Source organism: Pseudomonas fluorescens group sp., from assembly GCF_020093335.1.
GTDB lineage: Bacteria > Pseudomonadota > Gammaproteobacteria > Pseudomonadales > Pseudomonadaceae > Aquipseudomonas > Aquipseudomonas petroselini.
Genome location: NZ_JAIOKW010000004.1, coordinates 57,491 through 113,925, shown reverse-complemented (window position 1 = coordinate 113,925; position 56,435 = coordinate 57,491). Strand labels below are relative to the sequence as shown.

Genomic DNA, 56,435 nt, shown 5'->3' with positions numbered 1-56,435 from the left:
AGTTCAGGTGTCTTGGGCGTCGCTTTGTTCCCGCGCCAGGCGCCGTTCCTGGGCCTGTTTCTGCAAGATGTAGCGCGCCAGCAGTTGGCGCTGGGCGTCGGTCATGGCTTCGAATTCCGTGCCGACGTCAAAGCCTGTGCCTTTGGGATCGCAATGGGTGACCCGCGCGCGCAGCAGCAGGCCGAGTGCCTGGGGCATCAGCACCAGCTTGACCGCCAGGTGGGCGCCGGCCGGCAGGGGCGTGGGGTGTTGGAAGTCGATGCCACCTTCGGAAATGATCACCGGCTGCGGAGCGCCGACCTCATCCAGCAAGCCGCGCGCCATGATCTGGCTGAGCAGGTCGACACGTTTGTTCTGCACACGCAGGAAGGCCGCGAGGGTGCGATCCTTCTCGCTGAGCTGGCGTAGCAGGTGCTGGGCCTCGAATTCACTCAGGTGCAGCTCGCTGAGCAGATTGAAGAGTGGCGAATCATCCAGCAACACTTCCTTGCTCGCTGCTTCGGGGGCAGACAGGCTTTTGATTTGGAGTGCGATCATGTCGTCGATACGGTAGTATTCGCGGCGCTCTTCTTCATCTAATGTCGACATGGCGAACCCCAGGTAACGGTAATGGTCTGAGTGTAAAGCTGCTTACCAGACCCCGCCACCGGGACGTCTTCTTTTCCTCCGAACAAGCCCCGACATGTTCAGACCTCTCTTCGTATTTATCGGCACGCGTTATACCCGTGCAAAGCGCCGCAATCATTTTGTGTCGTTCATTTCCCTCACCTCGATGATCGGGCTCGCCTTGGGCGTGGTCGTGATGATCGTGGTGCTGTCGGTGATGAACGGCTTCGATCATGAGATGCGCACCCGCGTGCTGGGCATGGTGCCCCACGCGACTATCGAGGGCGATGCGCCCATCAGCGACTGGCAAAGCCTGGCGGCCAAGGTCAAGCAGAACCCCAAGGTGCTGGCGGTTGCGCCCTTCACCCAGATGCAGGGGTTGCTGACCAACGACGGCAAGGTGCAGAAGATCCTGCTTAATGCCATCGATCCGGCCCAGGAACGCAACGTCTCGATCATCGACAAGTTCATGTTGCAGGGCAAGCTCGACGACCTGGCGCCCGGCAGCTTCGGCATCGTGATCGGCGACAAGGCGGCGGCCAAGCTCGGCGTGGGCCTCGGCGACAAGCTGACCTTCGTCGCGCCGGAAGTCACCGTGACCCCGGCCGGCATGTTCCCGCGCATGAAGCGCTTTACCGTGGTCGGCACCTTCCACGTTGGCGCCGGCGAGATCGACGGCTACCTCGGTCTGACCAACCTCACTGACCTGGCGCGCCTGCATCGCTGGCAGCCGGACCAAGTGCAGGGCCTGCGCCTGAAGTTCAACGACCTGTTCGACGCACCGCGCGGCGCCTGGGAAATCGCCCAGCACTTGGGTGAAAACCAGTACTACGCCCGCGACTGGACCCGTACCCACGGCAACCTGTACCAGGCCATCCGCATGGAAAAAGCCATGATCGGCCTGCTGTTGCTGCTGATCGTCGCCGTGGCGGCCTTCAACATCATCTCCACGCTGGTGATGGTGGTGAACGACAAGAAGGGCGATATCGCCATCCTGCGTACCCTCGGCGCCACGCCGGGGCAGATCATGGCGATCTTCATGGTGCAGGGCACCGTGATCGGTGTGGTCGGCACCTTGATCGGTACGGCCGTCGGCATTCTGGCTGCGTTGAACGTGAGTGCCGCCATCGCCGGCCTCGAAACCCTGATCGGCCACAAGTTTCTCAACGCCGACGTTTACTTCATCGACTACTTGCCGTCCCAGGTTCAGGCCCAGGACGTATTGATGGTGGGCGGCGCTGCGTTGGTCCTGAGTTTCCTTGCCACCCTGTATCCAGCCTGGCGCGCGGCACGTACCCAGCCAGCACAGGCCTTACGTTATGAGTGAATCGGGCATGAGTGAAAAAGCAATCCTGAGCTGCCGCAACCTGGGCAAATCCTACGAGGAAGGCCCGGAATCGGTGGTGGTGTTGTCCAACCTGCAACTTGAGCTGCACCCTGGCGAACGCGTGGCGATCGTCGGCAGTTCCGGTTCCGGCAAAAGTACCTTGCTGAACCTGCTGGGCGGCCTTGATACGCCGTCCCAGGGCAGCGTGTGGCTGGCCGGTGAAGAGCTGTCGGCCCTCGGTGAGAAGGCTCGTGGGCAACTGCGCAACCGTTCGTTGGGCTTTGTGTACCAGTTCCACCATTTGCTGCCGGAATTCACCGCCCTGGAAAACGTGTGCATGCCGCTGTTGATCGGCAAGACCGCGATCCCGCAAGCCCGCCAGCGTGCCCAGGCCCTGCTGGAGCGTGTCGGCCTCGGCCATCGCCTGGAGCACAAGCCGGCGGAGCTGTCCGGCGGCGAGCGTCAGCGTGTGGCGATTGCCCGTGCCCTGGTCAACAACCCAGGCCTGGTGATGCTCGATGAGCCCACCGGCAACCTCGACTCCCACACCGCCCAGGGCATCAAGGACTTGATGCTGGAACTGAGCACCCAGATGCGCACCGCGTTCCTGGTGGTGACCCATGACATGAGCATGGCCCGGCAGATGGACCGCGTGTTGCACCTGCAGGAAGGTCATCTGGTCGCCATCTGACCCGTTTCAAGCCCGGCGCCTTAAGCGCTGGGCTTTTTCATTTTTTCAACGGTGCCCGCGAATGTTCAGACCGTTATCGATTTTCATCGGCACGCGCTATACCCGCGCCAAGCGCCGCAACCGTTTTGTCTCGTTTATCTCGATGACCTCGATGATCGGCCTCGCCCTGGGCGTGCTGGCGATGATCGTGGTGCTGTCGGTGATGAACGGCTTCCAGCGCGAAATGAGCTCGCGCATCCTTGGCATGGTGCCCCACGCGACCATCGTCGGCGTGAACCCGATCAACGATTGGCAGCCCGTGGCCGCCGCCGCGATGAAGAACCCGGAAGTGACCGCGGCAGTGCCCTTCACGCAGATGGACGGCATGTTCTCCTACAAGGGCGCCATGCAGCCGATCGAGATCAGCGGCATCGACCCGGCACAGGAAGGCAAGGTGTCGATCGTGGCCCAGCATATCGTGCGCGGCAAACTGGATGACCTGAAGCCTGGCGAGTTCGGCGTGGTGGTCGGCGAAATCACCGCCCGGCGCTTCCGCCTCAACGTGGGCGACAAGTTGACCCTGATCGTGCCGGAAATCAGCACCGCACCGGGGGGCATCACCCCGCGGATGCAGCGCTTGAACGTGGTGGGGATCTTCAAGGTCGGCGCCGAACTGGACGGCTCCATGGCCATGATCCACATGGCCGACGCCGCAGAGATCCAGCATTGGCAGCCGAACCAGGTGCAAAGCGTGCGCCTGGCGGTGAAAGACCTGTATGCGGCGCCCAAGGTCTCGGCGGACATCGCCGCCAGCCTGGGCGCCGGCTACAAGCCGGATGACTGGACCCACACCCAGGGCAGCCTGTTCAGCGCAATGAAAATGGAAAAGACCATGATCGGCTTGCTGTTGCTGATGATCGTCGCCGTGGCTGCGTTCAACATCATTGCTACGCTGATTATGGTGGTAAACGACAAGGGCGCGGACATCGCGATCCTGCGTACCATCGGCGCGACGCCGCGGCAGATCATGGCGATCTTCATGGTGCAGGGCACCGTGATCGGTGTTGTCGGCACCTTGATCGGCGGCATCCTGGGTGTGATTGCGGCGCTGAATGTGAGTGAGCTGGTGGGCTGGCTGGAACGGGTTACCGGGCAGCATATCTTCAGTTCGGATGTGTATTTTGTCAGCAATCTGCCTTCGGAGCTGCAAGGCGGGGATGTGCTGCTGATCTGCACGGCCGGGTTTGTGTTGAGCTTTTTGGCGACGATTTATCCGGCGTATCGGGCGGCGAAGATTGAGCCGGCGCATGCCTTGAGATATTCGTAAGATTCAAGACCGCTATCGGGGGCAAGCCCCCTCCCACATTGTGAAGCGTGAATATATTCAAACTGTGGGAGGGGGCTTGCCCCCGATAGGGCCGGTACCGCTTGCATCAATCTCCGGCGGGCAACTCGATCACAAACCGCGTCCACCCCGCCCCAGACTCACAATAAATCCTCCCTCCATGCGCCCGCACAATCGACTGGGTAATCGCCAACCCCAGCCCCGCATGCTCGCTGCTGCCTTCATGCCGCGCCGGGTCCGCCCGGTAGAACCGATCAAACAACCTCGGTAACAACTGTGCTGGAATGCCTGCCCCGGTGTTTTCAACCGTGAGCGTCACGCCGTCCACCATGCGCACCCGCACTTCGCCGCCCGCTGGAGTAAACCGCAGGGCATTATCGAGCAGGTTCGACAGCGCCCGGCGCAACATGCCGCGATCACCCATCGTGTGGGCTGTGCCTTCGCGCACCAGGCTGACGTGGGCGTCTTCGGCCAGCAACGCGAAAAACTCCAGCAACGCCTCCACTTCATCTGCCAACGCCAGAGGCTCGCGCTTAGGCACCAGCAATCCATGATCTGCCTTGGCCAGGTACAACATGTCATTGACCAGCTGCGCCATCCATTGCAGCTCTTCCAGGTTGCTGTGCAACGCCTCGCGGTAATCCTCCAGCGGCCGTGGCTGAGTGAGGATGACCTGGGTCTGGGTCAGCAGGTTCGACAACGGCGTGCGCAGTTCGTGGGCGATGTCGGCGGAGAACGCCGAGAGACGCTGGAACGCATCGTCCAGGCGGCTGAGCATGGCGTTGAAGGTTTGAGCCAGTTCGGCCAGTTCCACCGGCATGTGCTGCTGGGGCAGGCGCTGGGTCAGGGAGTGGGCAGACACACTCGCGGCCACTTCCCCCATGCGTCGTAACGGTCGCAGGCCACTGCGGGCGGCCCATGCACCGAGCAGGGCGGTCGCCAGGGCTGACAGGCCGACGGTGAGCCAGATCAGATGCTGCATGCGTTGCAGGAAATGCTGGTGGTGAGTGATATCGAGCACCAGCGTCAACTGTGGCGAGTCGGGTTGGTTTGCCCGCAACGGTGTGTTGTAGACGCGGTAGTCGGTGCCGGCGTTTTGCAGGCTGTGCAGGCCGGGGCCGGTGGGCAGATTGACGCCGGGTGCACCGTCAAACCAGCGCTGGCCTTGGGCGGTGATACGCAACGCCAGCTCGGGTTGGCGATTGAGCTCGGCGCGCAGTTGGGCTTCACGTTGCGCGAACAATTCTGGCGAGTCGACACCCTGCAACGTGCTGCGCAGTGCCACCAACTGGCTGTCGAGCTGTTGCTGGTCCAGCTCAATGAAGTGCGCCTCGCTGGCGCGGTTGAACAGCACGCCCGCGATCAGCGACACCACCGCCGTGCAGGCCGCGAACAGCAGCGCCAGGCGACTGGCCAGGGACAGGCGCTTGATCAATTGACGCGCTCCTCCAGCACATAACCCATGCCGCGCACGGTGTGGATCAATTTATTCGGGAAGTTATCGTCGACTTTCAGGCGCAGGCGGCGGATTGCCACTTCGATAATGTTGGTGTCGCTGTCGAAGTTCATGTCCCACACCTGGGAGGCGATCAGCGATTTGGGCAGCACTTCGCCCTGGCGGCGCAGCAGCAGTTCGAGCAGGGAAAACTCCTTGGCCGTCAGGTCGATGCGCTGGCCGTCCCGCTCGACGCGACGGCGGATCAGGTCCAGGCGCAAATCGGCCAGTTGCAAGGCGGTTTCCTGCGGCGTGCTGCTGCCACGGCGCAACAGGCTGCGCACGCGCGCCAGCAGTTCGGAGAAGGCGAAGGGTTTGACCAAGTAATCGTCGGCACCCAGTTCCAGGCCGTGCACGCGGTCTTCCACGGCGTCGCGGGCGGTCAGGAACAGTACCGGGATGTCCAGGCCTGCCGTGCGCACGGCCTGGAGGATCTGCCAGCCATCACGGCCCGGCAGCATCACATCGAGGATCAACAGGTCGTAGGCGCCGGTCAGTGCCAGGTGCTGACCGCTGGTACCGTCGGCCACCAGTTCGGTGGTAAACCCCGCCTCCGTCAGGCCCTGGCGCAGGTACTGGCCGGTTTTGGGTTGGTCTTCGACGATCAGCAGTTTCATGGGCGGCTCTTGGCAACGGGTGACGACGGCTTTATACCCTGGGTGCCAGGGCAGGGGGGTAACCTGACAAAGTTGTAATCTAGCAGTCAGTTGGCTGGCAGCGGCGCACGCTTAGAGTGTGCCCCAGATGAGTCAGATATTTTGGAGAAGAATGATGGCATTGCGTAAACCCCTGTTGTTGGCGACGTGCCTGCTGGCGTTGAGTGTTGAGGCGATGGCTGATGCCGCCCACACCTATGCGTTCGGCGAGGCTGCACCCGCGAGCAAGGCCACGCGTACCGTGGAAGTGACGCTGCAGGACATTTCCTTTTCGCCCAAGTCCATTGACGTAAAAGCCGGTGAGACGGTGCGCTTTGTACTGGTCAACAAGGGCCAGTTGCTGCACGAATTCAACCTGGGCGATGCGGCAATGCATGCCGAGCATCAGAAGGAAATGTTGCAGATGCAGGCCAGTGGCATGCTCACTTCCACGGGCATGGGCAAGATGGATCATAGCGCCATGGGCCATGGTGATATGAAACACGACGATCCCAATAGCGTATTGGTCGAGCCCGGCAAAACCGCCGAGCTGACCTGGACCTTCACCAAGGCCACGGGCCTGGAGTTTGCCTGCAACCTGCCGGGGCATTACCAGGCGGGCATGGTCGGCACGCTCAACGTCGATTGATCCGCTGGCGCTTAGGCGCGGGGGTAAAGGCTGGTAGACTGGCGCGGTTTATTTAGCCAGGTTTCCGCCATGCATCCCGCAGCCGAACATTCGCCGCTGGGCAAGTCCAGTGAATACATCTCCACCTACACACCTTCGTTGTTGTTCCCGATCCCGCGTGCGGCCAAATGGGCCGAACTGGGCCTGAGCGCCGAGACCCTGCCTTACAAGGGCGTGGATTTCTGGAACTGCTTCGAACTGTCCTGGCTGCTGCCGTCGGGCAAGCCGGTGGTGGCCATCGGTGAATTCAGCATCCCGGCCGACTCGCCGAACATCATCGAGTCCAAGTCGTTCAAGCTGTACCTCAATTCGCTCAACCAGACCGCGTTTGCCGATACGGCAAGCCTGGAAGCCACCCTGCGCACCGACCTCAGCGCCGCTGCCGGCAAGCCTGTGACCGTGCGTATTCGCACCTTGGCTGAAAGTGAAGCTGAAGGCGTAATGGCGTTGCCCGGCGTGTGCATCGATGATTTGGATATCAGTGTCAGCAACTACGAGCACCCACGTCCGGAACTGCTGCGTTGCGATGACGCGCGCGTTGTCGAGGAGAGCGTGCACAGCCACCTGCTCAAATCCAACTGCCCGGTGACCAGCCAGCCTGACTGGGGCAGCGTCGTGGTGGAATACCGTGGTCACGCGCTGGATCACGCCAGCCTGCTGGAATACATCGTGAGCTTTCGCCAGCACTCGGACTTCCATGAACAGTGCGTGGAGCGCATCTTCCTGGACTTGCAGCGCTTGCTGAAGCCGGAGAAGTTGACGGTGTATGCGCGGTATGTGCGGCGGGGTGGGCTGGATATCAACCCGTATCGCAGTACTGAGGATGTCGCGTTCCAGAACGTGCGCCTGGCTCGCCAGTAAACAACTGTGGGAGTGGGCTTGCCCCCTCCCACATTGGGATCTGCGCTGGGCTGGCGCGCAGATTAAATTCCCATGCTGCCCAGCGTGTTCATGATATTGCGCAATGTCCCGGAAATCACCGGGTGCTCGGCGTCGAACTCTATGGCTGCTTGATTCACATCATCGGAAATACTGGGTGTCTGAGTCGCCGGTTCAAGTTCAAGTTGTAACTCAAACTTGGCAATCAAAGCCTCCAGTGCTTCACGCTTCTCTTCCGACAGCGGCGGATCCTGTTCCAATTGCCCGCGCAGGATCTCGACCTGTTCTTCCAGTTTTTTGCGATCAGGCATGACATGTTTCCTTTTATCGATAGTCACTGGCATAGACCGCGGCACGCCGAGAAAGGTCTACGGGCTGACCTGTAGATTAATCCACTGGCGTCGACTGTGCATGATCCGTGTCAGGGCTTCTCGCCTTTGTGCTGGCGCAGCCTGATGTCGGCCAGGCAGGTTCCGAGTTCGCCCAGGTGATCGATCACCGAGTGCACGCCCAGCCCGTACAGCGCGAGGGTGGCCTTGCCGCGCTTGAGCTCGCGTTCCGGTTCGCTCAATGCCAGCCATTGCTCGGGCGCCATCCCGCACAATGAGCCGCAGGAGGCCAGGCCGATGGTCCACAGCCCGGCATTGAGCCCGGATTGCAGCAGGCGCGGTTCGCCGCTGACCAACACGCAGCCTTCCAGGCGCTCGATATTCAGCTCCATCAAGGCTTGCCAGCAGGCATGGGGCGCGGGCCAGCGAATGGCGGAGGGCGATGCCGCCTTGACCCAGTCGGGCAGCGTGGCGGCCAGGGGCGTGGTGACGGCGGGGGGGAGTTCATCCAGCCAGGCGCAGGGAACACCCTGTTCCTTGAGGCTGCGCAGGATTTTCAGCGCACCCGGTGTGGCTTGGGAGTCGGGGGAGGGTGAGTCGGTGCGCGCCCGGGAACCGAAATCCACCAGGCAGCCACTCAGGCCAAACAGAACGGCAGTCAAGGCGGGGGCGCTGGCGATGGCAATTTCGGGTTGAGGCATGTCGACATCCCTGAAATAGCGCTAACGCTATCGAGGCAGGATGACAAGTCGATGACAGGATTGTTAATTGTAGGAATTTTGTCCATTTAATGTCAGGCGCTTCCTTGTTGCTGCCTAAATGGCGACTTCCGTCATATACTGACGGCCTTATTCAGGGCATAGCGCCCATGACAGACCATTCAAGGAGCAAAAGCTATGCGCTGGAGCCACTATTTCGCTCAGCTGTCGGTGTGTGCCACTGTACTGCTGGCGCCGTTTGCCGCACACGCAGCGTCGGAAGACGATCCGTGGGAAAGCATCAACCGCCCGATCTTCACCTTCAACGACACCGTTGATACCTACGCCCTGAAGCCGTTGGCCCAAGGCTATGAGTGGATTACCCCGCAGTTTGTCGAAGACGGTATCCACAACTTCTTCCGCAACATCGGCGATGTGGGCAACCTGGCCAACAACGTGCTGCAACTCAAACCGCATAACGCCGGTGTCGACACCGCCCGTTTGCTGGTCAACACCACGTTCGGCGTGCTGGGCTTTATCGATGTCGGCACCAAAATGGGGCTGCAACGCAGCGATGAAGACTTCGGCCAGACCCTCGGTTATTGGGGCGTGGGCAGTGGTCCTTACGTGATGATCCCGCTGCTGGGCCCAAGCACACTGCGTGATGCGCCGTCCAAGTACGTGGACAGCTACACCCAACCGTACCGCTATATGAACGATATCGGCTGGCGCAACAGCACCATGGGCCTGAACATTGTCGACACCCGTGCCAGCCTGCTCGACAGTGAGAAGCTGATCACCGGCGATAAGTACACCTTTATCCGCAACGCCTACCTGCAGAACCGCGAGTTCAAGGTCAAGGATGGCAAGGTGGTTGACGATTTTTAAGCTGTGATGTTTTGAAATGAAAAAAAGGCGACCCTGGGGGTAATGCCAGTCAGTTAAGGGCAAACACTGTACCTGTGGCGAGGGAGCTTGCTCCCGCTGGACTGCGCAGCAGTCCCATTTTTGGGGCCGCTTCGCGGCCCAACGGGAGCAAGCTCCCTCGCCACAGGGTATTTTTTACCCTTTCTAAGTGTTAACCGACTGGCATTAACCCTGGGGGTCGCCTTTTTTGTGCGCGGGTTTCAGCGCATTTTCAAGATCTTAAGCCCCAGCTGTTGCTCTTCGCCTGCCGTCTTGGTCCATACCACTTCGGTATCCGCCTCCAGGCCGGCAAGGGCGGCATGCTCCGAATCGATGCGTACGGTCAATTCATCTCCCACGTTGAACTGGCGGGGTGCCTGCACCTGCATCCCGGAGCTGGAAAGGTCCACGCATACCCCGGCAATCTCCTGGCCGGCATGGATCAAAGCCACATCGGCATCCACACGCATGCGGATGAAATCGCGTTTTTCGGCATAGTCGCGCTCGTGTTCGCTCATAGGTTCCATCCTTACTTTGTGTTGTGGTCGTGCCTGTTCTTATAACTCCCGGTGATTTGCGATGTAAAGACGCCCGGCGACCATCGGCATGAGCTTGAAACCCCTCACGGATGGGAGTACCGTCTGCGCCTTAGAAGGGCACCTCTGCTTTACCTTTGTGCATGGGCGAAATCCCAATGCTTTGTAGGACAGAGAGGCTAGAAAGCGAATCCAGTACGTGAGTCCGGCCATTGCCGAGCCGCCTACGCCAACCTAATTCTGGCGCCGTTTGCCCACATGCAAAAAACCAGTGCCACGCTGCTGATAATCGATGACGACGAAGTAGTGCGCGCGAGCCTCGCGGCCTATTTGGAAGACAGTGGCTTCAGCGTCCTGCAGGCCAGTAATGGCCAACAGGGTCTCCAGGTATTCGAGCGCGACCAGCCCGACCTCGTGATCTGCGACCTGCGCATGCCCCAGATGGGCGGCCTCGAGCTGATTCGCCAGGTGACCGAGCGCGCGCCGCAGACCCCGGTGATTGTCGTGTCCGGCGCGGGCGTGATGAACGATGCCGTCGAGGCCCTGCGCCTGGGCGCTGCCGATTACCTGATTAAGCCCCTGGAAGACCTGGCGGTGCTGGAGCACTCGGTGCGCCGCGCCCTGGACCGTGCCCGCCTGCTGGTGGAGAACCAGCGCTATCGCGAGAAGCTCGAAACCGCCAACCGCGAACTCGAAGCCAGCCTCAACCTGCTCCAGGAAGACCAGAACGCCGGTCGCCAGGTGCAAATGAACATGCTGCCGGTCAGCCCCTGGACCATCGACGAATTTCAGTTTGCGCACCAGATCATCCCGTCGCTGTACCTCTCGGGTGATTTTGTCGACTACTTCCGCGTTGACGAACGGCGTGTCGCGTTCTACCTGGCCGATGTATCCGGCCATGGTGCTTCCTCTGCTTTTGTCACCGTGTTGTTGAAGTTCATGACCACACGGTTGCTGTTCGAATCCAAACGCAATGGCACCTTGCCGGAGTTCACCCCCTCCCAGGTGCTGGGCCACATCAACCGGGGCTTGATCAGCTGCAAGCTGGGCAAGCACGTGACGATGGTCGGCGGCGTGATTGATGAAGAAACCGGTCTTTTGACCTACAGCATCGGCGGTCACCTGCCGATGCCGGTTTTGTACACTCCTGACAGTGTGCGTTACCTGGAAGGGCGTGGTTTGCCGGTGGGCTTGTTCAATGAAGCCACCTATGAAGACCACATTCTGGAGTTACCGCCGACATTCAGCCTTACGCTGATGTCCGACGGTATCCTGGACCTTCTTCCAGAGCCTACACTCAAAGAGAAAGAAGCCGCCTTGCCCCAAAAGGTCAAGTCGGCGGGCGGCAGCCTGGATGGCCTGCGGCAGGTTTTTGGATTGGCCACGCTAGGGGAGATGCCGGATGATATCGCCCTATTGGTGTTGAGCAGGAATCTTTGATGAGTACCGGAAGAATCCAATTCGCCGAGCAAGACGGGACCTTTGTCCTGAAATTTGTCGGTGAAGTGCGCCTGACCTTGTGTTCGGCGCTGGATGCGACGATTGAGCGGATCTTCACAGCGCTGAACTTCTCGGCGATCGTGATCGATCTGACCGAAACCCGCAGCATCGATAGCACCACCCTGGGTCTCTTGGCCAAGTTGTCCATTCTGTCTCGGCAGAAGGTTGGCCTGTTGCCGACGGTCGTCACCACCCACGAAGACATCACCCGTCTGCTGCAGTCCATGGGCTTCGACCAGGTGTTCAACATCGTTGACCGCCCGATCCCCTGCCCGGAATGCCTGACCGACCTGCCGTCCCAGGACCAGTCCGAGGAAGTGGTGCGGGTCAAGGTGCTGGAAGCGCACAAGATCCTGATGGGCTTGAACGAGTCCAACCGTGAAGCCTTCCACGACCTCGTCAACGCGCTGGAACGCCACTGATCCAAGTCCTGGAATACGGTCAACTGTGGGAGGGGGCTTGCCCCCGATAGCGGAGTGACAGTCAGTAAATTCATAACTGACCCACCGCCATCGGGAGCAAGCCCCCTCCCACCTTAGAACGCTGCTTGGCTTGAGACCGGCAAAAGGCAAAAAAAGGGCGGTACCCGCGAAGGTACCGCCCTTTTTGCCGCCTGCGCTTTTTACAGCTTGGCCGACAACAGCGCTTCCAGCTTCTCCTGGTCCCGAGCAAACTGACGAATCCCCTCCGCCAGCTTCTCAGTCGCCATCGCATCCTCGTTGGACTCCCAACGGAACTGCGCTTCAGTCAGGTGCACCCGCGCTTCACCGGCATGGCCTGGCGACAACTTACGCTCCAGCTTGCCTTCATCCGCCGCCAGCTTCTCCAGCAGATCCGGGCTGATGGTCAGGCGATCACAGCCAGCCAACTCTTCGATCTGGCTGAGGTTGCGGAAGCTCGCACCCATCACCACGGTCTTGTAGCCGTTGGCCTTGTAGTAGTTGTAGATGCGCGTCACCGACTGCACACCCGGGTCTTCAGCACCGGTGTAGTCGTTGCCGTTGGCCTTTTTGTACCAATCGTAGATACGGCCCACGAACGGTGAGATCAGGAACACGCCAGCCTCAGCACAGGCTACCGCCTGGGCGAAGGAGAACAGCAGCGTCAGGTTGGTCTGGATACCTTCTTTTTCCAGCTGCTCGGCGGCGCGGATGCCTTCCCAGGTGGAGGCGATCTTGATCAGCACACGGTCGCGGCCAACGCCGGCTTTGTCGTACAGGTCGATCAGACGGTGCGCACGCTTGAGTACGGCGTCAGTGTCGAACGACAGGCGGGCATCCACCTCGGTGGAAATACGGCCCGGCACCACTTTGAGAATCTCTTGACCCACCGCCACCGCAAAACGGTCGCTGGCCAGGCCTACATCACCATTGCAGTCCTGTACGCACTCATCGAGCAGCTTGGCATAGCCTGGGATCGACGCAGCCTTGAGCAGCAGGGAAGGGTTGGTGGTGGCGTCTTGCGGCTTGAGCTTGGCGAGGGTAGAAAAATCGCCGGTATCGGCTACGACGGTGGTGAATTGCTTGAGTTGTTCCAGCTTGGAAGTCATGGGCGTGCTCTGTCCTGTGGGTCTGATGACATTACCCGAGCGCCGACAGGCGCTCAAGGGCGCAAATGCGTTCGATCGTTTGCGAGGGCAACAACCTGAAAACAGCCGTTTGAATGACCGGCCGTGCTGCAAGATAGGAGGGCAAAACGGTCGGCAGGTTCAACCCAATTACCGCATGACCACCACAACCCAAATGTGGGAGGGGGCTTGCCCCGATAGCGGCAGGCCAGTCACCCCGGACCTGCACGGACACTCAGCGCCCTTCCAGCAAAGCCCCGGCCTGATCCAGCAACGCCAACGGATCACTCGCCTTATGAATATCCACCGACAACAACTGCCTGAACTTGCGCGCCCCTGGAAAACCAGTGCCCAACCCCAGAATATGCCGAGTGATATGGTGCATCGAGCCACCGCTCGCCAAATGCTCAGCAATATAAGGCCGCAACTGCACCAGCGCCTCAGCCCGGCTGATCACCGGCGCCTCACTGCCAAACAACTGCTGATCCACCTCCGCCAACACATACGGATTGTGATAAGCCTCGCGCCCCAGCATCACCCCATCAAACGTCTGCAGATGCTCATGGCACTGCTCCAGCGTCTTGATGCCGCCGTTGAGCACAATCTCCAACTCGGGAAAGTCCTGCTTCAACTGCGCCGCCACGTCGTAGCGCAAAGGAGGAATGTCACGGTTCTCCTTCGGTGACAGCCCTTCCAGGATCGCAATCCGCGCATGCACGGTAAAACTGGTGCAGCCAGCGTCCTTCACCGTCCCGACGAAATCACACAACTGGGCATAACTGTCCCGCCCGTTGATCCCGATACGGTGCTTCACCGTCACCGGAATCGACACCGCATCACGCATCGCCTTCACACACTCCGCCACCAACGCCGGATGCGCCATCAAGATCGCGCCGATCATATTGTTCTGCACCCGATCACTGGGGCAGCCGACGTTCAGGTTTACTTCGTCGTAGCCTGCGGCTTCGGCCATACGTGCGCAGGCCGCCAGGTCGGCGGGCACGCTACCGCCCAATTGCAGTGCAAGCGGGTGCTCGGCTTCGTTGTGGCGCAGGAAACGGTCGTGATCGCCGTGGAGGATCGCGCCCGTGGTGACCATCTCGGTGTAGAGCAGCGCGTGCTTGGAGAGCAGGCGCAGGAAGAACCGGCAGTGGCGGTCGGTCCAGTCCATCATAGGTGCAACGCTAAAGCGCCGAGACAGTGCGGGGCTTGATTCTGCTGGGCTAAAGCTCTGTTTATCTAGCATTTTACTCAACGTGTTCTTGGCGAGTTTTAGGGCGTTTTCAGGCGTTTTTAGAAGCTAGGTGGTACGATGTACCACCTTAAAACTGACGCGTACCACTTTCGAAATGGCGACTATCAGGGCAAGAAAACTGGCGGATGGGACTGTGAGCTACACGGCTCAAATCCGCATCAAACGCGACGGAGTGCAAGTCTACCAAGAGAGCCAGACCTTCGCCCGGAAACAGGCCGCTCAGGCGTGGACGCGCAAGCGCGAATCTGAGTTGGACCAGCCTGGTGCGATCGAGCGGGCCAGCCGGAAGGGCGTCACAGTCAAAGACATGATCGACCAGTACCTGTTGGAAGTGGGAAAGGCCCGACCGCTGGGCAAAACCAAGAAGGCCACACTTGAAGCCATCGGCAAGATGGACATCGGCCAACTGAACGATACCGACGTCACCACTCAATGCCTGGTCGACTTCGCGCTCTTTCGGATGAGCAGCGAAGGTGGCGGGGTCCAGCCACAGACCGCCGGCAACGACCTGGCGCACCTCGGCGCCGTCCTGGCCATCGCCAAAGACGCCTGGGGCTACCAGGTCGATCCGCTCGCCATGGGCGGTGCGCGCCGGGTGCTGCGCAAGTTGGGCTACAACCTTAAAAGCCGCGAGCGCGACCGCCGGCCGACGTTGGACGAGCTGGACAAGGTTCTCACGCACTATCAGGCCATGCAGGCGCGGCGCCCAACCGTCATCAATATGCTCAAGGTCGTGGGCTTTGCCCTGTTCTCTACGCGAAGGCTGGATGAAATAACCCGTATCCGCTGGGCCGACGTCGACGAGCCTGGTCAGCGAATGCTGGTGCGCGACATGAAGAACCCCGGCCAGAAGATCGGCAACGACGTGTGGTGCTACCTGCCGGACGAGGCGTGGCAGATCCTCCACACCATGCCGAAGGCCGGCGAAGACATCTTCCCCTACAGCCCTGAATCCATCTCCACGTCCTGGGCCAAAGCCTGCAAGTTTCTGGAAATTGCTGACCTGCACTTCCACGACCTTCGCCATGAAGGCGTCAGCCGCCTGTTTGAAATGGATTGGGATATCCCGCGTGTGGCAAGTGTGTCCGGCCACCGGGATTGGAATTCGATGCGGCGCTACACCCACCTGCGTGGCAAGGGTGATCGCTATGTGGGCTGGGAATGGCACGAAAAGATACTGAGGGCGCCCGTCCAACTGGGCGCCGCATCAGAGAAGTGGCTCAAAAGGCGCGTTTTATCCCGTTGAGCTGGTTATGTTCCTTAACTGCCGCTGCGTGCTGCAGATCCAGGTATGCGGCCAGGTCGTTTATCCGCCGCTGTCAGTGAGGCTGTGTTGCACATTCCTGCCAGTACAGCGACAGATTGTCGAGGCGGGTAACCAGCAGGCCGTTGGCCGGGAAGTGCGGCACGCGCACGGCTGGCAGGTTGCCGATACGCTTCTGGCTGGTGACGATATCGGCCGCAAGCATCTCGGTCGGCGCCTGGGTTCTATTGATGATCGGGAAGTACTTGTCAGCAAGCAGCTGGCGACCGCAGATCACCACCAGGTCGGTGTCTTCTTGGTACCAAGGTTCGATGAACTCGTTGACCATGCTGATGACCAGGGCGTCGATGTTTTCGAAGTCCTTACCGGCGCCGATCTGGATCTTCCCGCTGCCGTCGACTACTTCATGCAACACGCGAGCAGCATTTTCCAAGCGCATTTTCTGCAACCACCCGACGTTCACGTCCTGCAGCAGTGGGTTGGTTGCTGAGTTGGAGGTTGCTGCCCGACTGGTGCCGTTCCAGCCGATCATGATGCGGTTGAGCGCCTGTGCCTTGATGATCGCGTCGCGAATTCGCGCCTGGAAGTCCTTGAACTTGGCCCACTGGTCCAGCTTCTGGTAGCGGATGCCGGTGTCGAAGTTGGTTTGGGTGCAGGTGTACCCACGGTTATCCAGTCCGCTTGGGTCGCGGGGCTCTCGATCTTTGAGCGTGGTGTCGGTGGTGCTGGCAATAGTGCCGTCGATACCGATGCCGATTTTTTCGCCCGACTGCTCCGAAACGCCGAACACGTTGATGGCGCTGAGAAATGCGCTGGATTCCTGAATCCGGGTTTCCAGTGTTTGGGCGACGCTTGGGGCGGCGGTGAATTTGGTGGTGACGTCGCTCACGCCGTGCAGTTGCGCGAGTTGTTGCAGGTAGGCGTTGTACAGGACGCGGGTATCGTTACGCATGGTGTTCTCCGATGTTCCTTGGCTGGGTGTTGTCCGTGGTGTGGATCAGCAGTCGGTGACGAGTGCGCCGTCACCGCCCGTAGCCGGCGGGCGAACGGAGTACTGCGGTTGTTTTCCGGTGGTGTCCGGGGTTTTTTCGAGTTTGCCCACCAGCGCCGTAAAGTCGGTGGAGAGCTTGTCGTGGGCCGCCTGGAGCTTTTCGCGGGCAGACTTTTCCGCCGCAAACGCTTCGCCCTGGTGGGCTACGTGCTCGGCCATGGCTTCAACCGCCTCGCCGAGTTCAGTGAAAAGAGCGGCGTCCTTGCCTTCCTTGTCCTTGCTCTTACCGAGGAGTTCGAGAACGCGGCTGAACAGGCCTGTGACCTTGCCGCTTTCGTCCTCAACCTCTTCGAATTCAAGTTCGATCTCGATAGCCTCGGAAAAAAGGTTGCCAGGATCGCGCTTCCGGCCTGCCAGTGGGTTCATGTCCGGGTGTTGAGCGCTGAACGTCAGCATCTCGGTGCCCAGGCTGGCTGGGGTATCGGTAACCGCGATGCCGTCCAGGTAGGCCCGCCCGGTGTCGGCGAACTTCGGACGAATCTCGATGCTGGTGTACAGTTTTTGCCGCGCCTTGTTCATCGTGACCAGGTCGGCAGTCGGTTGAATCTGGGCAAACAGAGCGAGTTTTTTGGCGCCGGCAATTTCAACTTCTTCGGTCTTCAGCGCGACCACATCGCCATAAGCTCGGAATGGGCTGTCGGGCAGCAGGCTGCGCATATGCTCGATCCACACCCGCGCACCGTAGGTGTTCTGGCTGTAGGTCTCGGCGGCATCGACCAGCCATTGCCGTTCGATCTGGCGACCGTCCGTGGTGGCGCCTTCGACGGCGACGCGGAAGAATTTGGAAAGCTGTTTTTTGCCTGGGTTGTTGGTTTTGCCGGCCATGCGTGAATCCTCAGAGCGGTGGCTGTGTGCCTTGGCGATGAGCGCATGTTGTTGAGCGCGAGCGCGACGGGCAACGAGGCGCTGTTGTAGATCGCCGCACTACAAGGGCTGGCGCGGGAACTGTACGCGCGCGGGCGGCAGCATCTGCGCCATGAATGCCATCGTCGAATTGCCCACTGATCACCGCCGCCATGCCAAGCACTTGTACTGGCAGGGCTATCGCGTGTGCGAGATCGCTGAACTGATCGGGGAGAAGGAAAAAACCCTACACAGCTGGAAGGCCCGCGACGAGTGGGACCGGGCGACTCCCCTGGAGCGTATTCAGGCTGCGACCGAAGCCCGCCTGGTGCAACTGATCCTCAAGGACCCGAAGTCAGGATCGGACTACAAGGAAATTGACCTGCTACACCGCCAGCTGGAGCGCCAAGCCCGTATTCAGCGCTTCAACGACGGCGGTACCGAAACCGAGCTGAACCCGAACCTAGCCAAGCGCAACGAGGGGCCGAAGAAGGCGCCTAAGCGCAACGAGTTCGACGAAGAACACATCGAAAAGCTGACTGAGGCGTTCATTGATGGCTGTTTCGGTTATCAGCTCGATTGGTACAAGGCAGGCAACCAGCGGACTCGCGCAATCCTCAAATCACGGCAGATTGGTGCGACCTATTACTTTGCCCGTGAAGCCCTGATCGATGCGCTCACCACAGGTCGCAACCAGATATTCCTGTCGGCCTCAAAAAACCAGGCGCATATCTTCAAAGCCTACATCCAGGCGTTTGCCCGCGAGGTGGTGGGTGTCGAGCTGACGGGTGACCCGATCATTCTGGGCAATGGGGCGGAGCTTCACTTTCTGGGCACCAACGCCCGGACGGCCCAGGGCTACCACGGCAATTTCTACTTCGACGAATTCTTCTGGACGTTTAAGTTCAAGGAACTCAATAAGGTCGCCAGCGGCATGGCGATGCAGAAGCAATACCGCCGAACCTACTTTTCGACGCCGTCCAGCATGGCGCACGAAGCCTATACATTCTGGACCGGTGAGCGGTTCAACAAGGGCAAGCCGGCGTCACAGCGGGTCAAAATCGACGTTTCCCACAACGCACTGCAACAGGGGCGGCTCTGCGAGGACCGGGTATGGCGGCAAATCGTCACCATCCTGGATGCGGAAGACCGTGGCTGCGACTTGTTCGACCTGGACGAGCTGCGCCAGGAGTACGACGCCGAGGCTTTCCAGAATCTGCTGATGTGCCAGTTCATCGACGACGGAGCGAGCATCTTCCCGCTGGCGATGTTGCAGCCATGCATGGTGGACAGCTGGGATCTGTGGGCGCAGGACTACAAGCCGTTTGCCGCGCGGCCATTTGGGGATCGGCAGGTTTGGGTGGGGTACGACCCAGCAGAGAGCGGCGACAGCGCCGGCCTGGTGGTCATCGCCCCGCCTATGGTGCCAGGTGGCAAGTTTCGGGTCTTGGAGAAACACCAGTTCCGAGGGATGGACTTTGCGGCCCAGGCAGAGGCGATTCGCCAGGTCACCAAGCGTTACTGGGTCACTTACATCGGCATCGACATCACCGGCATGGGGTCGGGCGTGGCCCAGTTGGTGAAGCAATTCTTCCCGAACATCACCGCTTTCAGTTATTCGCCAGAAGTCAAAACACGCCTGGTGCTGAAGGCCTATGACGTCATCAAAAACGGCCGTCTGGAGTTCGACGCCGGCTGGACCGACCTGGCCCAGTCCCTGATGGCTATCCGCAAAACAATCACCGCCTCCGGGCGCCAATTTACTTACACGGCCGGTCGCACTGACGAAACCGGCCATGCCGATTTGGCGTGGGCAACATTCCACGCACTGCACAACGAACCCCTCGAAGGGCAGACCACCTCGAACACCGGATTTATGGAGTCCTACTGATGAGCAGACGCAAGCGCGGCACCCAACTTGCCACCGCCGAGCAACCCATTGAAGGGGACGTGCTGCCGCCTGAATCCGGGCCGGTTGAGGCGTTCACCTTCGGCGATCCGGCGCCGGTTCTGGATAGCAGGGAGATCCTCGACTATCTGGAGTGCTGGGCCAACGGGCGTTGGTTTGAAACGCCGATGTCCATGGACGGCCTGGCGAAGACGACGCGGGCCAGCGTGTACCTTCAATCAGGGCTGAACTTCAAGCGCAATATGCTCGCCCGCACGTTCGTACCCCACCGGCTGTTGAGCCGTCAGGCCTTTGAGCAGTTCGCCCTGGACTGGCTCTGGTGTGGCAACTGCTACCTCGAAAAGCGCAACAACATGCTCCGCAACACCATGGGCCTGCTGCCGCCACTGGCGAAGTACATGCGCCGGGGTGTGGACATGGAGACCTACTACCAGGTGCGTGGCTGGAAGGATGAGCACGAATTCGCCCCTGGATCGATCTGTCATTTGCGTGAGGCAGATATCAATCAGGAGATCTACGGCCTGCCGGAGTGGCTTGCAGCACTGCAAAGCGCGCTGCTCAACGAGAGCGCCACGCTGTTCCGTCGCAAGTACTACAACAACGGCAGCCATGCCGGTTTCATCCTATACATGACCGACGCAGCGCAGAAGGAAGAGGACATCGATTCACTGCGGACCGCGCTGAAGAACTCCAAAGGGCCTGGCAACTTTCGCAACCTGTTCGTGTATGCGCCGGCCGGGAAGAAGGACGGCATTCAGCTCATACCGGTGAGCGAAGTGGCGGCCAAGGATGAATTCAGCTCGATCAAGAACATCAGCCGCGACGATCTGCTCGCGGCGTTGCGCATTCCGCCACAGCTGATGGGCATCGTGCCGCAGAACGCCGGCGGGTTTGGGTCGTTACGGGAGGCTGCTGAGGTTTGGGCGGTCAACGAGCTGGAGCCGTTGCAGGCGAGGCTGGCCCAGGTAAACGAGTGGCTGGGTGAAGAGGTCGTCAGCTTCAAGGAATTTGAGCTTCCAACCGGGGGGAAGTAGTACCCCCGCGCAGTAAACGAGGCGACGAGCTGGCGCGTCAACACCGGCTCGAAGTTGCACACACGCAAAAATCGACTCCTCCAAGCACAGTCTCGCCACCATAGCCCATTGGAGCAATGTTTAAGTGATCCTGATCCTAAGAACTCATTGGGTGATCTAGTGAATAAATAATGTTGCCATGAGTGTCGTTGATTAGGTTTGTATTATCTTCAAATAATAAAACTGCGTATTCTTTGAATTCGGATAATGTGTCGATATTTGAAAGGAGAGCCCTCATGGCTCCAGCTTGGCACCGGGAAACACCGTAAAGCATTATTGTTTTGAATAGATCAAGCGTCTCTTTTGTGAAGTCCATGCTCCTGAAGCCTGAGTGGACAGAGTTATTCCTGAAATCACGGATTTCTTGAACTGTATCGTATAGTTTCTTTTGCCAATATTTATATCGCGCATGATTTTCGAGTTTTAATTTTATTTCAGGCGATAATTGGATTGTCTGCTGCCCATTTGGGAAGCCTAAGAATAGACGGATATAGCTTTCGACAGAGTTATCCTTGTCATCAGCTTTCAATAAAGCCTCTAGGGCAAACCATGAAAATATAACTCTCAATTGAGGGTTTACTTCGTTTTTACTATTTCGTGTCCAATGAAGTGAACGCTTGTATCGCTCGCTTAATTCATTGTTAAGTGAAAGCACGTAGTTGGTGCTATCAAAACATTGGGTGCTACCATGCCCTATGTGAAAGGATAGGGATGGCTCAAATTGAAATCGTTTAATTGGGTTTATCTCGCCTGAAGATAAATTTTTAACGAAACCAATTCGCGACATTGTTATGTTTGATACTGCAAATTCGGTAGATTTAAAATCGAGAACTTCAAGAAATTTGCCATCGGCCTTTTGGATGGCTTCGTTTTGCGTCTCGCATTCCGTGATGGTCGCGATCCTAGCGCAAATTTTGTGTTTATTAAAATCAAGCCCGTTTTCTGAAGCAGATAGTTCTAGCGCATCTGATTCCGCATTACTGTCGGCTAAGTAGGATCTAAGTTCGACGCCCCCATAGATTGTTGTTGAAGGACTGGAGAAGCTCCGATCATCAAGTATTTTAACAACTAGGAAGTGAGTCATTTTCTCCTCCTGAGATTTTCAATAAGCTTCGTGATTATTATTTGTTTCAGCCATTTGTCATTTGGCGGTAGTAAAGTTAGATTTTTTTTATCGAGGTAGCGAACTAAGGCTTCAGCAATTACATAATTTTTATGTGTTATGCATATTTCGATTACTGTGGAAATATATTTTTTGTTTGAGCCTGTCTTGAGTAGCGTGCAGCTCTCTTTCTCGCATAAGTCTGTATTATTCACCGAGTGGTAGAAGCGTATGCGATACCATAGAAGTTCTTCAGGGTCTGGTGATGAATCAAAAAGTAATCTGTCGTATCTTGAAACGCCGTCCGTATCAAAAAGCGCGATTGCGAGTGTGTAACCTAATCTTATTGTTTTTTCGTGATGTGGGGAAATTTTGCAAAGTTGCAAAAAATAGTGGTGCGCCTCTAAGTTGCGGCCACGTGCGATTAGTTTGCTGATGAATTCTGTAAGTCGTTTGGCAAACTTTTTATTGTTGTTTGATGTTTCTCTATAACTTCGTTCAGCATCTTCCAAAATGCTAGGCTCCTTTCCAAGTGCATATCTAATTTAATCTCCTATTTTGCTGTGTAGCACACGCCGCAATCCGACTAATACTGGCTTTTGGAGTAGTTACGGGGCCAGTGTATCGCCGCCTAATTCACTCTGTAGGCCCACAATCATTTCAGTTTGTTCGCATCACTTCGGTTTATCAAATCCTTCAGAGCAGCGCCTCTTCTTTTGAAGCTTTTCTAGGGCACTGGATCAATCAAGGCGGCGTCCTTGTTTCTCACGTTGCCCACGGCGGCGCTGACCTTGAACCATTCAAAGGTTTCGGACGGCTCGCCCTGGTGCAACACCATCTGCTCGGCACGTTCCTTCGACGTTGCCGGGTTCAGCCATTCGCTGGCAAGGTCGGGTGTAAGTACCACGGGCCTTCTGTCGTGGATGTCCACCATGCCACCAGCGCTATCGGCGGTAATGATCACAAAACCGTCATGCTCGCCGGGGCCTTCATCAGCGTCTGGTAGCTGACCAATGGCTGCGCACAAGATCGGTGCTCCGTCCCGCCTGCGGATCAGGTAAGGCTGTTTCTTCTGTCCGCCTTCATCCACCCACTCGAACCAGTTGTCGATAGGCGTGATCGCACGGTGTGGCCAGATCGCCCTAAAGAACGGGCCGTGTGCAACTTTTTCGACACGTGCATTGATGGGCGCGGCCCGGTCTCTCGCCCAATGCGGGCGCCACCCCCATCGCACAGGATCGGCGTGTAGCAGCTCGCCCTGCAGGTGTAGTAACGCCACGTGGGTCGTTGGGGCGACGTTGTATCGCTCGATCGGCTGATCACCCACCGAGTTTGCCAGGGCATTGGGCATGCTCAGTGCCGCAACAAAGTCGTGGATTCCCCGGTACTGCGACAGTCTTCCGCACATGGCAAACCCCCTTTCCGTTTGACATTAGACAATCGTGGTCGGCCGAGGTCTCATTTCATTGACGATGCGCCGCAGCTCTTCCGCCTCCCTCCTGCTCACATTCGACAATGTGGTCAGGTCGGCGATCTGCTTACGCATTGCTGCTGCTTCGGCCCCACGTTCCCGCAGATACCCCGCAAACTCAGTGTTCTTCGCCTGGGTTTCCAGAAGCATTTGACTGATACCGAAAACGTCTGCCCGCGCTTTGCGTAATTGCAGATTGAGTTCCTGGATCTCGTTCTCCAGCAGACGGCAATGCTGTCGGTACATCTGCAGTGGGGTGGGGAGACCAAGCCATCCGAGGGTGTCTTCATCACTGTTCATGGGTACGAATCCAATACTGTATACATATACAGTAAATGACGTTTGGTCATGACGCGATTTGAGGCGACGAGCTGTAGGGGGGGCGGAGATTGGGCCGGAAAAGTCAGCTGGGATAGATGAAAGTTTGCCCTTCCGCAGCGTGAAAAAACCCATCCCAACATAGCATTTACTAGGTGTCACGGCAATCGTAAGGGGCTGCGTGGACCAATAAAAACGGGGCTTTCAGCATGTTTTCGCCTGCCGAGCAGTCGCAGTCAGGACAGGCCCAGGCTCACCGCTGCACATCGGGGAATCGGCGTGCTACATGTGGGCCACTGACGTGCCACAAGTGGTGGCAGTGGCGTGCTTCAGCACCCGGCGCGCGCCGTCGTCCCCCCACCTCGCCTGCGGGCTAAATGGGTCGTTTTTTCTGCGCACCTGCGTACCACTCTCGAAGGCGTAGGATGGGGGCTTGCTTGGCGTTTTTGAGGGGGCAGAAAACCTGCGGAATCCTGCGAAGGTGGATGTTTTTGGCAACGCTTCTAAGCATGCACACACAGCTGAATTCAGTAGGTGCCTCGGGAAAAAGGTTAGTTTTTTTTTGAGGGGGGTGTTGTGACTTGGAAGGCCCGTGTTTATTGGGCTTGAGACCTAACTTTGGTGGGTTAGGTTGGGTTAGGTTAAAGGTTAGCCATTCGTAAGCTTTTGTTTTTAAAGGGATTAATATATTGAATATTTAACACTAATAAAGGTTAGGAAATAACCAGACCTAACCCAAAAGCTAACCTTGCCAACCATTCGAAAAGCCATAAAAAACAAGGCTTTCAAGGCGCTCTGACAAAAACTAACCCTCCTAACCTCTTTCCCGTGGGTCAACATGAAAACGCGAGAGGTGCCTAGGGCGGACTGCTTTTGAAGCTGTATGCGGCATTGCGCAGTACTCACGACCTTTAAGTTCACGCGCCCACACTCTCGCTCATACAGCGTTAGATATTTACGTTTACGGGATGGTGGAGTCGGCGCGACAGGCACTGGCGATCAGTACCATTGCGCAACATCAAACGTGCCTTCTGACTCGATCGATAAAGTCACTGACCTGCGCCGTTGTTAGGCAATTCAACTCCCCGAAGGTCGCCAGGTGCTGAATCATTACTTCATGGCTGCCGGGTTGCCGGGCGATCATGCGACTGCAGGTTTTTTCCAGGATCAACCGCGCCATCTGCGGGTTCTCGACCTTCGTCGCATCGAAGGCCAGCGCAATGGCGGTCGCCAGCTCGCCCAGGTCCGGGTCCTTCCGTTGCAGTGCCCTTAGGACTTTCATCTGCCTTGCGGTGATGGGTAGCGACACGTCTCTCGTCCTTAGCAGCGATAGTCAGCCATGATCATCGGAAATGGTAGATCAGACTCCTGGGGGCTGGTTTCCGCCAAGCGAAAAAAAGCCCGCCGGAGCGGGCCTCGTTGTGGGGAGCCAATGAACATAAGCGGCGTTATTGGCACCAAGCACTATCTTTCGTTGCCCACACGCATACAGCTTTCAACATCTTTAAGGGCATGCTACTCATCCCTATCCCAATCTTTTCGGTCCATATCATCCACCCCATCCCAAATCTCCTTGTCAAGTTCATCGAACTGCTCCCTCGCTATAGCCATCTTAACTTTATCCAAGCGCTCCTTGTAAGAACTTAATTGATTTTCCATCTCGGAAAGCTTTCGCGAGTTGATCAATTTTGAATATTTGTCAAAGTGATCCGTATTTTCTTCAGGAGATGTAAGGATTTTGTAATAGTCAAGTAACTCGCTTGCCGTCCGTCGTTTGTTGCCGTGCGCCGCTTTATTTAATATGTGCTTGCGAGCCATGTCATATTTATAAGACTCGTAATCTTCAAAGTTAAGATATACAGAGTTTCCATTTTCATCAATAAATACGCGCGGTACAGTGCCAAGAGGATTGGTGATGGTGGATGCAGTACGCTCCTGAATTCCGAGTATGTTCTTTTCGTATGCGTCTTCGATTGAACTTTGATGTATCTTACTATTCAAAAATCCTTTACTTTCCTCTAAAAACTCAGAGGTCGTATACATGTGGAAAAATTCAACTCCCTTTATTTTATATATCTCAGACTTCAAGCCCTCATGAGGTCCAATTATTTTTTTTCCTCCAGAGTCTATTATGTTCCACCAATCTTTTTTCGCGTCGTCTGTAACAAATATTACGCTTGAGATATCGGGCTCTGCTGCCTTTATCAACAACTGCTTCCACATTATTAAATCGCCGAACTTTCTTTGATAGCTTAAGTCACCATGCTGGAATATTGCATCCTCCAGATCTCCCTTACCTTTATTCCTATCTTCGAATCCAGGCGGGATTTTTTTTTCGTAACGCAACTCGCCATCTTTATAGAGGTCATCTAGCCATTGTTGATTTTCAGGTTGAGGACCGATCTTTCCCTTTGTTATCTCATGAATTTGATCTAGGATCAAATCCATAGACCTCACATCCGGCTGTCGCTTATTCCAGTCTGAAACTTTACCCTTGCATGCCTCAATTTCTTTGCCTATGTTTCTGATTAAGTCCTGAAGGTGAGCATCAAGTTCAGGATCTTTTTTCCACATGGCATAAGCCTGAAGTTCAGTATTGATTTCATTTGGAATTTTCTCGAGAATATTTTCAATATCTCTAAAAACCTTCTTTTCATTTTTAATAACACTTAGTCGCCGTCGATGGTACTCCAGACCAACTTGATAAGGAATCCAGATTTTATCCCTTATGCCATTTGCAACGTAAAAAAAATCTTTTCTTGTTTGGTCGGCATATCCGTATAAATTTAGAAAAACATTTGTATCAAATACAAATAATGTATTTTTGCTTTGCCAGGCACTCTTTAGAATGTCTTCACTTGGATTTATAAAACTACTGAATAGATCCTTCAAAACCAAACTCCATGAAATAATGTCTAAATATAGATCTTCTTTAAGGTTCGGAAGATCTGCATCAATTTAATTAATTAACATCGAAAAATCCACAAAAATATTTGGCCGTCAAATCCGCACCTTTAGTGAACAAGATACCGTCGCTATCTGTACCGGCATGGCCGGACGGTGGTGAAGGAGAGGTTCGAACGCCCGATGCGTGTGGAAGCTCTATCTGCCTTAACGCTATACATATTTATGGGACATCATGCTTCTTCAGCCTGGCTATGCCTTGTTTGATGTGACCTGCATTCTCACCAAGCGTGTTAAGAGAGCCACGGACGTTCCCACCAGTTGTCAATTTGCCACGTTCTTCTACCCATAACACCAGCTCCATTATTGCCGCTTCTAACGCCAGTTGGTTCTCGTACATCCTTTCCAGGACATCCGCCAGTGAGTATTCGCTCGCCATCAATATTCCCCAGGTCCGTAAAGGTTGAAGCATAGCAGCGGATATGCGTGGTGCTGATGGAGGGAAGAGCCGTCGTGCCTGGCAAGGAGGTGGTACAAAAGTGGTACGTGGCTTTTTATGGTTCGCTACAACGCACGTATCATAGGGTCTGTGGAATCAGTAGTTCCAATCCATCACCGAAAAGGCCGATATTTTTCGCTCGTGACCGGCGGCAGTCGGCCAACAGTAGTGGATAGGATTCGTCTAAGAAACCCGATACAAATGACTGGTCAGGATGCACCGTGAGAGAAGTTCTAGGGTCGCATTAAACGCCTTCTATTTTGGCTTGGATTTATTTTTCACCTGTGCGCGGCTATACCGCAGCACAAGTGGAATATTTTTTTGGATCGCAGTTCGTGCTTTTTGCTATCGATTACGAGTTCATAATTATGAGTTTTTACACTAATCCGAAAATAGCTGATATTTTTTGATGACCTCAAGCCATTGTGCTCCCCAAGGTATAGCGTTTTGGCCTTCAGGGCTTTTCACTGCCAGTGCTACAGCTGCGTCCAAGTTTGACTGGGGAAGCCCATTTTCATCTCTGAAGATAGTATTTCCAAAGTCCGAAATTACTGATTTTGTCACTTCCTTTGTGCTTTCGATTAGATCGTGAAGATCTTGCAGCTTTTTATAGTTAAGAGATTTCAGTGCGTCGACTACTACACCGACAACGGCACCGCCTGGGTCTTGCTCAGGGAATGCCCATTTTAAATATTCAACGAAACTATCAATGTTTAGTTCGTTATCTAAAAACTCTTTTGGCTTGCTAGAGCTTTCTCTAACTGAGTGCAGATAGGTGTCGCGCTGATCTCGGATTGATTCAAACTGGTCGTCTACAGTCTCAAATAGGCCGGCCAGACCATTTAGCTTTCTCAGTAGTTTCGACGGTATTTGTGATTCTTTTTTATATGCCATGTGGTGCTGAATGATCGCCCAGGCGTCTTGCACAACTGTGCGCACCTGAATCTCGCAAGCGAAATTTTTCAGGTCATCGTATCTAGCTCCTGATGAGCTTTTTCCTAGTTTGACTATGAAGTGGAGAGCGCCGTATCCAAATTGATTTACTTCAAGTTCGGCTAATTTATTTACCGTTTCAACTATGGTGAATTCGGCCCTGATAATTTTTTCTACTTTTTCAAGGTCTCCACTATATAGACAAACTACACGTGCACCTGCAAGGTCGGTGAGATCTTTTAGAGGGTTTCCGTAGCTTTTACGTTGCAATTTTTCTAAAAAACTATTGAGTGACTTTGCCCTCGATCCGATGAATGAAGTTTCTATGCCTTCATGTGATATTTTCTTTTTTAGTATGTATTCTACTTCAGCACAAAGTTGCTCGTATTCGTGACGTACATTTAAAAAATTGCGTATAGTGTCTGGATCGTTTTTCCAAATGTCGTCAGTTGTAACTGCGTTTTTCCTTGTTAATGTCACCAGAGGTTTTGAAGTGGCTTTCACAAAGCAGTCCCTTTTGGTTGCGTAAGGTCAATTCTGAATTTTTAGAAAACTAAACGGTTTACTATTTTAATACCAGCGGTTGCAAAATAGGTAGCTGATCCTGAGTAAAAGGGGCGACGAAAGGGTGAATGATGAGGTGTGAATGGCCCTTGATTTTGCAGGCGCTCAATTGCCGCTTTTGGCCGTGAGCAGCCCTTTACGAAGACCACCTCACAATCAGGGGACCAAAGCAATTCAGTGTCCATACATGTTTATCGATCAATACTTGGATGTCGATGTGGGGACCAAGCGCCACTAGCCGCTATCCATTCATTTCCTTTCTTCGTTAGCGTTACTTCCCCGTTTGAACTAGCTAGGTACCCCCAGTCTAGAAGATCCAGTTCCATATCGTTCTTGTGTAGGGCCACCGTTAACCCACCAACTCGACGCAGCTGCTCCGCATGATCAAAACCCAAGCTTGGCGGCTCTGGATTTGGTTTTCTAGGAGTGACGATAGGGGCTGGTGGAACCGCCGCAGCCTGAGTTGGGACTGAATTTTTCCGTGGAAAAAATCTTTTAAAATATCGCAAAAAATCCATTGCTGGCACTCGCTGTTGTTGTCTGTAACTGTATATCGACCTTTCATAAGAAATATTTAATGCCTGATCTTGATGTGCTGGCGCAGGAAAGCGTACTCCCCCACCAATCCGGAGCTGCCCCGAGGTGTCAATGACAAAGTCGTCCTGAACACCCTGGAGTGCCGTTTGCAGCCCCTCGTAACAGGCTAACCGAGGCGGTGAATTGCCCCCTGGTTCTGTAGACGCGAATGAATGGCAGCTATTGGCCGATTGTGTTGAAAAAGTCGGTTTGCCCAAAACGATTGAATGCTGATGGGTGAAAAGCCCCCTTTTGCACGCTGCTACGTGAAATCCGAGTCCTGAGCCAACCGCAATCAATCAGGTCTGGTGCGGCGACGTTACCAGCCTGATGGTTGGGAAACGCTGGTATCACTTAGCAGCGGTCATTGATCTGTTCGCCCGCCGAATCGTTGGCTGGGCGTTTTCTCTGATCAATGACGCCAACCTGGTTAGCAGAGCGCTGAGAATGGCGGCGGAGGTTCGAGGCAAACATGCAGGCTTGATGTTTCATTCGGATCAAGGCTGCCAATACACCAGCCAGCTCTTTCAGTCCGCACTGCTGGAGCATGGGATAACGCAAAGCATGAGCCGTAGGGGGCAGTGCTGGGACAACGCGCCAACAGAGCGTTTCTTCGGGACACTCAAATCAGAGTGGGTGCCCACCAAGGGCTACACGACAGTTGAAGAAGCCAGGCAGGATATGACCAGCTTCTTCATGCGATACAACCGAATCAGGCTCCACAGCTACAACAACTACCTGTCGCCAATAGCAATGGAGCAGCAGGCCGCTTAATTACCGTAGTCGGTGTCCGGAAAAACTTGACCAGAACACGCCCGCGCCTCCAGTCCACAGGGAACTGAAAACATGATCTCAAACCTCGCCAAAGCCATGATGATCGCCGGCACATTGCTCTTGGGCGCTTGCTCGTCGAGTTCGTCGAACGTGAACAGCGACCCGTGCTTTTCGGGCGGATGCCAGGCGTTTGGTGACCATAGCCCCAGCAAAGCCGCCAAGATGAATTTTGGCGGCAGTGGGCTTGGCAGTAGTTATGGTGACTATGGTTCGGGATTACTGCACGACGATTGAGGTCGCGATGGGGTTACTGCGCAGCCCAGCGGGAGCAAGCTCCCTCGCCACTGGGGGCTGGGTTAAGCGGTGACGACAGTGCCTTTATGAAAAATCTCGCGTCGGGCACCGGGTTGGCGGATTTTTCCTTCAGTCGAGGAGTGGATGCTGGTGCTCCCTAGCTCGGGAGAGGGATGTGTGTTGCTTTCAGCAAAAATCACCGTGAAAAAAGCCAGACACGGTGCAATAATGGCGCTAGGCCATTATTTTACTTTCTTAAAGTACCCTTGATGAAAACAACATTTTCCGCGAAATTGTTTATTGTTGTTATTGTTTCCCTGCTGGTCTGCGTTGTTTGTTTCCTGACTGAAGAACTCCTATAGCGTCGAGGGTGCTCAGTTCGACTGTTTGTATTGTCGAATGAAGAACCTGCCGAGTACAAAAATACTGCCGAGCACCAACCCTAAAAAGGCGCCTAGAAAAGCGAATTTTTTGGTGGTTTTTTGGGTGGAGGTTTGTATTTCATCAAGGGTGTTAAATGCTTTTAACGTATTCCCTGCTGCCAATGCCGGTAAGTTAAGCGCAATAGCTTCGGTATTGGCGGTCTCCATTGCGGATTTCAGCTGGGCAGACGCCAATGCTGCCGTCTTCGCGGTGGTTGAGGCTATATAAAGTACCGGCTCACTCCCGCCCGATTTAGGGGGGGCGTCTTTGAGGGCAACGGATTTAGCGGCCATGATGCCCATGGCGGAATAGAAAATATCATTCTGTATGGTGCTGTACAGCTTGGTTTCCAATGACAGTGGGCTCGCCTTGGCGGGCGCGTCCTTTTCATTGATTTCTTTATATAAGCTGTAGAGGGATGGCTTAGTGATGTAAGTGCTGGCAGTCCATTGTTCAGGCGAGGTCGCAGAGAGCGTCAATGCGGCAACCGCGCCCACCACGGTGGTTGCAATAATCGTTATCTTGCTATTCCACAGTGTCTGAATAAGCGGAATCAAATCTATTTCATCATCATGGGGACGGGCGTTTGAATTCGTTGGACTGCTCACGAAAAATTCCTTTATTTGCGTTCCCAAATTGTAGAGAAAAAAACACAATGCGCCACGTAAAAGTACGCTTCGTATTAGATGCGAATAGTTCTTGTATAGTGTGTTCGGCGGGCCTCTACACTCAGAGTCGCGCCGACTCAGTACGCCAGTCTTAGGATCATTTCTACGGCACAATCGTTCATAGGCCAGTAGCTCATTGCCCGCCGTGCATCCGACGAGCGATGAGGTAAACCCCGAGCCCGACCAGCGCCGTGACCGCACCGATATAACCGGTACTCGTCCATCCCAACCCCGCCGTAATCGCCATCCCGCCAAACCACGGCCCCAACGCATTCGCCAGGTTAAACGCCGCATGGTTGGACGCCGCCGCCAGGCTCGGTGCTTCGTGGGCAATATCCATCAGGCGGATTTGCAACGGCGCAGCCAACGACACCATGGTGCCGACCAGGCCCATGCTCAGCAGTACGCCCCATAGCGAGGACGCGGCGAAGGGGAAGAACAGCAACACGGCGATCGACCACACCAATATCAGGCCCACCGCACGAAACTGCATGCGATCAAACAGTTTGCCGCCCGCGATGTTGCCGATAATCCCACCCACGCCAAACGCGGCCAGGCCAAACGGAATCCATTGCGGCGATACCTTGGTCACTTCGAGCATGGTCGGCGCCAGGTAGCTGAACACGCAGAACATCCCGGCAAACCCAATCGCACCGATCGACAATGCCATCCACACCTGAGGCTTGGTGAAGGCGCGCAGTTCTTTGCGCGGGTCGCTGCGTTGTTCGTCGTGGCGGTGCGGCACGAACTGCCAGACCAGGGCGATGGTGCACAGGGCGATCACGCTCACCAACGCAAACGCCGAGCGCCAGCCCAGGTGTTGGCCGAGGAAGGTGGCGATGGGGTTGCCGAGCAGCATGGCCAGGGTCAGGCCCAGCATGACGCGGGCCACGGCGCCGGCGCGTTTGTCGTTGGGCACCATGCTGGACGCCACTACCGCGGCAATCCCGAAATAAGCACCGTGGGGCAGGCCGCTGATAAAGCGGAAGGCCACCAGCGAACCAAAGGTGGGCGTAAACGCGGTCGCCAGGTTACCCAGGGCGTACAGCCCCATGAGCAACAGCAGCATGTGTTTGCGCAGCAGCTTGGCGCCAAGGATGGCCAGCAACGGCGCGCCGACCATCACGCCGAGTGCGTAGGCGCTGATGGCGTGGCCGACCTGGGGTTCGCTTAAACCCAGGTTCTGGGCGATGTCGGGCATCAGGCCCATGATGGCGAATTCGCCAGTACCGATAGCGAAAGCGCCCACGGCCATGGCCGCTTCCATTTTGGCGGCACTGCGCGCGGGCAGCACGTGCCCGGGAGTTTGGTGGATAGACATGGATCGCTCTGTTGGAATGAATAACACGAAAGACCGCCGCGGATGCTACGCACGCCGCGGCGAACCTGTCTAGAACAGCGTTTGGCGGCAGAGTTCAATGGCGCTTTGAGATCCGTCTTATTCTCCCGCCCCCTTGTGCTCCGTAGGCTTGCGGTGATGAAACTCAAACATTTCCTGCAACCCCTCGACGCCACTTTCTCCACGCCCAAGGCCGCCCGCAAGCTGCTGCGCCTGTTCGCCCTGGCGTTGGTGTTGGGCGTGTATGCGGGCGCCTACAGCTATTTGCGCGCTGCGTTCAGCGAGGAGATTTCGTTGCGGCGCAGTTATATGAATGAGGCGATTTCCGATGCGCAGAGTTTTTTTGTCAGCCGCCAAACGCTGTTGAAAAGCCTCGGCCTGTCCACCGTGCGGCATGTAACGCCGCCCGTGGGCAACCTCAATAACGTGCCCGCCGAGGAAGTGCATATCACCCTGGGGGAGGCGGGCAATATCTGGAGCCTGTGGCTGACCCGACGCCTGCTCGACTACCTGGAGGCGAACCAGGTCAACCTGATTTATGTGGCCCAGCGTGCCGAGCCTGGCGTGGAGCGCCTGTTCACCGTCGGCCCGGCACCGGAGGCGGTGCCGGAGACGGTGTTGCAGCGGCTGATGGCGGTCGATACCGGCAAGGTCTCGGTCAGCGACGAGCTGTGGCTCACCGAGCAAAGCCGGCTGGATTCGCCGCTGTATATTTTTACCCGCCTGGATGACCGCAGCCCCACCTCGGGTTGGCTCGGCCTGGAGGTCGGTGGGCCGGACCTGATCAACGCCCTGCAGCATGAAAAGGCTGGCGACTTCATGTTGCTCGACGCCGCAGGCCAGCTGATTTTCAGCAGCACGCCCGATCAACCAGCGGCGGCGCAGGTGCTGCGCCAGTATCATTCCACGGCCAGTTTCGGCTGGGAGGGCAGTCGCTGGTTGCCGGACCGCTTGGCCATCCGCAAACACCTGGGCTATTCCCAATGGCAGATCGTTTACAGCCTGGAGCTGAGTTCGTTGCTGCCCAGCCTGGCGTTGCCGCTGCTGGTGTGCCTGCTGCTGTGCGCACTGGCGAGCCTGTTGATGATGCGGCTGGTGCGACGTATCGATCAGCGGCTGATCATCCCGGCGGCCAATCGCATCGAAGCCTTGGTAGAAAGCGAGGCGTTCAGCAGCGCAGTCATTCGTATCGCGCCGGTGGCCTTGTGCGTATTGCGCCGCAGTGACGGCGAAGTGGTGCTGGAGAATCCCTTGTCGCGCCAATGGCTGGGCAACGGGCAGGAGCGCCAGCAGTTGTGCCACGACTGGATTCGCCGGGCCTTTCACGCCTGCGAGCAAAGCAACACCGACGAGCTGCAAATAGCCGACGGTCGCCACTTGTTCCTGAGCTTCGCACCCATCCGATATCAACGTGAAGAAGTGTTGATCTGCGCGTTCAGCGATATCACCGAGCGCAAACAGGTGGAGCTGGCCTTGCAGCAGGCGCGTACCTTGGCGGATGCGGCCAATGAGGCCAAGACGTTGTTCCTGGCGACCATGAGCCATGAAATCCGCACCCCCCTTTACGGGGTGTTGGGCACCCTGGAATTGCTCGCCCGCACCGACCTCAACAGCCAGCAGCGCGGCTACCTGAATGCCATCGAAGGCTCGTCGGCGAACTTGCTGCAACTGATCTGTGATGTGCTGGATGTGTCGAAAATCGAGGCAGGGCAACTGTCCCTCGAACTCAGCGTATTTTCCCCGCTGGAGCTGGTGCAGGAGGTGATTCAAGGCTACGCGGGCGCCGCCCAGAGCAAGGGCTTGCAGCTGTTTGCCTGCCTCGACCCGCAACTGCCCGACCAGGTGCGCGGCGATGTCACGCGTATCCGCCAGATCCTCAATAACCTGCTCAACAATGCGCTCAAGTTCACCGAGAGCGGGCGCATCGTATTGCGCTTGCGCCTGGAGAGCCGCGAAGGCGAACGTGCGAGGTTGCAGTGGCAAGTGGTCGACACCGGCAAGGGCATTGCGGCGCATGACCAGCAGTACCTGTTTGAACCGTTCTTCCAGGCCAGCGGCAATGCCAACGTGGTGGCGGGCACCGGCTTGGGCCTGTCGATCTGCAAGCGCCTGGTGCACTTGATGAACGGTACGCTGCGGGTGGTCAGCGAGCCTGGCCTGGGCAGCAGTTTTACCTTCACCTTGCCATTGGAGCAGGTTACCGCCCACGAGGATGAACCCTGGGCGCTGCCGTTGCAGGGCGAGCGCGTCTACGTGGTGTCGCCGGTGCGTGAGCTGGCCGAGAGCATCGGCGGCTGGCTGCGGCGCTGGGGCGCGCGGGCGCAATTGGGCCTGCCCGAATCGGTCGAGGCCGACCCTGGCGCGGTGCTGGTAGAGCTTTACCCTGGCCAGGTTGAGCCCGGCCATCGGCTGCGCTGGTGTGGCCCACGGGTGACGGCGGCCGCCGATGAGCATGGGGTTTATCAGGGCCCCGGCGCGTGCTGGCAGATCGGCCTGAACAACCTGCATGCGCTTAACCGTGCGGTCAGCCGTGCCCAAGGCGTCGAGGAAGCGTTGTCGCAGGTGCCCAGCGAAGCACCGGCCAAGCTCAACCTGAACCTGCGTTTGCTGGTGGCTGAAGACAACCTGATCAACCAGCTGATCCTGCGCGATCAACTCGAAGAACTCGGCTGCAGTGTGGTGCTGGCGGGTGATGGCATTGAGGCGCTGTCGCTGTGGGGCGAAACCGCGTTCGACATGATCCTCACCGACGTCAACATGCCGCGCATGAACGGCTACGAACTCACCGAGCAACTGCGCCGCCTCGGGTGCGCGCTGCCGATCATCGGTGCCACCGCCAACGCGATGCTCGATGAAGCCGAGCGCTGCCTCAGCGCGGGCATGGACCATTGCCTGGTCAAGCCCTTCACCCTGCGCGCGCTGTATCAATGCCTGCAGCGCTACCAAAGGAGCGTGCTGTGAGTGCCTACCGCGTGCTCATCGTGGAGGACCATCCCTTTCAGCATGAGTACTTGATCAACGTGTTCCAGGCCATCGGCGGCTTTGACGTCGACGTGGTCTGGGACGGCGCCAGCGCTTTGCAGCGCCTGGCCCGCCAGCGCTATGACCTGTTGCTAAGCGACCTGATGATGCCGGGGATGGACGGCGTGCAGTTGATCCAGCAACTGGCGCGCCTGCAAGCCCCGCCGGCCCTGGCGCTGATGAGCGTGGCGTCACGGCGCATGCTGGTCGGCGCCGGGCAGGTGGCGGGGAACCTGGGCCTGACCGTGGCCGGGCTGATCTCCAAGCCGGTGCGTGAGCCGCAGGTGCGCACCCTGCGCGATTGCCTCGACAAACTCGCCGAGCAGGCCCGCGCGCCGTGCTGCCATCGCGGTCTCAGCCTGGCGCGGGAGAACCTGGTGCGCGCCTTGGGCAACGGCGAAATCCAGGCCTGGTTCCAACCCAAGAAATCACTGCACGACGGGCGCATCGTCGGCGCCGAAGCCTTGGCGCGCTGGGTGCACCCGGTGGAAGGGCTGCTGCTGCCAGGCGAGTTCCTCGGTGAAATCGAGCGCCTCGGCCTGGAAACCCGACTGTTGACCTGCATCCTCGCCCAAACCCTGACCGCCCAGGCCCAGTGGGCGCAACTCGGTTATCGGCTGCCGGTGTCGATCAACCTGCCCACCCACCTGCTCGACGAATGCGACCTGGTCGACCGCCTGCTGGCCCAGGTCCAGCAGGACGATGCCGAGCCGCGACAAATCACCTTCGAGCTGATGGAAAGCTCCACCACACAGTTGCCCAGCAACTACTACGCTGGAGCATGCCGCCTGCGCATGATGGGCTTTGGCCTGGCACAGGACGATTTCGGCAAGGGTTTCAGTTCCTACTTCAACCTGGTCTCCACGCCGTTCAACGAAGTGAAGATCGACCGTTCCCTGGTGCATGGCTGCGCCGAGAACGAGAGCCTGGCCTCGGCGTTGCAGAGCATCGTCGAGCTGGGCCGCAAACTGGGGCTGACCACCATTGCCGAAGGCGCCGAGACCCAGGCGGAGTTGGCGGTGTTGCGGCGTATTCGCTGCGACCAGGTGCAAGGCTTCCTGATCTCGCAAGGCGTGACGGCGGATAAATTCAGTGCGTTACTGATCGAAGATGGCCCTGCGCCAGCACTTCTCTGAGCTGCCGGGGTCACACAGTCAAGAAGCCCGAAGGAAGGGTCGCCCGGTGCGCCGGGCGTTATTGGCCAATGCCGGGAGCGTTGCATAGGCCCCACGTCCTGATTCAGGCTTTTTCGGTACTGACGATGAAACATGCAAGTCTGCGCCTGGACAAACTGGCGCAAAGCTCCCAGCGCCTGAATACCGCCCTGTTGCTGCTCACCGGGCTGGCGTTGTTGCTGTCCAGCAGTTGCTACTGGGCGGTGTCGCGGTTGCTGGATGCGGAGCAGGAAAAGGTCGCGTTCCACTTCGCCCGCGTGGTGGAAATCATCCATGAACACGAGGCGTTCCTGCGCAATGTGGCCACCGGCTACAGCCGCAGCCATGCACCACCGCTGCCTTCCGTGCAATCCACCGACGTGGTGGAGTTGCAGCGCGACGCCGGGCAAGTGGTGTTGCAGGCCAAGGGTTTTGCCTTGTCGTTGCCGTTCACCTTGTCCCACGCGGCCGGGTTTACGGCGGAGGACACGCGCCGCGCGCTGGCATTTGGGGTGCAATTGAGCGACTACTACGGCGGCTATTGGGCCAGCTCGTTTTATGCCTCGCCGCAGCTGTTTGTGTTTACCCCCAATGACGAAGCCAGCCTGGCCGTGCCCGGCATTGGCGGCCTGCGCCAGCACCGGCCATTGTTGCGTGAGCAGTACCGTGGCGTGGTGAGCCGCTTGCACCAGTTGCAGCAAAGCCAAAGCCTGCTGCTCACCGACAGCCGCGTGCGTTGGGTGCGTGCGCCGTTGCAGCTGTATAAGAACAGCCGCAGCGTGGTGGCGATGATCGGCCTCGATGCGCCCGCCGCCCTCCTGCCTGCCAATCAACCGCAGGGAATGCTCACCTTGGCGGCGGTGGTGGATACCTCGCAGGTCGATGAGTTCGAGCGGGTGCTGCAATTGTCGGTGTACAACCAGTTCACGCTGATTTCGCCCCAGGGCGATGTGCTGCTCGGCAGCCTCGGCGATGAGCAGATGGCGCCCCTGGGCCTGAGCTTCAACAGCCAGGGCTTGCGCTTCAAGATGCTCAGCGAAGGCGGCGAACATTGGACCGGCTTGTACGCGATCAGCTATCAGGATTTCCTGCGCTACGCCAAGTGGCCGCTGCTGGGCCTGGGCCTGACGTTTCTGGCTGCGGTGCTGTTGGGCTGGTGGATTAACCATTGGTACAAGACCCGCATCGTCATCCCGGCCCAGCGTGCCCAGGAACGCCTGTTCGAGAGCGAAGCCTTCAACCGCATCATGCTGCACAACGCCCCGGCGGGTCTGTGCGTGGTGCGGCGCAGCGACTGCCAGTTGCTGCTGGAAAACCAGCGCGCCCTGCAACTGGGCGGCACCGCGCAACTGGTGGAGGCCCTCAGGGCCAACGACGGCCCCGACACCCCCGGCGAGATGTGCCTGGCAGTGCAGGGGCGCTACTTGCAAGTCGTGGTGGTGGCCGCGCGTTACGAGGGCGAGGACGTGTTCCTCTGCGGCTGCAACGACATCACTCGGCACGTGGATGAAACCCTGCAGCTGGACCAGGCCCGCCAGGAAGCCACTGCGGCCAATGAGGCCAAGACGGTGTTCCTGGCGACCATGAGCCACGAGATCCGTACGCCGCTGTATGGCGTGCTGGGCAACCTGGAACTGATGGCCCTGACTGACATGAGCGAGCGCCAGCGGCAGTACCTGGAAATCATCCAGGGCTCCTCCACCGTGCTGTTCCAGCTGATCAGCAACGTGCTGGACGTGTCGAAGATCGAGTCCGGGCAAATGGCCGTGGAGGCGGCGCCGTTCAGCCCGCGTCAATTGGTCGAGGAATCGGTGCTGGGCTTCGCCGCCACCGCACGCAACAAAGGCCTGCAGATCGATGCGGAAATCGACCCGCAAGTGCCGCTGCAACTGCTCGGTGATGCGGGGCGTATCCGCCAGATCCTGCATAACCTGCTGGGCAATGCGATCAAGTTCACCGAGTCGGGCCGCGTGCGTTTGCGCCTTACCGTGCAGGCGTTACTCGAGGATGAAGTTGCCCTGCAATGGCAGGTCACCGACACCGGCGTGGGCATTCCGGATAAGGCCCTGGAGCAGTTGTTCAAACCCTTCTATCAAGTGGCGGGCGGCCAGGACGGTAATGGCGCGGGCCTGGGCTTGTCGATCTGTTCGCGCCTGAGCGAATTGATGGGCGGCACCATGCGTGTGGTCAGTGAGCCAGGCCTGGGCAGCAGTTTCTCGTTGTTTATCACCTTGCCGATCCTTAGCAGCGCCGAGTCGGTCGCTGGCCCGATGCTGGCAGAACCTTGCCTGGATGCGCCGTGCCTGAACGTGCGTGTGCTGGTGGCCGAAGACAACCCGGTCAGCCAGGCCGTGTTGCAGGAGCAGCTCGAAGCCCTCGGCGCCCAGGCCACCGTGGCGCGGGACGGCGAGCATGCGTTGCAGATCTGGGGTTCGCAGCCGTTCGACCTGGTGATCACCGACATCAACATGCCGCGCCTCAACGGCTACGACCTGGCCCGTGCCCTGCGCGAGCAAGGCGTGCAGGTGCCGATCATTGGCGTCACCGCCAACGCCCTGCGTGAAGAGGGCGAGCGCTGCCTGGCGGTGGGCATGAATGCCTGGGTGGTCAAGCCGCTGAGCATGAACATGCTGCGCCAGGCCTTGATGTCGCACTGTCGCCGCGCGACGGCCCTGGCTGTGCCGACGCCAGACCGCGACCGCGAAGGCTGGATCGAGCTGTCGCCGGCCATGCGCCAACTGATGGGCGACACCTTGCTGGCCGACGTGCAGCAGATCGAACAGGGCCTGGTCGCTGGCGATTCGACCCGGGTGCGCCAGCGCCTGCACAGCCTCAACGGCGCGCTCGCCAGCGTGCGTGCCGGGGCTTTATCCAATGCCTGCCAGAAATGGGAAAACACACTGTACGACGGCCCCCTCGACAGCCACGCCACTGCGCAGATCCGCGTGTTGTGCGCACGCCTGACGGCGGTGGCGCAGTGCCTAGTGGCAGAGTCAACCGCTCACAAGGAAGACAAGTAATGCGAGAAATGAACGTTGTGATCGCCGATGACCACCCGATCGTGCTGGTGGGCGTGCGCGAGATCGTGCAGCGCGATGCGCGCTATACCCTGGTGGGCGAGGCGGTCAGTTCCAGCCAGTTGATCGAACAACTGCGCAGCCATCGCCCGCAAGTGTTGATCACCGATTTCAACATGCCCGGCGACGACACCTACGGCGATGGCCTCAAGCTGATCGAGTACATCCTGCGCCACTTCCCCGAGACGCAGGTGCTGGTGCTGACGATGATTTCCAACAGCCTGATCCTCACCCGCTTGCAGGAGCTGGGCGTGGCGGGCGTGATCCAGAAAAACCACCTGCACGGCGAGATCGAAAAAGCTCTCGGCGCGATCAGTGCCCAGCGCAGTTACCGCGCACCGGAGCCCGCCGCGACCTCGGTGGTAGTCAATGCGACCCAGGTGCAGGAGCGCTTCCAGAGCCTGTCGCCGCGGGAGATGGAAGTGCTGCGTTTATTTGTGACGGGCATGAGCGTCAGCGACATTGCGCGGCAGTTGAGCCGCAGCAACAAGACCGTCAGCGCGCAGAAAGTCTCGGCCATGCGCAAGCTGGAGGTGGACAGTGATCAGGCGTTGCTGACCTATTGCATCGAGGCGCGGCAGTTTCAGTAATCAGCGGTACGTCATCTGCATCAACAGGGTAGCGCTGTAGCTGCCAGCTTCAGGCAGCGTGCCCAGGGACACGGGCTTGACGCGCAGGGTCAGTGCCAGCGGTTCGTCCTCTACCGGCCAGGTGCCGGTTTGGCCCAGGCCGATGCCCGACTTGTCGGTCTTGTCACGCAATTGCACCTGCAACCCCAGGGATGGGAGCGTGGTGAGCAACACCGGGTTGACGGTGATAGCCCGGCCCATATTCGCCCACAAACTCAGCTCGACCTGGACGCCCGCCTGACAGTCGAAGACCAGCGGCACGTCGGTGGCGACGGCGCTGTCGTCGGCCAACTGGCTGAGGTTGACCTTGCCCAGATCCACCTGTTGCGTACTCGGAAATCTCGCGGTGCACGGCGGCGCGGTCAGCTTGCCGCTGATGTCGATCTGCGCTTCATCCGCCGCTTGCGCAAGGGCGGTGCCGGCCATGGCCAGCAGTATCCAGGCGAGCGCTTTCATAGGTAATTGAGGGTCATGACCATCGACGAGGTGAACGCGCCGGGCGCCAGCGTGCCGCGTTCGACCAGTTGCGCCTTGAGGCTGATATCCACGTCGCCGCTAAGGTTGGTGTATTGCTTGACGGTGCCATTGAGGTTTGCCGCCGTGTTGTCCGCCCACAGTAACGACACACCGAGGTTATCCGCCGTGGTCTTAGCCACGGTGGAGGTGTAGGTGCCATTGTTGGACGTGAAGCTGACATTGAGCGAAGAACCCGACGAGCACTTCAAGCGCACCGGCACTTGCACAGTGCCGGTGGTCGCCACCTGGTCAGTACGCACGTCGCCAAATGCGGCGGTCAGGGTGGTGCCGGTACTCAAGACGCACGGTGGGCGGGTGAGGGTGCCGCTGACGGTGATATTCACCACGTCGGCAGCGTGAGCGGTGCTGCTGAGCAGCACCAGGGCGAGCAGCGGAGTTTTCATGGCAAGGCCCTCATTGATAGTCGATGTTCAGCGTGTATTGGCTCTGAAACGCACCCGACGGTGATTGCCCGGCCGCCAGTTGTGGCTTGAAGCTCAGGTTTACGTCATTGCTGCCCACGCGTAACTGCATAAAGCGCGGGGTAGTGAAGTTCACCGGGTTCAGGGTGTCGGTCCACAGCGCCTGCATGTTCAAACCCGCCAGTGAGGTACGCGTCACGCCGGTGGTGGCGTTGACTACCGCCTGGTTGGGCAGCAGGTAAACGTTGGCCCGCATCGCGGACTTGCAGTTAATCGACACGGTGGTCGATTGCATCTGGTTGTTGAGTTCGCTGTTGCTGATAGAGCCAAAGCGCAGGTTGACGCTGCCGGGTGAGCTCAGGCTGCACGCCGGCGGCACGACGGTGTATTCAAACAGCGTTTGCACGAACCACTCGCCATACCCCAGGTAGTTCTGCGAAGTCACGCCCAACAGCACCGCTACATAGCGTACGCCAGGGGTGCGGGGCGCGTTGCCCACGAGGATGAAGTGGTAGGGCACCGCGGTATTCACGGGTAGGCGCTTGCAGGTGCCGCCGAGGCAATTGCCACTGTAGATGCCGAGTGGCAGATCGGAAAAGTAGGTGTTGTGGTACGGGTCGAGCAATTTCAACGTAGCTTGATCCGAGCCGCTCATGTAGTTGATTTGCGTATTCAAGCCGGCGGAATAGGGAAATGTCCGGCGAATTATGCAACTTCCCTGATAGGTGACCCTGATCGCCTGGCCCGGCTCAAACGTGTAGCCGTCGGGGGGGATACTTTGCTGTGTGCAGTTGACGTTGCCTTCGACCAACGCCTGCGCTGGCTGGGAAATGCAGGCCAACACGCCGCACAGCAGCGCAAGGCTCAGCCGTACGCGTATTTCATTGATGATGTTCATGCTCAGGAATCCTTGGCACCCGACCCACCGGCCGCGCGCTCACATTGAATATTCAGTTGGGTAATCCCGCCCTCGGCAGGCTTCGTTTCGTCCAGCGTCAATTCGCGGCTGCACCACGCCTGGCCGTCGACGCTGATCAACAACCGTGCCTCGGGCGGCACGCCGGTCAGGAACGCGCGGCCTTTGTCGGCCACCAGGGTGTTGCCCAAGGCACGGCCATCCGGGGCGAACAGTTCGGCGCGGGCAGCAAACGGCGCTGCTACGCCACGGGTGTCGCTGATGCGAAACAGAATGCGTTGGCCGCGCCGAGTGTCGAAGTCGGCCAGTACAAACGCGCCACGGTTTGGCGTGACTTCCTGCACCGGCTCGGCGATGTCGACGTCGGCCGGCATCGATTGGGTGTCCAGCGACACGCGGTTTTTGCGATAGGGCAGGGCCTGTGGCACCACGGTGTAGCCATTGCTGTTAGTGCGCACTCCGCGCTTGTTGCTGATGCCCACGTCGGCGGCGCCCGGTGTGGCGACGATTACATTGGTTTCGCCCAATGGCTGGCTGAACATCAGGTTGCTGTCATACGCCACCACCGAGCCTTCGATGCCCATGTCCAACTGGCGGCTGCCGCTGGTCTCGTTGTAGGCGCCGCGCACAATCGCGTTTGGGGCGTCGTATTGCGCGGCGAAGGTGCCGCCGGTCTGGCGTTGTACGCCGTTGACCTGCTGCGATACGCCCGCGCTGTAGGCCAGGGTGTCATCCTCGAACGCGTTGCCGCTCAGGGTCGCGGTGCGGGAGGCCGAGCCACGCGCGCTCTGGTTCAGGTTGGCCGTAACGCGCTGGCTGCGCGTGCCGCCCAGGGGCATGCTGATGCTCAGGGACAGGCTGCGATCGTCGGTGTTCGCGCCTTTGCTCATGGCCAGCCCGAGGGAATAAGAAACGTCGCCGACGCTCGTGCTGTAACCCAGCTGGATCGAGGTGTCGGCCTTGCTCTTGTCCCAGTAGGCGGTTTTCGACACGTTGGCGTACACCCCGCCGTAGCCGCCCAATTGCTGCGACACGTTGGCGGTGAAGTTGCTTTTCATATGGCCGCTGCGGTACGTGTCCAGGGTTTGCCCGGCGTTGCGGCTGTTCAGCGCTTCGTTGAACGAGTAGTAGCCGCCGGTGGAGTAGCGGTAGCCGATCAGGCTGAAATTAGTGTCGGTGGCCGCCAGCGACTTGGAGTAGCGAAAACGGAACGACTGGCCGCTGGAGGTGGTTTTTTCCCGGCCCATGCCATCGCTGCGGGCGTGGGTCACGTCCACCGAGATCGCGCCAAAGCCGGCAAAGTCATGGGCAAAGCCCAGCAGGCCGGCGTTGTATTGATCACTCAGCAGGCTGCCGCCAAACAAGGTGGTGCTGCCGCTCAAGCCACGGCGCAGGGAGGCCTGGATAAATGTCGGGGTTTGCTGCACAAAGGACGATTGCGCCGGGCGGTACTGGCCGGCGAACACCGAGTAACTTTGCTGCCCCTCGCGCAGCATGTAGGGCACCGACGAAAACGACTGGGTGTAGACCTGGCGCTGGCCGTCCGGGCCTTCCACCGTGACCTCGATGTCGCCGTTGCTGGCGGTGGGGTACAGGTCGGTCAAGGCGAAGGGCCCCGACGGCACCCATTGTTCATGGATCACATAACCGCGCTGGCGGATGATCACCCGCGAGCGGCCATTGGCAATACCGCGAATCACCGGGGCGAATTCGCGGGCCTGGTCGGGCAGCATGTCCAAGTCCGAGGCGATGCCCAGCCCGCGATAGGGGATGGCGTCAAACAGGTCGCCTTCGGTGGTGGCGTCGCCCAGGGTGGCGATCGCCATCATGTTGCCCATGTCGCGCTGGGCGTAGGTTTCCAGCGACTCCCAGCGCCCGGGCGTGGTGCTGCCTTTTTGCCAGGTGGAAAAATTGCGCAGGCGCCAGGCCCCGGCATTGATGCCGCTGCGCAGGCTGCCGAACTGGTCCTGGCGGCGACCGGCGTCGGACTCCACGGTGCTGCCGGTAAAGCTGTAGTTGGTGAACGCCACCTGTTCGCCATTGCTCCATTGCCGACGGCGCACTTCAAACGGGATGCTGCCCAGGTAGGCCTGGGGGATTTCAATCGAGAGGATCTGGCGGTTGAAGTCGTAGTCGTAGCTCACGCCGGCCAGGCCCTGGTCGAACGCAATGCAGGTGGTGTCGGCGTCGCTGCGGTTTTGCAGGGCGGTGTCGGCCAAGCCCTGGGCGCGAAAAAACTCGACATCCAGGCACGGGAACAGGCCGGTGCTCGAGCGTTCCTGACTCCCGATAGCGCGGATAAAGCGCACATCACGCTGCTCCACCGAGCGCTCGTTGAGCACGACATCCACCCGATAAATTCCCGGCAACTGGCCGTCGCTCATGGCGCTGACCTGTTGTTTCACGGCTGCCGAACTCTGCCCGCCACCGATCTCGAGGAACGACGCATCGAACTCGTAGCCGGCGTGTGCGGGAGCCAGGTGCAAGGCTGCGGCGGCCACGAGCGGGCAGCCGAAAGCCTTCATGGCGCGGCAGCGCATGAATGGGAATGAACGGGGCATGGGCGTTCCTGCAAAGGTGTTGCCGGGTTGGCGCGGGGTCTTAGTGGATGCGGATTACCGGTGCGTCCACGGTGCTGCCGTAGTCGTCGATGTAGCTGAGCGACACTTCATCGCCGGCCTTGGCCTGAATCGCTAGCTCACGTGCCTCGCCTGGGCGCAGTACATCCGGCGCCTGGGTGATCGGCAGGCCGTTGAGCTTCAGTTCGCTGACCACTACGTGCAGCCTGGAGGTGTTATTGAACGCCAATGCGCCTGCTTGAGCCTTCCAGTTCACCTGCGCCACCGCGTCCTTGAGCGAGCCTTTGAGGCCGGCCGGACGGTAGAACAGTTTGATCGTGGTCTTGAGCGCGATCTGCAGCACGTTCTTGCCTTTCTGCTCATCGCTCATCGCCGGGATTGCCTTGACGTTCATCAGGAACAGGCTTTCGCGGTCCTGGGGCACCTCTGGGTCACCGGTAAAGATCACGCGCAGGATGTTTTCCTTGTTGGCATCCAGGCGGAACAGCGGCGGCGTGACGATAAAATTATCGACGCTTTCCTCGTTGCCACTGCCGAAGCGGCTGACCCAGGACTGCACGAGGTAGGGCGAGGTGTCGTCGCGGTTGCTGACGGTCAGGTTGGCTTCGTTGGCAGCGCCATCGTAGATCAGCCGCGTGGCGCCGACGGTGACGGCGGCGTTGGCTGCCGTGCTATGCCAGAGCGGCAGCAGGGCGAGCAGGAAACAGACTTTCAAACGCATGACAGGGGACCTCCTGAAGCCCGCGGGCCGGCGCGCAAACGCCTGGCCCACGGTGTTGACGAGCAATTACTTATAGGTAACGTCGAAGCTGGCAAGCGCGTGCACTTGACCGGTGCCGATGCCGGAGGTGGTCACCGCGTCGTCGCCTTCACCGGTGGTGGTGTCGGCGACGGTGCGCACGTAGGCAGCGGTGAAGTCAAAGGTGTTGGACTGTGCACGCAGGTCGTAATCGGCGGTGGGCGTGTTCAGTGGCAGCTTTTTGCCGTCCCGCGCGTCGGCGATCTGGATTGCGATACCCTTGACCTGGTTTTCGCCGGTCAGGCCCAGCAGGGTGGCGTCGTTGGCGTCTTGCTGACCGCTGAAAGTGATCGCGACGTTTTTCTTGGTCGCGAAGCTGCAGTTGTCCAGGCTGATGGTGAATTTTTTCGCCTTGGCGGTGGAACCGACGGTCGGCTGGAAGTCAGCGATGCGCACGGCGTCCAGGGTCACGGACTTGTTCACGTCGCCAGTGGTGATGGTGCAGGCGTTATCGGTGACGGAACCGGTGAACTCGATCTGCCCATCGGCCGCGTGTGCGGTGCCGGCCAGCAGCCAGCAAGCGCCGCAGGCGAGGGTGAGTTGGCTCAGTTTGTTCAGCATTGCAATGCCCCTTTAGAGAGATGGATGGTTGTCTGCTCACGCTTGAGTGAGCCAATCCATGGTGCATTGCGGCGGTTGTGAGGCACATGAGACGGATCTTAAAAAAATGGCGAACTAGTGGCGCCATTCGACCGGCGAGCCCATATCTGGCGCTGGCCGTGATATTCTGCGCGCCATCTTGGTCTGGTCGTTCTCTGGTACGTACATCCGTATACGTCCCGGCGGTTGGCTGTCGCCCAGGTAGCTGAAGCCAATAATGATAAGAAGTCAGCGCAGAAGGGACATAAAAGTGAGGTCGATACATCGGCCTTGTGTGCTCACCCTGCGGCCTTGAGAGTCAGGGGCGGTGGGGCGGATGGCGTTTTATCATAGGTGCTACTGATGTTTAAAAAAGTAAACACTGCCCTGCTGGGGCTGGCTTTGTCGCTGGGGATTACGTCCGTTCAAGCGGAAGAGGCAAAGAAAGTCGATGTGCTGCTGATCGGCGGCGGCATCATGAGTGCGACCCTGGGTGTATGGCTCAATGAGCTGGAACCGAGCTGGTCGATGGAAATGGTCGAGCGCCTCGATGGCGTGGCCGAAGAAAGCTCCAACGGCTGGAACAACGCCGGTACCGGTCACTCGGCCCTGGCTGAGCTGAACTACACCCCGGAAGACAAGAACGGCAACGTTGAGATCCCGAAAGCGGTCGAGATCAACGAAGCGTTCCAGATCTCCCGTCAGTTCTGGTCCTGGCAGGTCCAGCAGGGCGTGCTGAAGAACCCGCGTTCGTTCATCAACTCCACACCGCACATGAGCTTTGTGTGGGGCGATGACAACATCAAGTTCCTGAAAAAACGCTACGAAGCCCTGCAAGCAAGCCCGCTGTTCGCCGGCATGCAGTACTCCGAAGACCCGGCGCAGATCGCCAAGTGGGTTCCGCTGATGATGGAAGGGCGTGACCCGAACCAGAAAATCGCGGCCACCTGGAGCCCGCTGGGGACCGACATGAACTTCGGCGAGATCACCCGCCAGTTCGTCGCTCACCTGCAAACCACCCCTAAGTTCGACCTGAAACTGTCGAGCGAAGTGCAGGACATCACCAAGAACGCCGACGGTTCGTGGCGTGTCAGCTACAAAAACCTCAAAGACGGCACCAAGACTGAAACCGACGCCAAGTTCGTGTTCATCGGCGCCGGTGGCGGTGCACTGCACTTGCTGCAAAAGTCGGGCATTCCTGAAGCCAAGGAATACGCAGGCTTCCCTGTTGGCGGCTCGTTCTTGGTGACCGATAACCCAACCGTCGCCGAGCAGCACCTGGCCAAGGCCTACGGTAAGGCGTCGGTTGGCGCGCCACCGATGTCGGTTCCGCACCTGGACACCCGCGTACTGGATGGCAAGCGCGTTATCCTGTTTGGCCCATTCGCGACTTTCTCGACCAAGTTCCTGAAAGAAGGCTCGTACCTGGACCTGCTGACCAGCACCACCACCCACAACATCTGGCCAATGACCAAAGTCGGTATTCGTGAATACCCACTGGTCGAGTACCTCGCCGGCCAACTGATGCTGTCGGATGACGACCGCTTCAAGGCGCTGCAAGAGTACTTCCCGAACGCCAAGCAATCCGACTGGCGCCTGTGGCAGGCCGGTCAGCGCGTGCAGATCATCAAGCGTGACGAAGAGCAGGGCGGCGTCCTGAAACTCGGCACCGAAGTGGTCAGCTCCGCCGACAACACCATCGCCGGCCTGTTGGGTGCATCGCCAGGCGCGTCCACCGCGGCTCCGATCATGCTGACCGTGCTGCAGAAAGTGTTCAAGGACAAGGTAGCGACCCCTGAGTGGCAGTCCAAGCTGCACCAGATCGTACCGAGCTACGGCACCAAGCTGAACGACAGCCCTGAGGCCGTTGCCAAGGAATGGGCCTACACCGCCAATATCCTGCAACTGCCAACACCGCCTGTGATTCCGCAAAAGGCCGCTGTGAAGGCGCCTGAGGCTGCCAAGCCTGCGGCTGAGCCGAGCAAGCCGGCATCTGACCTGGCGTTGTAAGCCGCTGGCGAGGTTCTGAGTCAGGATCTCACCGGTCACGAAAAAACCGCTGAACCGGTAACGGTCAGCGGTTTTTTTGTGTTTTTAAATACGGGAGCGCTCGACAGGCGGCAGTTCAACCGTGCGCTCGGCGGCCGCCAGGGCTGCCTTCAAACCCGCTTGGTCCAGCGGGACGCAATACGCAGGCTTGCCCCGTTCCAGCCGCCAGCTTTCATCCAGGCCTCCGGCGTCGACGGCGTCGAAACCCAGTTCGTCGAGTAACGTGATGACCTGTGCCTTCGCTGCCGCGTCGTCCGCGGCCACCGGTAATGCTCGACGCTCGGGTGCGCCTTGTGGGCGGGCGTCCTGCGTCAGGTCGGGGGCGAAGATTGCATTGAACACTTTCACCACGTGCGAATGGGGCAAATGCTCGGCAAGCAGTCGGCTGGTGGTGGTTTCAAAGCGATCCAGGGCCGGGATATGCCCGTCGCGGTCCGGGTAGTAATTATTGGCGTCCATCACGGTCTTGCCCTCAAGCCATTGCGCCGGGACGCTGCGGTAATGTTCCAAGGGGATTGCCACGAGCACCACGTCGCCGAATTTGGCGGCGTCTTCGGCGCTGCCCACTTGCACGCCGAGTATGCCGCTGACCACGCTGCTCATGGTGTGTGGGCCGCGGGAGTTGCTCAACATCACCTCATGCCCGGCCGCCAGTGCCAGTTGGGCCACGGCGCGCCCGATAAAACCTGCTCCAATAACACCGATCTTCATCGCCTTGCTCCTGTTGAAAGGGGGGAGTCGCTATGATGATTGGCAACTGTTTGGCGATAAATGATCGCTCTGGCGTGGCTGTTATTACTGGGAGTTGGGAATGATGGACCGTCTATCCAGCATGAGTGCCTTCGTGATGGCCGCTGAACTGGGCTCCTACGCCCGCGCCGCCGAGCGTTTGAACCTGTCACCGCAGATGGTGGCTAAGCATGTCAGTGCGTTGGAGCAACGCCTCGGCGCGCGCTTGCTCAACCGCACCACGCGTCGCCAAAGCCTGACGGAGTTGGGTAGCGCGTACTACGAGCGCTGCAAACACATCCTGACGGAGGCCGAGGCCGCCGATTCCCTGGCGCAGATCATGAATGACACCCCGCGTGGCAAGCTGAAAATTACTGCCCCGGTGACCTTCGGTTCCTACAGCCTGATGCCATTGATTACCGAATTTCTGCGTGATAACCCCGAGGTGGAAATCGACCTGCACCTGACAGATCGTTTCGTCGACCTGGTGGACGAGGGCTATGAAGCGGCATTTCGCATCGGTCCCTTGGCTACTAACAGCCTGACGGCTCGGCCTCTGGCACCTTATCGCTTGGTCGTCTGCGCCTCGCCTGCGTACCTGGCGGCGCGTGGTACGCCGCAGGTGCCGGCCGACCTTATGCATCACGAATGCCTGGGCTACGCCTTCTGGTCGCGCCCGGCAGATCGTGAATGGGTGCTTTACCAAGGCCCGACACCTTACCGCGTGCAGGTTGCCAGCCGACTGCAAATCAACGAAAGCAGGGCGTTGATGTCGGCTGCGCTGGAGGGCTTCGGTATTGTCCTGGGTCCCGAAGACTTCCTGCGCCCGGCGCTGTTGAGGGGCGAGTTGGTGCAAGTGCTGGCGAACTTCGAGGCCCCGAGCCGGCCGATGCATTTGCTCTACACCGCAAATCGCCAGCGCACTGCCAAGTTGCGACGGTTTGTGGAGGCGGTGCTGGAGCGTTTCGGGCCCGCTTGAGTGGGCCAATGCTGACGGTGCCTTTCATCTGCGCTCCTGAGTGCAACGCCCTCAGGTTCAGCAACCCGACAGACATTACCTGTTAAAAAAGATCCATGGCCGATCAGGAGAGCGGCTGCAACAAGGGGGCATTTTTTGCAGTGTAAGTGGTGGGCGTCAGCGCCCGAGGGGTTTGTATGTGGCTACGTTATGCAGCATTGGCGGCCATGGTCGTCGCGGCATCCGGGTGTGTGCAAGAGCGCGTCGTGCATGAGCGCAGGCCGGTGCAACGGGAGTATGTAGAAGTCGTCGCGCCGCAACCGCCGCCGGTGCAGGTGATCGAAGTCGAGCCACCGGTGCGCTACGGCTACATATGGTCACGCGGTTACTGGCGCTGGGAAGGCGGGCGCTATGTCGCGGTGCACGGCCATTGGGAGCCGGTGCGCGAGGGCTATCGCTATGTGCATCCGCATTGGGTGCAGCGTAATGATGGGTACCACTGGCAGGGTGGCGGTTGGGTTCGCTGAGTCTCGGCTAAATCGGCTTCTGGGTGCCCAGGAGTCGAACCTCCCGCAGCAGCGCGGCACCGAGCTGATCGGTGCCCAGTTCCCTGTAGCCCACCGCCTTGACCTCGCCGTTCTCCTCCGCCTGGATGAGGATCACCGGGGTTTCCTTGCCGGTGGTTTCGTCGATGTGCAGGGCGTACTGCGGAATATCCAGCTTGATCGGCGTGCCGGCGGCCTTGCCTTTTACATTGATCAGGAACGCCGCACAGCCAGCGTCGACGTCCGTGCTGGTGGCAGAGCGACCACTGACAAAGCAGGTTTCCGGCAGGTCGGGCCAGGTGATGGTGTCTGCCTGGGCGAGGGTGGGGGCGATGGCCAGCGCTGCGAGTAGAAACGTGCGCACGTAGTCTTTCTCTCGATCAAGGTGATAAGCCGTTTTTACCAAAGCCCGCCCGCTGCCGCAACGCTGTAGTTCAGGCCAGCCGCTTCATGCCCGTTGTCTTGATCGCGTTGAGGTCGAAGGTGGCCGTGTACTCGCAACCGGCGGCGAACGGGATCATCCTGGGTGACGTAGCGTACCAGCACATTGGTATCCAGCCCGATCATCCGGCGTTTGCTCCCTGCGCTGCGATGGCTTGGTTCATCTGTTCGATGGAGACGGCCTTGGCAGGTTTGCGGATCAGCCCCTTGAGGTCCTGAACCGTCTTGCTCGCGGCAATGATGGAAAACTGTCCGTTTTCCATTTCGACAAATTCAACCCGGTCTCCTGTTTCCAGGCCGAGGGCAGTCCTGACTTGGACTGGAATGGTGATTTGACCTTTCGAGGTCAGGGTGGCGGTTGCCATAGTGAAGTGCTCCATCGTGATATTCCTTACCCTGGGGTAAGGAATGACAGAGCACAATATCCGTTGGTCCATAGGTCGCTCATTGGGTGTGGGTGAGTTGGAACAGGTAAAACACTATTTCCAACTGTCCTTGCTCGCCCCCCTTCCACCGGGTTTAAAGCGATACAAACCATGACCCACCGCCACCCCATTATCCGCCTTCCCTGCACGCCATTGTCGAGCACGCCGGCGACGTGATCGCGGTCAAAGTCGGCAAGACTTCGTGCTGTGCAGGGTCGGTTGAGCGCTAATTCATTGAACCACGCGGTAGCACGGCACATAGGCCGCGCCGCCCGGCAACTTCATGCGGTGCTGAGCGACGAAGGCCTGTAGCAGTTCGTCCAGCGGTTTCATGATGGCCGGGTCACCGTGGATTTCATACGGGCCGTTCTGCTCGATCAGGCGAATGCCCTTGTCCTTCACGTTACCCGCCACGATCCCCGAGAACGCACGGCGCAGGTTGGCGGCCAGTTCGTGCGGCGGCAGTGCGTGGCTCAACTGCAGGCTGGCCATGTTTACGTGGGTCGGGTCGAACGGGCGCTGGAAGCCTTCGTCGATCTTCAGCAGCCAGTTGAAGTGGAACGCGTCGTTGCGCTCGCGGCGGAACTGCTTCACCGCCTTGAGCCCCGCGGTCATCTGGCGCGCCACTTCGGCCGGGTCATCAATGATGATCTGGTAGTGCGCTTGCGCTGCCTCACCCAGGGTGGCGCCGACGAAGGCGTGCAGTTGTTGCAGGTAGGGCGCGGCGTGTTTGGGCCCGGTGAGGATGACCGGGAACGGCAGGTCGCGGTTATCCGGGTGCATCAGGATGCCCAGCAGGTACAGGAACTCTTCTGCCGTACCGGCGCCGCCGGGGAAGATGATGATGCCATGGCCGACGCGCACGAAGGCTTCCAGGCGTTTCTCGATATCCGGCAGGATAACCAGCTCATTGACGATCGGGTTCGGCGCTTCGGCGGCAATGATGCCCGGCTCGGTCAGGCCCAGGTAGCGCCCGCCGGTAATGCGTTGCTTGGCGTGGGAAATGGTCGCGCCCTTCATCGGGCCTTTCATCACGCCAGGGCCGCAGCCGGTGCACACATCCAGGCTGCGCAGGCCCAGTTCGTGGCCGACTTTCTTGGTGTACTTGTATTCTTCGGTATTGATCGAGTGCCCGCCCCAGCACACCACGATCTTCGGCTCGACACCGGGGCGCAGCGTACGAGCGTTGCGCAGCAGGTGGAACACGTAGTCGGTGATGCCCTGGGAATTGCTCAGGTCGATACGCTGGCTGTCCAGCTCGTTCTCGGTGTAGACGATGTCACGCAGGGCGCTGAAGAGCATTTCGCGGGTGCTGGCGATCATTTCGCCGTCGACGAAGGCATCGGCGGGGGCGTTCAACAGCTCCAGGCGCACGCCGCGGTCCTGCTGGTGGATGCGCACTTCAAAGTCTTTATAAGCGTCGAGGATGGTCTTGGCGTTGTCGATATGCGCGCCCGTGTTGAGAATGGCCAGGGCGCACTGGCGGAACAGGGTGTAGATGCTGCCGGTACCGGCTTCGCTCAGTTGCTGCACTTCACGTTGGGACAGGGTTTCGAGGCTGCCCTTGGGGCTGACGGAGGCGTTGATGACTTGACGTTGGGGCATTCTGATTCCTTGAAAGCGCAGCCACCGCACCCGCGAGGGGCTGCGATGGCTTGAGAATGATGGGCGCCGAATTCGGACGCACGAGACGGTTATTTAACTCAGGCGCAAGGCCGAGTGCAAACACCGTCCAGCACCATCATGCCGCAGAACTCACTGAATCAGCTTCCAGTTTTTGTAGAAAACCCGACGCAGGGTAAAGGCCATGCCGGCAAACCCAGCGATCACGGCGTTAAGAACCCGGGGTACCGGGGTCGGCCGCACGATATCGATAAACAGACAGTAACGCTTGGCATCGTTTTTGTTGAAAGACGCATGCATCAACGTGTCATCGAAGATGAACAGCGGGTCGTCGTGCCAGTAATGCTTGTGCTTGCCCACCTGGATGTAGACGCCCTCGTGATGGGGCGCCGGGGCCATGTTGTAGAGCACGCGGAACATCATGCGCAGGGGGCCAAAGTGAAACGAGGTCGAGCGGTTCTCATTGAACACCGACACACCAATGGTTTTCACGAACGGGAGTTTTTTGCGCAGTTGCGGAATGTCCAGGGTGGTCTCGATGGGGTGGCCATACCACTGAAAAAACAGCATGCCGCGCTTCTTCTCGGCCATGCGTTCGTCCAGGTAGCCGATGATTTCGTCCTTGTGGGCCATAGCGTCATCGATCACCCGTTGCAGGTCTTCGCGCCAGGCGGGTGGCAGGTCCTGCATCGTGTAGACATGGCGGTTATGCGAGCTCACCAGGTCGAACAGGGTATTGAACGGCGCCAGCAGCCAGGTGTTGCGGCCACTGCCGATAAAGTATTTCTTGATCGTGGGCGCGTCATACAGGCCATTTCGCAGGAAGTCGTAGATGCCGCAGACCACCACCAGGCCGAGAAAGACCAGGGTGGTCTCGGGGAACACATCAATGATCAGCAACACGCCGAGTACCCAGGCGACCGATACCGCTTTTTTACGCAAGGCAGGCATATTCATGTAACTCAGCTCCAGCAGGACGCCATTCGACAGGTCCGTATCCGTGGCCGCGAGTGGTTAGGTTTTGAAACATGTTGAAACAACTACCGCATAATAAGGCGTTCTGCGCGGGATTGGCGTTTTAAATAGTGCGAAATTGTGAAGGCCTTACACGGTTTTTAACCCCTCGATGCGTTGATTGGATTGGATTTTGTAAACGGAAGATTTACGACTATCGTGACGCTTCGGTTTTTCGGACGTCATAGACCGGTACGATTGAAGTTGAGTGGCCACCACTGGCCTTCGACACCTTGGAAGAGGCAGAAATTTTATGATCATCAAACCGCGGGTTCGTGGCTTTATCTGTGTGACCGCTCACCCTGTTGGCTGTGAAGCGAACGTCAAGGAACAGATCGACTACGTGACTCAACACGGCGTCATCGAAGGTGGCCCGAAAAAGGTGCTGGTCCTCGGTGCTTCCACCGGTTACGGCCTGGCCGCGCGCATCAGTGCCGCGTTTGGCTGCGGTGCCGACACCCTGGGCGTGTTTTTTGAGAAAGAAGGCGAAGAAGGCAAGTTGAGCTCCGCCGGCTGGTACAACAGCGCTGCGTTCGAGAAGTTTGCCGTCGAAAAAGGCCTGTACGCCAAGAGCATCAACGGCGACGCGTTCTCCGACGAGATCAAGCGCCTGACCATCGAAACCATCAAGAAAGACCTGGGCAAGATCGACCTGGTCGTCTACAGCCTGGCCGCGCCACGCCGTACCGACCCACAAGGCGTGGTGCACACCTCCACCCTCAAGCCGATCGGCAAGGCCGTGACCCTGCGCGGTATCAACACCGACAAAGGCGTTGTGGTCGACACCACCCTTGAGCCGGCTACCCAGGAAGAAATCGACGGCACCGTGAAAGTCATGGGTGGCGAAGACTGGCAGCTGTGGATCGACGCCCTGCGTGACGCCGACGTCCTCGCCGAAGGCGCCAAGACCACCGCGTTCACCTACCTCGGTGAAAAGCTGACCCAGGACATCTACTGGAACGGCTCCATCGGCGAAGCCAAGAAAGACCTCGACAAGAAAGTCCTGACCCTGCGCGACAACCTCGCTGCACTCAAGGGCGACGCCCGTGTGTCGGTGCTCAAGGCGGTGGTCACCCAGGCCAGCTCGGCCATCCCGATCATGCCACTGTACCTGTCGCTGCTGTTCAAAGTGATGAAAGAGCAGGGCACCCACGAAGGTTGCATCGAGCAGGTCTACGGCCTGTTCAAGGACAGCCTGTACGGCAGCGAGCCTAAACTCGACGCCGACGGCCGCCTGCGTGCCGACCTGGCCGAGCTGGAACCGAAAGTCCAGGACGCCGTGGCGGCGCTGTGGAACCAGGTCACCGACGACAACGTCAACGAGATCAGTGATTTCGCCGGTTACAAGGCGGAGTTCCTGCGTTTGTTCGGCTTTGAAATCGACGGCGTGGACTACGACGCTGACGTGAATCCTACCGTGAAGATCAACGGTCTGATTTCGGCATAAATGCGGGCCCGACAGCAGCCTCGATAACCCTGTTATCAGGCTGCTGTTTTTGTGTGCGCCAGGCGTTCAACCTTGACGCAAGGCTGACGCCAGCCGCGCTTGTGCATGGGTAAAGCCGGTGCGCTTGATACTGACCACTTCGCTCTCCCAGAGCGGATTCAGCGGCACGTGATAACCACTGTCTTTGGCTGTTCTGATCAGTTCCGCCATTTCTTTGCTGTCGTTGATGATACAGATTTCGTCGAAACGCCCCAATTTGGTGGGCAAGAAGAAAGTCGCCGGATAGTTGGCGCTCACATCGGTTACGTAGCTGCCGGAGTCTGCATTGTGGTGTACCACCCGCTCTTCGCTGGGGGGAGTCACCAGCCGGTCATTGATCAGTCTGATCATTTGCTCTATTCGCGGTGTGGCATTGCCCAGATCGGGATTTTCCTTTTGATAGAAATGTTCGGCGCTTTCATAGTCTGCGCGTAGTGCTTCCGGCACCAGGAAAGCCTTGGGGTCTGGTTGTTGCTGTCTGTAGTGATCGACACGTGTGGTGAAAACACTGTGTGCAATATCGGGTACTGGAAGCCTGTCCTGGGGGCCCAGGTCGCTGATGTGGGGCGCCACCATGTGCAGGTCATAGTCGGCCGTAATTGCGTCTTTTCCTACGTGTTTCGCCAGGACATCAACCGGCTTGCCCTGATGGCTAATGAAATAACTGTCTTCTAAAGGCGATGTGCGTCTACCTTCGAAGGCGTACAGATGCTGACTTGGCCCTTGGGCAGTGAAACTCAGTGTGCCGCCGTGCTCTTTCGTTGCCAGCTCATTGATCAGGCCGAGTTTCATCAATTCGTCGAGACGGCTGCGCGGGACCTTCAGGGGGGTCGCAACTGCATGCCCGTCGCTGATGCACGCCTGGATTTGCTTATTCGCGTTGGTCACTTTTTCGGGGGCATCGTCCTTGAACTTTTCAAGCTTGCTGAAAGCCTGGTCAGTACAGATCAGCCCGGCTTGCGGTCCCCAGTTGGCGCTTTTTCCCTTGATATGAAAGTCCTTGGTGGGATGGCCCGCTTCGATCAACCCGGT

General features: G+C 58.4%; 52 protein-coding genes and 2 pseudogenes (1 of these 54 cut by a window edge). 21 read left to right on the top strand and 33 right to left on the bottom strand.

Going from position 1 to position 56,435, the window contains the following annotated elements; genetic code table 11:
• Positions 1-3: 3 nt before the first annotated feature.
• Positions 4-588: a PilZ domain-containing protein gene (locus K7431_RS06570; RefSeq protein ID WP_012722859.1), complete on the bottom strand. Its 585-nt coding sequence runs from the start codon at positions 586-588 to the stop codon at positions 4-6.
• 94 nt (positions 589-682) lie between these two features.
• On the opposite strand from K7431_RS06570, the gene K7431_RS06565 reads away from it, so the two are divergent.
• The 3 genes from K7431_RS06565 to K7431_RS06555 all read left to right on the top strand — a co-directional run bounded on the left by K7431_RS06565 (position 683) and on the right by K7431_RS06555 (position 3,930).
• Entirely contained in the window at positions 683-1,933 is a 1,251-nt protein-coding gene (locus K7431_RS06565; RefSeq protein WP_012722860.1) for a lipoprotein-releasing ABC transporter permease subunit, read from the top strand.
• 7 nt (positions 1,934-1,940) lie between these two features.
• Entirely contained in the window at positions 1,941-2,624 is a 684-nt protein-coding gene (lolD, locus tag K7431_RS06560; protein WP_012722861.1) for a lipoprotein-releasing ABC transporter ATP-binding protein LolD, read from the top strand.
• A gap of 61 nt (positions 2,625-2,685) precedes the next feature.
• A complete protein-coding gene (locus tag K7431_RS06555) occupies positions 2,686-3,930 on the top strand; it encodes a lipoprotein-releasing ABC transporter permease subunit (RefSeq protein ID WP_012722862.1) in 1,245 nt (414 codons plus the stop codon).
• Between the two features lie 106 nt (positions 3,931-4,036).
• On the opposite strand, the gene K7431_RS06550 is transcribed toward K7431_RS06555, so the two are convergent.
• Positions 4,037-5,383: a heavy metal sensor histidine kinase gene (locus tag K7431_RS06550; RefSeq protein ID WP_012722863.1), complete on the bottom strand. Its 1,347-nt coding sequence runs from the start codon at positions 5,381-5,383 to the stop codon at positions 4,037-4,039.
• On the bottom strand, positions 5,380-6,060 hold the full coding sequence (locus K7431_RS06545) for a heavy metal response regulator transcription factor (RefSeq protein WP_012722864.1): 681 nt from the start codon (positions 6,058-6,060) through the stop codon (positions 5,380-5,382). The genes K7431_RS06550 and K7431_RS06545 overlap by 4 nt, the downstream gene beginning before the upstream one ends.
• A 154-nt stretch (positions 6,061-6,214) precedes the next feature.
• Here K7431_RS06545 and copI point away from each other — a divergent pair, with 154 nt between their 5' ends.
• Together copI and queF are read left to right on the top strand one after the other, a co-directional pair.
• The gene (gene copI / locus K7431_RS06540) at positions 6,215-6,727 is read left to right on the top strand and encodes a copper-resistant cuproprotein CopI (protein WP_043204967.1); all 513 of its coding nucleotides are present in this window, start codon (positions 6,215-6,217) and stop codon (positions 6,725-6,727) included.
• 69 nt (positions 6,728-6,796) lie between these two features.
• Positions 6,797-7,627: an NADPH-dependent 7-cyano-7-deazaguanine reductase QueF gene (gene queF, locus K7431_RS06535; RefSeq protein ID WP_012722866.1), complete on the top strand. Its 831-nt coding sequence runs from the start codon at positions 6,797-6,799 to the stop codon at positions 7,625-7,627.
• 62 nt (positions 7,628-7,689) lie between these two features.
• Here the strand turns inward: queF and K7431_RS06530 are convergent, their stop codons facing one another.
• Positions 7,690-7,956, bottom strand: coding sequence for a DUF4404 family protein (locus tag K7431_RS06530; protein ID WP_012722867.1), 267 nt, complete (start codon positions 7,954-7,956; stop codon positions 7,690-7,692).
• A gap of 110 nt (positions 7,957-8,066) precedes the next feature.
• Positions 8,067-8,675, bottom strand: coding sequence for a hypothetical protein (locus K7431_RS06525; RefSeq protein WP_012722868.1), 609 nt, complete (start codon positions 8,673-8,675; stop codon positions 8,067-8,069).
• Between the two features lie 195 nt (positions 8,676-8,870).
• Between K7431_RS06525 and K7431_RS06520 the strand changes: the two genes are divergently transcribed.
• The gene (locus K7431_RS06520; RefSeq protein WP_012722869.1) at positions 8,871-9,560 is read left to right on the top strand and encodes an MlaA family lipoprotein; all 690 of its coding nucleotides are present in this window, start codon (positions 8,871-8,873) and stop codon (positions 9,558-9,560) included.
• Positions 9,561-9,799: 239 nt separating this feature from the next.
• Here K7431_RS06520 and K7431_RS06515 read toward each other — a convergent pair whose 3' ends face one another.
• Positions 9,800-10,096: a PilZ domain-containing protein gene (locus tag K7431_RS06515; RefSeq protein ID WP_012722870.1), complete on the bottom strand. Its 297-nt coding sequence runs from the start codon at positions 10,094-10,096 to the stop codon at positions 9,800-9,802.
• 276 nt (positions 10,097-10,372) lie between these two features.
• Here K7431_RS06515 and rssB point away from each other — a divergent pair, with 276 nt between their 5' ends.
• Positions 10,373-11,554 carry a two-component system response regulator RssB gene (gene rssB / locus K7431_RS06510; RefSeq protein WP_012722871.1) on the top strand — a complete coding sequence of 394 codons (1,182 nt, stop codon included), beginning with the start codon at positions 10,373-10,375 and terminating at the stop codon, positions 11,552-11,554.
• Positions 11,554-12,036 carry an anti-sigma factor antagonist RssC gene (rssC, locus tag K7431_RS06505; RefSeq protein ID WP_003172602.1) on the top strand — a complete coding sequence of 161 codons (483 nt, stop codon included), beginning with the start codon at positions 11,554-11,556 and terminating at the stop codon, positions 12,034-12,036. Before rssB ends, rssC begins: the two co-directional genes overlap by 1 nt.
• Positions 12,037-12,236: 200 nt before the next feature.
• Here the strand turns inward: rssC and tal are convergent, their stop codons facing one another.
• Both tal and dusA read right to left on the bottom strand, forming a co-directional pair.
• A complete protein-coding gene (gene tal, locus K7431_RS06500; protein WP_012722872.1) occupies positions 12,237-13,163 on the bottom strand; it encodes a transaldolase in 927 nt (308 codons plus the stop codon).
• Between the two features lie 253 nt (positions 13,164-13,416).
• The gene (dusA, locus tag K7431_RS06495; protein ID WP_012722873.1) at positions 13,417-14,427 is read right to left on the bottom strand and encodes a tRNA dihydrouridine(20/20a) synthase DusA; all 1,011 of its coding nucleotides are present in this window, start codon (positions 14,425-14,427) and stop codon (positions 13,417-13,419) included.
• 103 nt (positions 14,428-14,530) lie between these two features.
• Here dusA and K7431_RS06490 point away from each other — a divergent pair, with 103 nt between their 5' ends.
• The gene (locus K7431_RS06490; RefSeq protein WP_012722874.1) at positions 14,531-15,682 is read left to right on the top strand and encodes a site-specific integrase; all 1,152 of its coding nucleotides are present in this window, start codon (positions 14,531-14,533) and stop codon (positions 15,680-15,682) included.
• Here K7431_RS06490 and K7431_RS06485 read toward each other — a convergent pair.
• The 3 genes and pseudogenes from K7431_RS06485 to K7431_RS06475 all read right to left on the bottom strand — a co-directional run.
• Positions 15,657-15,746, bottom strand: a pseudogene (locus K7431_RS06485) (pyocin activator PrtN family protein); the annotation flags it as partial. The gene K7431_RS06490 and the pseudogene K7431_RS06485 sit on opposite strands and share 26 nt — an antisense overlap.
• Positions 15,747-15,776: 30 nt before the next feature.
• Positions 15,777-16,652: pseudogene (locus K7431_RS06480) on the bottom strand (phage major capsid protein, P2 family); the annotation flags it as partial.
• 45 nt (positions 16,653-16,697) lie between these two features.
• A complete protein-coding gene (locus K7431_RS06475; RefSeq protein ID WP_012722876.1) occupies positions 16,698-17,576 on the bottom strand; it encodes a GPO family capsid scaffolding protein in 879 nt (292 codons plus the stop codon).
• 151 nt (positions 17,577-17,727) lie between these two features.
• Here K7431_RS06475 and K7431_RS06470 point away from each other — a divergent pair, with 151 nt between their 5' ends.
• Both K7431_RS06470 and K7431_RS06465 read left to right on the top strand, forming a co-directional pair.
• Positions 17,728-19,485 carry a terminase ATPase subunit family protein gene (locus K7431_RS06470; protein WP_012722877.1) on the top strand — a complete coding sequence of 586 codons (1,758 nt, stop codon included), beginning with the start codon at positions 17,728-17,730 and terminating at the stop codon, positions 19,483-19,485.
• Complete coding sequence (locus K7431_RS06465) at positions 19,485-20,537, top strand: phage portal protein (RefSeq protein WP_012722878.1); 1,053 nt, start codon at positions 19,485-19,487, stop codon at positions 20,535-20,537. The genes K7431_RS06470 and K7431_RS06465 overlap by 1 nt, the downstream gene beginning before the upstream one ends.
• A gap of 136 nt (positions 20,538-20,673) precedes the next feature.
• Here the strand turns inward: K7431_RS06465 and K7431_RS06460 are convergent, their stop codons facing one another.
• The 8 genes from K7431_RS06460 to K7431_RS06425 all read right to left on the bottom strand — a co-directional run bounded on the left by K7431_RS06460 (position 20,674) and on the right by K7431_RS06425 (position 28,307).
• Positions 20,674-21,660: a HEPN domain-containing protein gene (locus K7431_RS06460; protein ID WP_012722879.1), complete on the bottom strand. Its 987-nt coding sequence runs from the start codon at positions 21,658-21,660 to the stop codon at positions 20,674-20,676.
• Positions 21,657-22,190 (bottom strand): hypothetical protein, encoded by a 534-nt coding sequence (locus tag K7431_RS06455; RefSeq protein WP_012722880.1) that lies wholly within the window; start codon positions 22,188-22,190, stop codon positions 21,657-21,659. Before K7431_RS06455 ends, K7431_RS06460 begins: the two co-directional genes overlap by 4 nt.
• Positions 22,191-22,405: 215 nt before the next feature.
• Positions 22,406-23,086: an SOS response-associated peptidase family protein gene (locus tag K7431_RS06450; RefSeq protein ID WP_012722881.1), complete on the bottom strand. Its 681-nt coding sequence runs from the start codon at positions 23,084-23,086 to the stop codon at positions 22,406-22,408.
• A gap of 24 nt (positions 23,087-23,110) precedes the next feature.
• On the bottom strand, positions 23,111-23,449 hold the full coding sequence (locus K7431_RS06445; RefSeq protein ID WP_043204970.1) for a hypothetical protein: 339 nt from the start codon (positions 23,447-23,449) through the stop codon (positions 23,111-23,113).
• 1,036 nt (positions 23,450-24,485) lie between these two features.
• Positions 24,486-24,776 (bottom strand): hypothetical protein, encoded by a 291-nt coding sequence (locus K7431_RS06440; protein ID WP_012722883.1) that lies wholly within the window; start codon positions 24,774-24,776, stop codon positions 24,486-24,488.
• A 206-nt stretch (positions 24,777-24,982) separates the two neighbouring features.
• Complete coding sequence (locus K7431_RS06435) at positions 24,983-26,359, bottom strand: PIN-like domain-containing protein (protein WP_052308631.1); 1,377 nt, start codon at positions 26,357-26,359, stop codon at positions 24,983-24,985.
• Between the two features lie 235 nt (positions 26,360-26,594).
• Positions 26,595-26,810 carry a hypothetical protein gene (locus K7431_RS06430; protein ID WP_043204972.1) on the bottom strand — a complete coding sequence of 72 codons (216 nt, stop codon included), beginning with the start codon at positions 26,808-26,810 and terminating at the stop codon, positions 26,595-26,597.
• A gap of 441 nt (positions 26,811-27,251) precedes the next feature.
• The gene (locus K7431_RS06425; RefSeq protein WP_012722886.1) at positions 27,252-28,307 is read right to left on the bottom strand and encodes a GTP pyrophosphokinase; all 1,056 of its coding nucleotides are present in this window, start codon (positions 28,305-28,307) and stop codon (positions 27,252-27,254) included.
• A gap of 930 nt (positions 28,308-29,237) precedes the next feature.
• Here K7431_RS06425 and K7431_RS06420 point away from each other — a divergent pair.
• The gene (locus K7431_RS06420; protein ID WP_224265936.1) at positions 29,238-29,717 is read left to right on the top strand and encodes an IS3 family transposase; all 480 of its coding nucleotides are present in this window, start codon (positions 29,238-29,240) and stop codon (positions 29,715-29,717) included.
• Between the two features lie 72 nt (positions 29,718-29,789).
• On the top strand, positions 29,790-30,011 hold the full coding sequence (locus K7431_RS06415) for a hypothetical protein (protein ID WP_043204973.1): 222 nt from the start codon (positions 29,790-29,792) through the stop codon (positions 30,009-30,011).
• Between the two features lie 374 nt (positions 30,012-30,385).
• Here the strand turns inward: K7431_RS06415 and K7431_RS06410 are convergent, their stop codons facing one another.
• Together K7431_RS06410 and K7431_RS06405 are read right to left on the bottom strand one after the other, a co-directional pair.
• Positions 30,386-31,042, bottom strand: coding sequence for a Wzz/FepE/Etk N-terminal domain-containing protein (locus K7431_RS06410; protein ID WP_012722888.1), 657 nt, complete (start codon positions 31,040-31,042; stop codon positions 30,386-30,388).
• Between the two features lie 193 nt (positions 31,043-31,235).
• Positions 31,236-32,423, bottom strand: a complete 1,188-nt coding sequence (locus K7431_RS06405; protein WP_012722889.1) for an MFS transporter — start codon at positions 32,421-32,423, stop codon at positions 31,236-31,238.
• 156 nt (positions 32,424-32,579) lie between these two features.
• On the opposite strand from K7431_RS06405, the gene K7431_RS06400 reads away from it, so the two are divergent.
• From K7431_RS06400 to K7431_RS06385, 4 genes are all read left to right on the top strand, one after another.
• Positions 32,580-35,402 (top strand): ATP-binding protein, encoded by a 2,823-nt coding sequence (locus K7431_RS06400; RefSeq protein ID WP_012722890.1) that lies wholly within the window; start codon positions 32,580-32,582, stop codon positions 35,400-35,402.
• A complete protein-coding gene (locus tag K7431_RS06395) occupies positions 35,399-36,598 on the top strand; it encodes an EAL domain-containing response regulator (RefSeq protein WP_012722891.1) in 1,200 nt (399 codons plus the stop codon). The genes K7431_RS06400 and K7431_RS06395 overlap by 4 nt, the downstream gene beginning before the upstream one ends.
• Positions 36,599-36,723: 125 nt before the next feature.
• On the top strand, positions 36,724-39,636 hold the full coding sequence (locus K7431_RS06390; protein ID WP_043204974.1) for an ATP-binding protein: 2,913 nt from the start codon (positions 36,724-36,726) through the stop codon (positions 39,634-39,636).
• On the top strand, positions 39,636-40,283 hold the full coding sequence (locus K7431_RS06385) for a response regulator (protein WP_012722893.1): 648 nt from the start codon (positions 39,636-39,638) through the stop codon (positions 40,281-40,283). Before K7431_RS06390 ends, K7431_RS06385 begins: the two co-directional genes overlap by 1 nt.
• Here K7431_RS06385 and K7431_RS06380 read toward each other — a convergent pair whose 3' ends face one another.
• From K7431_RS06380 to K7431_RS06355, 6 genes are all read right to left on the bottom strand, one after another.
• A complete protein-coding gene (locus K7431_RS06380; protein ID WP_012722894.1) occupies positions 40,284-40,778 on the bottom strand; it encodes a fimbrial protein in 495 nt (164 codons plus the stop codon). It abuts the gene before it with no gap.
• Positions 40,775-41,242, bottom strand: a complete 468-nt coding sequence (locus tag K7431_RS06375) for a fimbrial protein (RefSeq protein ID WP_012722895.1) — start codon at positions 41,240-41,242, stop codon at positions 40,775-40,777. The genes K7431_RS06380 and K7431_RS06375 overlap by 4 nt, the downstream gene beginning before the upstream one ends.
• A gap of 10 nt (positions 41,243-41,252) precedes the next feature.
• Entirely contained in the window at positions 41,253-42,158 is a 906-nt protein-coding gene (locus tag K7431_RS06370) for a fimbrial protein (protein ID WP_012722896.1), read from the bottom strand.
• Between the two features lie 2 nt (positions 42,159-42,160).
• Positions 42,161-44,737 (bottom strand): fimbria/pilus outer membrane usher protein, encoded by a 2,577-nt coding sequence (locus K7431_RS06365; RefSeq protein WP_012722897.1) that lies wholly within the window; start codon positions 44,735-44,737, stop codon positions 42,161-42,163.
• Positions 44,738-44,777: 40 nt separating this feature from the next.
• The gene (locus K7431_RS06360) at positions 44,778-45,476 is read right to left on the bottom strand and encodes a fimbrial biogenesis chaperone (RefSeq protein ID WP_012722898.1); all 699 of its coding nucleotides are present in this window, start codon (positions 45,474-45,476) and stop codon (positions 44,778-44,780) included.
• Positions 45,477-45,542: 66 nt separating this feature from the next.
• Complete coding sequence (locus K7431_RS06355) at positions 45,543-46,115, bottom strand: fimbrial protein (protein ID WP_012722899.1); 573 nt, start codon at positions 46,113-46,115, stop codon at positions 45,543-45,545.
• Between the two features lie 381 nt (positions 46,116-46,496).
• Here K7431_RS06355 and mqo point away from each other — a divergent pair, with 381 nt between their 5' ends.
• Positions 46,497-48,143 carry a malate dehydrogenase (quinone) gene (mqo, locus tag K7431_RS06350; protein WP_012722900.1) on the top strand — a complete coding sequence of 549 codons (1,647 nt, stop codon included), beginning with the start codon at positions 46,497-46,499 and terminating at the stop codon, positions 48,141-48,143.
• Between the two features lie 84 nt (positions 48,144-48,227).
• Here mqo and K7431_RS06345 read toward each other — a convergent pair whose 3' ends face one another.
• Positions 48,228-48,893 carry an NADPH-dependent F420 reductase gene (locus tag K7431_RS06345; protein WP_012722901.1) on the bottom strand — a complete coding sequence of 222 codons (666 nt, stop codon included), beginning with the start codon at positions 48,891-48,893 and terminating at the stop codon, positions 48,228-48,230.
• A gap of 100 nt (positions 48,894-48,993) precedes the next feature.
• Here K7431_RS06345 and K7431_RS06340 point away from each other — a divergent pair, with 100 nt between their 5' ends.
• Together K7431_RS06340 and K7431_RS06335 are read left to right on the top strand one after the other, a co-directional pair.
• The gene (locus K7431_RS06340) at positions 48,994-49,890 is read left to right on the top strand and encodes a LysR family transcriptional regulator (RefSeq protein ID WP_012722902.1); all 897 of its coding nucleotides are present in this window, start codon (positions 48,994-48,996) and stop codon (positions 49,888-49,890) included.
• Between the two features lie 176 nt (positions 49,891-50,066).
• Complete coding sequence (locus K7431_RS06335; RefSeq protein ID WP_043204977.1) at positions 50,067-50,396, top strand: YXWGXW repeat-containing protein; 330 nt, start codon at positions 50,067-50,069, stop codon at positions 50,394-50,396.
• A gap of 7 nt (positions 50,397-50,403) precedes the next feature.
• Here the strand turns inward: K7431_RS06335 and K7431_RS06330 are convergent, their stop codons facing one another.
• The 4 genes from K7431_RS06330 to K7431_RS06315 form a co-directional block, all read right to left on the bottom strand.
• Complete coding sequence (locus tag K7431_RS06330; protein WP_012722904.1) at positions 50,404-50,778, bottom strand: hypothetical protein; 375 nt, start codon at positions 50,776-50,778, stop codon at positions 50,404-50,406.
• A gap of 199 nt (positions 50,779-50,977) precedes the next feature.
• Entirely contained in the window at positions 50,978-51,235 is a 258-nt protein-coding gene (locus K7431_RS06325; protein WP_043204978.1) for an AbrB/MazE/SpoVT family DNA-binding domain-containing protein, read from the bottom strand.
• A gap of 276 nt (positions 51,236-51,511) precedes the next feature.
• Positions 51,512-52,885 carry a nucleotide 5'-monophosphate nucleosidase PpnN gene (ppnN, locus tag K7431_RS06320; RefSeq protein WP_012722906.1) on the bottom strand — a complete coding sequence of 458 codons (1,374 nt, stop codon included), beginning with the start codon at positions 52,883-52,885 and terminating at the stop codon, positions 51,512-51,514.
• A 150-nt stretch (positions 52,886-53,035) separates the two neighbouring features.
• Entirely contained in the window at positions 53,036-53,860 is an 825-nt protein-coding gene (locus K7431_RS06315; RefSeq protein ID WP_012722907.1) for an aspartyl/asparaginyl beta-hydroxylase domain-containing protein, read from the bottom strand.
• A gap of 310 nt (positions 53,861-54,170) precedes the next feature.
• Between K7431_RS06315 and fabV the strand changes: the two genes are divergently transcribed.
• Positions 54,171-55,364, top strand: a complete 1,194-nt coding sequence (gene fabV, locus K7431_RS06310) for an enoyl-ACP reductase FabV (RefSeq protein ID WP_012722908.1) — start codon at positions 54,171-54,173, stop codon at positions 55,362-55,364.
• Between the two features lie 66 nt (positions 55,365-55,430).
• Here the strand turns inward: fabV and K7431_RS06305 are convergent, their stop codons facing one another.
• Positions 55,431-56,435, bottom strand: the 3' portion of a protein-coding gene (locus K7431_RS06305) for an anthrax toxin-like adenylyl cyclase domain-containing protein (RefSeq protein WP_148270900.1). It continues 237 nt past the right edge of the window; 1,005 of the gene's 1,242 nt are visible here — the last part of the coding sequence; its start codon lies off the right edge, out of view — the gene reads right to left on this strand; it ends in the stop codon at positions 55,431-55,433.

Excerpts from the sequence above, each read along its gene's own strand:
- lolD (WP_012722861.1), top strand. The coding sequence starts at position 1,941 with ATGAGTGAAAAAGCAATCCTGAGCTGCCGCAACCTGGGCAAATCCTAC.
- ppnN (WP_012722906.1), bottom strand. The coding sequence starts at position 52,885 with ATGCCCCAACGTCAAGTCATCAACGCCTCCGTCAGCCCCAAGGGCAGC.
- K7431_RS06515 (WP_012722870.1), bottom strand. The coding sequence starts at position 10,096 with ATGAGCGAACACGAGCGCGACTATGCCGAAAAACGCGATTTCATCCGC.
- mqo (WP_012722900.1), top strand. The coding sequence starts at position 46,497 with ATGTTTAAAAAAGTAAACACTGCCCTGCTGGGGCTGGCTTTGTCGCTG.
- K7431_RS06355 (WP_012722899.1), bottom strand. The coding sequence starts at position 46,115 with ATGCTGAACAAACTGAGCCAACTCACCCTCGCCTGCGGCGCTTGCTGG.
- K7431_RS06405 (WP_012722889.1), bottom strand. The coding sequence starts at position 32,423 with ATGTCTATCCACCAAACTCCCGGGCACGTGCTGCCCGCGCGCAGTGCC.
- K7431_RS06545 (WP_012722864.1), bottom strand. The coding sequence starts at position 6,060 with ATGAAACTGCTGATCGTCGAAGACCAACCCAAAACCGGCCAGTACCTG.
- K7431_RS06430 (WP_043204972.1), bottom strand. The coding sequence starts at position 26,810 with ATGGCGAGCGAATACTCACTGGCGGATGTCCTGGAAAGGATGTACGAG.
- K7431_RS06555 (WP_012722862.1), top strand. The coding sequence starts at position 2,686 with ATGTTCAGACCGTTATCGATTTTCATCGGCACGCGCTATACCCGCGCC.
- K7431_RS06530 (WP_012722867.1), bottom strand. The coding sequence starts at position 7,956 with ATGCCTGATCGCAAAAAACTGGAAGAACAGGTCGAGATCCTGCGCGGG.
- K7431_RS06315 (WP_012722907.1), bottom strand. The coding sequence starts at position 53,860 with ATGAATATGCCTGCCTTGCGTAAAAAAGCGGTATCGGTCGCCTGGGTA.
- K7431_RS06465 (WP_012722878.1), top strand. The coding sequence starts at position 19,485 with ATGAGCAGACGCAAGCGCGGCACCCAACTTGCCACCGCCGAGCAACCC.
- K7431_RS06445 (WP_043204970.1), bottom strand. The coding sequence starts at position 23,449 with ATGAACAGTGATGAAGACACCCTCGGATGGCTTGGTCTCCCCACCCCA.
- queF (WP_012722866.1), top strand. The coding sequence starts at position 6,797 with ATGCATCCCGCAGCCGAACATTCGCCGCTGGGCAAGTCCAGTGAATAC.
- K7431_RS06450 (WP_012722881.1), bottom strand. The coding sequence starts at position 23,086 with ATGTGCGGAAGACTGTCGCAGTACCGGGGAATCCACGACTTTGTTGCG.
- K7431_RS06520 (WP_012722869.1), top strand. The coding sequence starts at position 8,871 with ATGCGCTGGAGCCACTATTTCGCTCAGCTGTCGGTGTGTGCCACTGTA.
- K7431_RS06385 (WP_012722893.1), top strand. The coding sequence starts at position 39,636 with ATGCGAGAAATGAACGTTGTGATCGCCGATGACCACCCGATCGTGCTG.
- K7431_RS06390 (WP_043204974.1), top strand. The coding sequence starts at position 36,724 with ATGAAACATGCAAGTCTGCGCCTGGACAAACTGGCGCAAAGCTCCCAG.
- rssC (WP_003172602.1), top strand. The coding sequence starts at position 11,554 with ATGAGTACCGGAAGAATCCAATTCGCCGAGCAAGACGGGACCTTTGTC.
- K7431_RS06345 (WP_012722901.1), bottom strand. The coding sequence starts at position 48,893 with ATGAAGATCGGTGTTATTGGAGCAGGTTTTATCGGGCGCGCCGTGGCC.
- K7431_RS06365 (WP_012722897.1), bottom strand. The coding sequence starts at position 44,737 with ATGCCCCGTTCATTCCCATTCATGCGCTGCCGCGCCATGAAGGCTTTC.
- K7431_RS06565 (WP_012722860.1), top strand. The coding sequence starts at position 683 with ATGTTCAGACCTCTCTTCGTATTTATCGGCACGCGTTATACCCGTGCA.
- K7431_RS06490 (WP_012722874.1), top strand. The coding sequence starts at position 14,531 with ATGGCGACTATCAGGGCAAGAAAACTGGCGGATGGGACTGTGAGCTAC.
- K7431_RS06375 (WP_012722895.1), bottom strand. The coding sequence starts at position 41,242 with ATGAAAACTCCGCTGCTCGCCCTGGTGCTGCTCAGCAGCACCGCTCAC.
- K7431_RS06325 (WP_043204978.1), bottom strand. The coding sequence starts at position 51,235 with ATGGAGCACTTCACTATGGCAACCGCCACCCTGACCTCGAAAGGTCAA.
- K7431_RS06470 (WP_012722877.1), top strand. The coding sequence starts at position 17,728 with ATGAATGCCATCGTCGAATTGCCCACTGATCACCGCCGCCATGCCAAG.
- dusA (WP_012722873.1), bottom strand. The coding sequence starts at position 14,427 with ATGCTAGATAAACAGAGCTTTAGCCCAGCAGAATCAAGCCCCGCACTG.
- K7431_RS06460 (WP_012722879.1), bottom strand. The coding sequence starts at position 21,660 with ATGACTCACTTCCTAGTTGTTAAAATACTTGATGATCGGAGCTTCTCC.
- fabV (WP_012722908.1), top strand. The coding sequence starts at position 54,171 with ATGATCATCAAACCGCGGGTTCGTGGCTTTATCTGTGTGACCGCTCAC.
- K7431_RS06400 (WP_012722890.1), top strand. The coding sequence starts at position 32,580 with ATGAAACTCAAACATTTCCTGCAACCCCTCGACGCCACTTTCTCCACG.
- tal (WP_012722872.1), bottom strand. The coding sequence starts at position 13,163 with ATGACTTCCAAGCTGGAACAACTCAAGCAATTCACCACCGTCGTAGCC.
- K7431_RS06370 (WP_012722896.1), bottom strand. The coding sequence starts at position 42,158 with ATGAACATCATCAATGAAATACGCGTACGGCTGAGCCTTGCGCTGCTG.
- K7431_RS06340 (WP_012722902.1), top strand. The coding sequence starts at position 48,994 with ATGATGGACCGTCTATCCAGCATGAGTGCCTTCGTGATGGCCGCTGAA.
- K7431_RS06475 (WP_012722876.1), bottom strand. The coding sequence starts at position 17,576 with ATGGCCGGCAAAACCAACAACCCAGGCAAAAAACAGCTTTCCAAATTC.
- rssB (WP_012722871.1), top strand. The coding sequence starts at position 10,373 with ATGCAAAAAACCAGTGCCACGCTGCTGATAATCGATGACGACGAAGTA.
- K7431_RS06570 (WP_012722859.1), bottom strand. The coding sequence starts at position 588 with ATGTCGACATTAGATGAAGAAGAGCGCCGCGAATACTACCGTATCGAC.
- K7431_RS06335 (WP_043204977.1), top strand. The coding sequence starts at position 50,067 with ATGTGGCTACGTTATGCAGCATTGGCGGCCATGGTCGTCGCGGCATCC.
- K7431_RS06380 (WP_012722894.1), bottom strand. The coding sequence starts at position 40,778 with ATGAAAGCGCTCGCCTGGATACTGCTGGCCATGGCCGGCACCGCCCTT.
- copI (WP_043204967.1), top strand. The coding sequence starts at position 6,215 with ATGGCATTGCGTAAACCCCTGTTGTTGGCGACGTGCCTGCTGGCGTTG.
- K7431_RS06525 (WP_012722868.1), bottom strand. The coding sequence starts at position 8,675 with ATGCCTCAACCCGAAATTGCCATCGCCAGCGCCCCCGCCTTGACTGCC.
- K7431_RS06360 (WP_012722898.1), bottom strand. The coding sequence starts at position 45,476 with ATGCGTTTGAAAGTCTGTTTCCTGCTCGCCCTGCTGCCGCTCTGGCAT.
- K7431_RS06415 (WP_043204973.1), top strand. The coding sequence starts at position 29,790 with ATGATCTCAAACCTCGCCAAAGCCATGATGATCGCCGGCACATTGCTC.